Origin of the sequence: Sphingopyxis sp. BSNA05, from assembly GCF_013265645.1 — a bacterium.
Classification (GTDB): Bacteria; Pseudomonadota; Alphaproteobacteria; order Sphingomonadales; family Sphingomonadaceae; genus Parasphingorhabdus.
Map to the genome: position 1 here is coordinate 1 of NZ_PYIA01000141.1, position 47421 is coordinate 47421.

General features: G+C 59.5%; 42 protein-coding genes, 2 tRNA genes and 10 pseudogenes. 31 read left to right on the top strand and 23 right to left on the bottom strand.

Annotated elements, in window-relative coordinates; translation table 11 throughout:
- Positions 1 to 562: 562 nt before the first annotated feature.
- Positions 563 to 637 (bottom strand) — tRNA-Glu (locus C8024_RS16550).
- 191 nt (positions 638 to 828) lie between these two features.
- Positions 829 to 2593: pseudogene (gene recJ, locus C8024_RS16555) on the bottom strand (single-stranded-DNA-specific exonuclease RecJ).
- A 65-nt stretch (positions 2594 to 2658) separates the two neighbouring features.
- On the opposite strand from recJ, the gene C8024_RS16560 reads away from it, so the two are divergent.
- Positions 2659 to 3150, top strand: a complete 492-nt coding sequence (locus C8024_RS16560; RefSeq protein ID WP_173207204.1) for a flavodoxin family protein — start codon at positions 2659 to 2661, stop codon at positions 3148 to 3150.
- Here C8024_RS16560 and C8024_RS16565 read toward each other — a convergent pair.
- The 3 genes and pseudogenes from C8024_RS16565 to glpX form a co-directional block, all read right to left on the bottom strand.
- Complete coding sequence (locus C8024_RS16565) at positions 3147 to 3737, bottom strand: uracil-DNA glycosylase family protein (RefSeq protein WP_173207207.1); 591 nt, start codon at positions 3735 to 3737, stop codon at positions 3147 to 3149. The two genes, C8024_RS16560 and C8024_RS16565, sit on opposite strands and share 4 nt — an antisense overlap.
- Positions 3734 to 4968, bottom strand: a pseudogene (locus C8024_RS23710) (alpha/beta hydrolase). Before C8024_RS23710 ends, C8024_RS16565 begins: the two are co-directional and overlap by 4 nt.
- Positions 4955 to 5944, bottom strand: a complete 990-nt coding sequence (glpX, locus tag C8024_RS16575) for a class II fructose-bisphosphatase (RefSeq protein ID WP_173207209.1) — start codon at positions 5942 to 5944, stop codon at positions 4955 to 4957. The pseudogene C8024_RS23710 and the gene glpX overlap by 14 nt, the downstream one beginning before the upstream one ends.
- A 62-nt stretch (positions 5945 to 6006) precedes the next feature.
- Here glpX and C8024_RS16580 point away from each other — a divergent pair, with 62 nt between their 5' ends.
- Positions 6007 to 6480 (top strand): hypothetical protein, encoded by a 474-nt coding sequence (locus tag C8024_RS16580; protein WP_173207212.1) that lies wholly within the window; start codon positions 6007 to 6009, stop codon positions 6478 to 6480.
- Here the strand turns inward: C8024_RS16580 and C8024_RS16585 are convergent.
- The 4 genes and pseudogenes from C8024_RS16585 to C8024_RS16600 all read right to left on the bottom strand — a co-directional run bounded on the left by C8024_RS16585 (position 6481) and on the right by C8024_RS16600 (position 8700).
- A pseudogene (locus C8024_RS16585) lies at positions 6481 to 7778 on the bottom strand (homoserine dehydrogenase).
- Between the two features lie 87 nt (positions 7779 to 7865).
- Positions 7866 to 8186: a hypothetical protein gene (locus tag C8024_RS16590; protein WP_217272270.1), complete on the bottom strand. Its 321-nt coding sequence runs from the start codon at positions 8184 to 8186 to the stop codon at positions 7866 to 7868.
- Positions 8102 to 8374: a hypothetical protein gene (locus C8024_RS16595; protein ID WP_173207218.1), complete on the bottom strand. Its 273-nt coding sequence runs from the start codon at positions 8372 to 8374 to the stop codon at positions 8102 to 8104. Before C8024_RS16595 ends, C8024_RS16590 begins: the two co-directional genes overlap by 85 nt.
- 101 nt (positions 8375 to 8475) lie before the next feature.
- On the bottom strand, positions 8476 to 8700 hold the full coding sequence (locus tag C8024_RS16600; protein ID WP_173207221.1) for a hypothetical protein: 225 nt from the start codon (positions 8698 to 8700) through the stop codon (positions 8476 to 8478).
- Positions 8701 to 8967: 267 nt separating this feature from the next.
- Here C8024_RS16600 and C8024_RS16605 point away from each other — a divergent pair, with 267 nt between their 5' ends.
- From C8024_RS16605 to C8024_RS16625, 5 genes are all read left to right on the top strand, one after another.
- Positions 8968 to 9624 carry an energy transducer TonB gene (locus C8024_RS16605; RefSeq protein ID WP_100093750.1) on the top strand — a complete coding sequence of 219 codons (657 nt, stop codon included), beginning with the start codon at positions 8968 to 8970 and terminating at the stop codon, positions 9622 to 9624.
- 79 nt (positions 9625 to 9703) lie between these two features.
- Positions 9704 to 10465 (top strand): MotA/TolQ/ExbB proton channel family protein, encoded by a 762-nt coding sequence (locus C8024_RS16610; protein WP_100093751.1) that lies wholly within the window; start codon positions 9704 to 9706, stop codon positions 10463 to 10465.
- A 104-nt stretch (positions 10466 to 10569) separates the two neighbouring features.
- On the top strand, positions 10570 to 11091 hold the full coding sequence (locus tag C8024_RS16615) for a biopolymer transporter ExbD (RefSeq protein ID WP_100093752.1): 522 nt from the start codon (positions 10570 to 10572) through the stop codon (positions 11089 to 11091).
- 45 nt (positions 11092 to 11136) lie between these two features.
- Positions 11137 to 11589 (top strand): biopolymer transporter ExbD, encoded by a 453-nt coding sequence (locus C8024_RS16620; RefSeq protein ID WP_100093753.1) that lies wholly within the window; start codon positions 11137 to 11139, stop codon positions 11587 to 11589.
- A gap of 176 nt (positions 11590 to 11765) precedes the next feature.
- The gene (locus C8024_RS16625) at positions 11766 to 12365 is read left to right on the top strand and encodes a hypothetical protein (protein WP_173207224.1); all 600 of its coding nucleotides are present in this window, start codon (positions 11766 to 11768) and stop codon (positions 12363 to 12365) included.
- Between the two features lie 45 nt (positions 12366 to 12410).
- Here C8024_RS16625 and C8024_RS16630 read toward each other — a convergent pair.
- Positions 12411 to 14224 (bottom strand): annotated as a pseudogene (locus C8024_RS16630) (ABC transporter transmembrane domain-containing protein).
- A gap of 88 nt (positions 14225 to 14312) precedes the next feature.
- Between C8024_RS16630 and C8024_RS20485 the strand changes: the two are divergent.
- The 4 genes and pseudogenes from C8024_RS20485 to C8024_RS16645 all read left to right on the top strand — a co-directional run bounded on the left by C8024_RS20485 (position 14313) and on the right by C8024_RS16645 (position 16084).
- Positions 14313 to 14456, top strand: coding sequence for a hypothetical protein (locus C8024_RS20485; RefSeq protein WP_217272271.1), 144 nt, complete (start codon positions 14313 to 14315; stop codon positions 14454 to 14456).
- Between the two features lie 26 nt (positions 14457 to 14482).
- Positions 14483 to 15030, top strand: a pseudogene (locus tag C8024_RS16635) (TspO/MBR family protein).
- Between the two features lie 47 nt (positions 15031 to 15077).
- Positions 15078 to 15437, top strand: a complete 360-nt coding sequence (locus tag C8024_RS16640; RefSeq protein WP_173207228.1) for an accessory factor UbiK family protein — start codon at positions 15078 to 15080, stop codon at positions 15435 to 15437.
- A 140-nt stretch (positions 15438 to 15577) separates the two neighbouring features.
- The gene (locus tag C8024_RS16645) at positions 15578 to 16084 is read left to right on the top strand and encodes a YbjN domain-containing protein (protein ID WP_173207231.1); all 507 of its coding nucleotides are present in this window, start codon (positions 15578 to 15580) and stop codon (positions 16082 to 16084) included.
- Positions 16085 to 16099: 15 nt separating this feature from the next.
- Here C8024_RS16645 and C8024_RS16650 read toward each other — a convergent pair whose 3' ends face one another.
- Positions 16100 to 16612, bottom strand: coding sequence for a MarR family winged helix-turn-helix transcriptional regulator (locus C8024_RS16650; RefSeq protein WP_100093758.1), 513 nt, complete (start codon positions 16610 to 16612; stop codon positions 16100 to 16102).
- Between the two features lie 102 nt (positions 16613 to 16714).
- Between C8024_RS16650 and C8024_RS16655 the strand changes: the two genes are divergently transcribed.
- The 7 genes from C8024_RS16655 to C8024_RS16685 all read left to right on the top strand — a co-directional run bounded on the left by C8024_RS16655 (position 16715) and on the right by C8024_RS16685 (position 25312).
- Entirely contained in the window at positions 16715 to 17818 is a 1104-nt protein-coding gene (locus C8024_RS16655; RefSeq protein WP_173207234.1) for a branched-chain amino acid aminotransferase, read from the top strand.
- An 84-nt stretch (positions 17819 to 17902) separates the two neighbouring features.
- Positions 17903 to 17977, top strand: a tRNA-Gln gene (locus tag C8024_RS16660).
- A 162-nt stretch (positions 17978 to 18139) separates the two neighbouring features.
- Positions 18140 to 19747: a bifunctional diguanylate cyclase/phosphodiesterase gene (locus C8024_RS16665; protein WP_173207235.1), complete on the top strand. Its 1608-nt coding sequence runs from the start codon at positions 18140 to 18142 to the stop codon at positions 19745 to 19747.
- Positions 19748 to 19751: 4 nt separating this feature from the next.
- On the top strand, positions 19752 to 20471 hold the full coding sequence (locus C8024_RS16670) for a hypothetical protein (RefSeq protein WP_173207238.1): 720 nt from the start codon (positions 19752 to 19754) through the stop codon (positions 20469 to 20471).
- A gap of 452 nt (positions 20472 to 20923) precedes the next feature.
- Complete coding sequence (locus tag C8024_RS16675; RefSeq protein WP_173207241.1) at positions 20924 to 21619, top strand: response regulator transcription factor; 696 nt, start codon at positions 20924 to 20926, stop codon at positions 21617 to 21619.
- A gap of 50 nt (positions 21620 to 21669) precedes the next feature.
- Positions 21670 to 22989 (top strand): FecR domain-containing protein, encoded by a 1320-nt coding sequence (locus C8024_RS16680; protein WP_217272272.1) that lies wholly within the window; start codon positions 21670 to 21672, stop codon positions 22987 to 22989.
- Positions 22990 to 23023: 34 nt separating this feature from the next.
- Positions 23024 to 25312, top strand: a complete 2289-nt coding sequence (locus tag C8024_RS16685; RefSeq protein ID WP_217272273.1) for a CHASE2 domain-containing protein — start codon at positions 23024 to 23026, stop codon at positions 25310 to 25312.
- A gap of 105 nt (positions 25313 to 25417) precedes the next feature.
- Here C8024_RS16685 and C8024_RS16690 read toward each other — a convergent pair whose 3' ends face one another.
- The 5 genes and pseudogenes from C8024_RS16690 to C8024_RS23715 form a co-directional block, all read right to left on the bottom strand.
- Complete coding sequence (locus tag C8024_RS16690; protein WP_173207249.1) at positions 25418 to 25927, bottom strand: hypothetical protein; 510 nt, start codon at positions 25925 to 25927, stop codon at positions 25418 to 25420.
- A gap of 21 nt (positions 25928 to 25948) precedes the next feature.
- Positions 25949 to 26182 (bottom strand): hypothetical protein, encoded by a 234-nt coding sequence (locus C8024_RS16695; RefSeq protein WP_173207201.1) that lies wholly within the window; start codon positions 26180 to 26182, stop codon positions 25949 to 25951.
- A gap of 2 nt (positions 26183 to 26184) precedes the next feature.
- Positions 26185 to 27557 (bottom strand): annotated as a pseudogene (locus tag C8024_RS16700) (class II 3-deoxy-7-phosphoheptulonate synthase).
- A complete protein-coding gene (locus C8024_RS16705; RefSeq protein WP_254306025.1) occupies positions 27532 to 28344 on the bottom strand; it encodes a cell wall hydrolase in 813 nt (270 codons plus the stop codon). Before C8024_RS16705 ends, C8024_RS16700 begins: the two are co-directional and overlap by 26 nt.
- A gap of 23 nt (positions 28345 to 28367) precedes the next feature.
- Positions 28368 to 28553: pseudogene (locus C8024_RS23715) on the bottom strand (cell wall hydrolase); the annotation flags it as partial.
- Between C8024_RS23715 and C8024_RS22110 the strand changes: the two are divergent.
- The gene (locus C8024_RS22110; RefSeq protein ID WP_254306026.1) at positions 28503 to 28820 is read left to right on the top strand and encodes a hypothetical protein; all 318 of its coding nucleotides are present in this window, start codon (positions 28503 to 28505) and stop codon (positions 28818 to 28820) included. The pseudogene C8024_RS23715 and the gene C8024_RS22110 overlap by 51 nt on opposite strands.
- A gap of 302 nt (positions 28821 to 29122) precedes the next feature.
- Here C8024_RS22110 and C8024_RS16710 read toward each other — a convergent pair whose 3' ends face one another.
- Positions 29123 to 30412 carry an MATE family efflux transporter gene (locus C8024_RS16710; RefSeq protein ID WP_217272274.1) on the bottom strand — a complete coding sequence of 430 codons (1290 nt, stop codon included), beginning with the start codon at positions 30410 to 30412 and terminating at the stop codon, positions 29123 to 29125.
- A 182-nt stretch (positions 30413 to 30594) separates the two neighbouring features.
- Between C8024_RS16710 and C8024_RS16715 the strand changes: the two genes are divergently transcribed.
- Genes C8024_RS16715 through C8024_RS22120 form a run of 4 tightly spaced genes read left to right on the top strand, consistent with a single transcriptional unit; the run spans position 30595 to position 33735 of the window.
- On the top strand, positions 30595 to 31800 hold the full coding sequence (locus C8024_RS16715) for a DUF2891 domain-containing protein (protein ID WP_254306027.1): 1206 nt from the start codon (positions 30595 to 30597) through the stop codon (positions 31798 to 31800).
- Positions 31797 to 32972 carry a histidine kinase gene (locus tag C8024_RS23720; RefSeq protein ID WP_173207253.1) on the top strand — a complete coding sequence of 392 codons (1176 nt, stop codon included), beginning with the start codon at positions 31797 to 31799 and terminating at the stop codon, positions 32970 to 32972. Before C8024_RS16715 ends, C8024_RS23720 begins: the two co-directional genes overlap by 4 nt.
- 2 nt (positions 32973 to 32974) lie before the next feature.
- Positions 32975 to 33289, top strand: coding sequence for a LytTR family DNA-binding domain-containing protein (locus C8024_RS16725; RefSeq protein WP_173207254.1), 315 nt, complete (start codon positions 32975 to 32977; stop codon positions 33287 to 33289).
- 5 nt (positions 33290 to 33294) lie between these two features.
- Positions 33295 to 33735 (top strand): LytTR family DNA-binding domain-containing protein, encoded by a 441-nt coding sequence (locus tag C8024_RS22120; protein ID WP_173207256.1) that lies wholly within the window; start codon positions 33295 to 33297, stop codon positions 33733 to 33735.
- Here the strand turns inward: C8024_RS22120 and C8024_RS16735 are convergent.
- The 4 genes and pseudogenes from C8024_RS16735 to C8024_RS16750 form a co-directional block, all read right to left on the bottom strand.
- Positions 33693 to 34732, bottom strand: a pseudogene (locus tag C8024_RS16735) (CaiB/BaiF CoA transferase family protein). The gene C8024_RS22120 and the pseudogene C8024_RS16735 overlap by 43 nt on opposite strands.
- Positions 34733 to 34820: 88 nt before the next feature.
- A complete protein-coding gene (locus tag C8024_RS16740) occupies positions 34821 to 35231 on the bottom strand; it encodes a PilZ domain-containing protein (protein WP_240616679.1) in 411 nt (136 codons plus the stop codon).
- Between the two features lie 192 nt (positions 35232 to 35423).
- A pseudogene (dksA, locus tag C8024_RS16745) lies at positions 35424 to 35833 on the bottom strand (RNA polymerase-binding protein DksA).
- An 809-nt stretch (positions 35834 to 36642) separates the two neighbouring features.
- Complete coding sequence (locus C8024_RS16750) at positions 36643 to 37146, bottom strand: hypothetical protein (protein ID WP_217272275.1); 504 nt, start codon at positions 37144 to 37146, stop codon at positions 36643 to 36645.
- A 222-nt stretch (positions 37147 to 37368) separates the two neighbouring features.
- Between C8024_RS16750 and serS the strand changes: the two genes are divergently transcribed.
- The 5 genes and pseudogenes from serS to C8024_RS16775 all read left to right on the top strand — a co-directional run bounded on the left by serS (position 37369) and on the right by C8024_RS16775 (position 42438).
- Positions 37369 to 38649, top strand: coding sequence for a serine--tRNA ligase (serS, locus tag C8024_RS16755; protein ID WP_173207260.1), 1281 nt, complete (start codon positions 37369 to 37371; stop codon positions 38647 to 38649).
- A pseudogene (surE, locus tag C8024_RS16760) lies at positions 38649 to 39370 on the top strand (5'/3'-nucleotidase SurE); the annotation flags it as partial. The gene serS and the pseudogene surE, both read left to right, overlap by 1 nt.
- A gap of 153 nt (positions 39371 to 39523) precedes the next feature.
- Positions 39524 to 40573: a peptidoglycan DD-metalloendopeptidase family protein gene (locus C8024_RS16765; protein ID WP_367947403.1), complete on the top strand. Its 1050-nt coding sequence runs from the start codon at positions 39524 to 39526 to the stop codon at positions 40571 to 40573.
- Positions 40574 to 40580: 7 nt separating this feature from the next.
- On the top strand, positions 40581 to 41642 hold the full coding sequence (locus C8024_RS16770; protein WP_173207262.1) for a TrkA family potassium uptake protein: 1062 nt from the start codon (positions 40581 to 40583) through the stop codon (positions 41640 to 41642).
- 76 nt (positions 41643 to 41718) lie between these two features.
- Entirely contained in the window at positions 41719 to 42438 is a 720-nt protein-coding gene (locus tag C8024_RS16775; RefSeq protein ID WP_173207265.1) for a triacylglycerol lipase, read from the top strand.
- Between the two features lie 13 nt (positions 42439 to 42451).
- On the opposite strand, the gene C8024_RS16780 is transcribed toward C8024_RS16775, so the two are convergent.
- Complete coding sequence (locus tag C8024_RS16780) at positions 42452 to 42688, bottom strand: hypothetical protein (RefSeq protein ID WP_254306028.1); 237 nt, start codon at positions 42686 to 42688, stop codon at positions 42452 to 42454.
- Positions 42689 to 42930: 242 nt separating this feature from the next.
- Positions 42931 to 43344 (bottom strand): DUF1761 domain-containing protein, encoded by a 414-nt coding sequence (locus C8024_RS16785; protein WP_100095531.1) that lies wholly within the window; start codon positions 43342 to 43344, stop codon positions 42931 to 42933.
- A gap of 238 nt (positions 43345 to 43582) precedes the next feature.
- Between C8024_RS16785 and rimO the strand changes: the two genes are divergently transcribed.
- The 3 genes from rimO to C8024_RS20490 all read left to right on the top strand — a co-directional run.
- Complete coding sequence (rimO, locus tag C8024_RS16790) at positions 43583 to 44965, top strand: 30S ribosomal protein S12 methylthiotransferase RimO (protein WP_173207268.1); 1383 nt, start codon at positions 43583 to 43585, stop codon at positions 44963 to 44965.
- A gap of 246 nt (positions 44966 to 45211) precedes the next feature.
- Positions 45212 to 47038 carry a S9 family peptidase gene (locus tag C8024_RS16795; RefSeq protein WP_173207271.1) on the top strand — a complete coding sequence of 609 codons (1827 nt, stop codon included), beginning with the start codon at positions 45212 to 45214 and terminating at the stop codon, positions 47036 to 47038.
- A gap of 192 nt (positions 47039 to 47230) precedes the next feature.
- Positions 47231 to 47421: hypothetical protein (locus C8024_RS20490; RefSeq protein ID WP_217272276.1), on the top strand; the 191-nt coding region annotated here is incomplete at its 3' end.

The following is a 47421-nucleotide window of genomic DNA, read 5'->3' on the forward strand; positions in this document are numbered from 1 at the left end:
GGCCGGTTGCCCGCCTCCGCAAAAGAAATATCCCTTGATTCCCTCGCGAGAGGCGGTGGCGGGTAATTGGGACAGGATCGGGCAGTTGCAATTCCGGTTTTCACCCATTTCATGCCCGATCATATCGAGGAATCTTTGCCCATATCGGCAGATTGACGGGACCCGAAAGCCGATATTATTTCACCTATCAGGATAGAAAGAGCTTGAGGCGAAGCGGCTCTAAGCAGTCCAGCTGTCCCTATTCCCATTTTCGCGAACGCGCCAGGTGATCGGCTTCCCATTGTCCGGCCGTTCGGCGGGCTATAGGCATCCTCGGAATCAGAAGATGCCGGAAATCAGGCAGCCTCCGCGCTGTCGCGATGATAATCAGAAGCTGCCGTTCCGGCGGTCACACCCGTCGAGAAAGGTTTCTCCACCCGCACAAATAATCGCCTGTCAGCAGGCATGACCGGAAATATCGCGCGGGCAACTTGCAAGAGGCTAACCAATTGGGACAAATTTTGACGAATCGGGAGTGCCGATCCACTCAATTTCCACAACCTTGGTTATCCGTGGAAATTGATGGTGACCCCTACGGGAATCGAACCCGTGTTTCAGCCGTGAAAGGGCCGCGTCCTAACCGCTAGACGAAGGGGCCATACCAATTGCTGGTCAGCGAGCCACGGCCATTAGGGGGGCGCTCGGCATAGGTCAACCCTCTTTTCGCCGGAAATTTCGGGCTATTTTCCGGTGCCGTGGCGGACCGCCCGTAACTCTTTGTCTTTAGGGCCGCCAGCAGTGCGGTCGATCCGGCCGGTGGCACCGCCCGTTCCCGCGCTCCTGACCCGCTCAATCGGCCCAGGCGGCATCTTCCAGATGGATTTCCGCCGACGGGCGGCTGCCCCAGTCATCGATCTTGGCGCGGCCGGCGATCCACAATTTCCGTCCTCTCGGCGCGTTGAGCAGCGTCTGGCCAAGATCGCTTTCCGCTGCCCGAAAGGCGATGGTCTTGATCGACGCGCCGTCATCGCCGCCGACGATCATCCGCACATGGTCGGTTCCGACAATATCACATTTGATGATTCGCACCGGGCCGGTGGCGATGCGCGGCGCGGGCCAGCCCATGCCATAGGGGCCGGCGCCGTCCATCGCCTCGACCATCGTCGGATTGACGCCTTTGGGCGACAGCACCGCATCGAGCAGCAGCGCCTTGCCGTCCTGCGCCTTGCCGACACTGCCGGCGAGCCGGTCGTGAGAAATTCGGAAAAGGCGTCGACCTTGTCCGCCGCGACCGTGACGCCCGCCGCCATGGCGTGACCGCCACCGGCGATCAGCAAGCTGCTGTCCTTGGCCGCGATGATCGCAGCGCCCAGATCAACACCCGAAACCGAACGGCCCGATCCCTTGCCGATGCCCTCTTCGTCCAGCGCGATGATGATCGCCGGCCGGTTCAGCTTCTCCTTGATCCGCCCGGCAACGATACCGATGACGCCGGGATGCCAGCCCTTGGCCGAGAGCACCGCCACCGCCTGGTTCTGCTGGGCGGAGCACATCGCTTCGGCTTCTTCGAGCACATGCGCCTCGATCGCGCGGCGTTCCTGGTTGAGATGGTCGAGCTCGGCGGCGATGCTCCGCGCTTCCTCCGGGTCCTGCGTGATCAGCAGCCGGACGCCGAGATCGGATTTACCGACCCGTCCGCCGGCGTTGATCCGGGGACCCAAAGCAAAGCCGAGATCCGAGCAGATCGGCGCGCGCTTCAGCCGGCTGGCGTCGATCAGCGCCGACAGACCGATATTCTGCCTTCCGGCCAGCACCTTGATGCCCTGGGCGACAAAGGCGCGGTTGAGGCCGCGCAGCTGAGCGACATCGGCGACCGTGCCGAGGGCGACAATATCGAGCAGCTCCAGCAGTTTCGGCTCGGCCCGTCCCTTGAAAAAGCCCTGGTTGCGCAGCGTTCGGACCAGCGCCGCGCCGAGCAGAAAGGCCATGCCAACGGCGGCAAGGTGACCATGTTCCGCACCGGCGTCGCTTTCGTCCAGCCGGTTGGGATTGACCAGTGCGAGCGCCTTGGGCAGCTCCACCGCGCATTTATGATGGTCGACGACAATCACCTCGACACCGGCCCGGTGCGCCATGTCGAGCGCTTCAAAAGCCATTGCCCCGCAATCGACGGTAACCACCAGATTGCTGCCCTGCTCACCCAGCTTGACCAGAGCCTCGCCCGAGGGCCCATAGCCCTCCATCAGCCGGTCCGGGATATAATAGCCCGCTTCCAGCCCAAGCTCGCGCAGCAGCCGGATCAGCAGCGCCGCGCTGGTCGCGCCATCGACGTCATAATCGCCGAATATCGTGACCTTTTCCTGATTTTTGATGGCGAGAGCCAGGCGGTCCGCCGCCTTATCCATATCCTGAAAACCGAGGGATCGGGCATGAAGCCGCGGATCGTCGGGTCGCGGTTGACCGCGAGTGTTTCCCGGCTGGCGCCGCGCGCGAGCAGCAACTGGGTGACCAGATCATCGGGCTGGAAACCCGGATCGCGCGCGTCGGCGCTGGTGCTGCGCCAGCGCCAGCTCTGGCCGGACAGGGATTTTTCTACATTCAATACTGCACTCATGGCCGGTGCTATGCGTCAAAGCAGCGGCGCTGACAATCGGTCTGTTGCTTGCTAGGGAGAGAGGCATGAAAAAGCTTCTGATCGTCTATTACAGCTATACCGGCGGCACCGCGCAGATGGTCGAGGCCGCGGCCACGGCCGGGCAGGGTGAGGATGGCATCGAAATAGACGTCCTGCGCGCGGAAGACTGCCAGCCGGAGCATATGCTGTCCGCCGACGGCTATATTTTCGCGACGCCGGAAAATCTGGCGGCGATTGCCGGGGTGATGAAGGCTTTTTTCGATCGCTGCTATTATCCCTTGCTCGGGAAGATCGAAGGCCGCCCCTATGCGGCGATGATCTGCGCCGGATCGGATGGCGAGAATGCACAGAAACAGCTGGAGCGCATCGCCACAGGCTGGCGGCTCAAGAAAGTCATCGATAGCCTCATAGTCTGCACCCATGCGCAGACCGAAGAGCAGATATTGGCACCGAAAACGATTTCCGAAACCGACCGCCAGCGATGTGCCGAGACGGGTGCCACGTTATCGGCAGGCCTCGCCATGGGTATATTCTAGATCAGTTCGCGCACGCGATCCTGCAACACCGGAATCACATCTGTCTCGAACCAGGGATTGGCCTTGAACCAGCGGATATTGCGCGGGCTGGGATGGGGCAGGGGCAATAGCTCCGGCCAGAATTCCTGCCAGCGTTTGACCGTTTCGGTGAGCGTGCGTGATTTGCGCTCTCCCAGATGCCATTTCATCGCATATTGGCCAAGTACCAGTGTCAGCTTGATGTTCGGTAACGCCTCCAATAGCGGCTTGCGCCAGGCCGGCGCGCATTCCGGTCGTGGCGGCATGTCGCCGCCCTTGCCGCTGCCGGGAAAGCAGAATCCCATCGGCACGATCGCGAACAGGCGCGGGTCGTAAAATTGCTCTCCGGTCACGCCCAGCCAGTCGCGCAGCCGCTTGCCGCTGACATCGTCGAACGGACGGCCTTTCTCGTGGGTCTTGCTGCCCGGCGCCTGTCCGACCAGCAGAATCTGCGCGCTGCTGTCCGCCTGCACCAATGGTTTGGGACCGAGCGGCAGGCCGGCGCAAATCGTGCAGGCGCGGATTTCATCCAGCAGGCCGGCCAGCGCGTCGGGTGGTCGGCTCGTCATTCCTTGCGGCGGCAAATCGCCAGATGGTCGGGCTTCTCGTCCTTGGCGATCGGCGGCAGGACGAAGACATGGCCGAGATGGGTCGGATCCCGCCCGTCCGGTTTCCTCACACCTTTGACGACGGCGGCGAAATCGCGGCAGGCTGGCGCGCTTTGCAGATAGTTGCTGTGGCCGGTGCGGCCCCGGCTGACGGCGGTCGTGTCGATGATGGTAAGCGCTGCCTTGTCGACCGCTTCGGCATATTTCGGATGCGCCGCATAGCAGCGCTCGGGCAGGCCGCGGGTCTCGAGTTCTGCGGCCTCGAACGGACTGAAGCAGCGCGGATAGCCGAGCCGGGGATAGCCGTGAATATCATCGGACAGCGACAGGGCGCGATCCTTGATCGATGCGTAAACGGTGATACGCCGGTCGTTGCGAACCCGCCGGTCGGACAAGATTTCTTCGGCAATATCGCGCTCGAAATCCTGGGTGTCGACGTCCGGGGAGACGAGGATGATATTCGAAATGACGCTGGAATCGCTGGTCGAAACATTGCGGTCGACATATTCCACCGAGGGCAGTACCAGCCGTGCGCCGAGCGAGTGGGAAATCAGCACGATTTCCTTTGTCGTCTCCAGCTGCGCCAGCTGCATCAGGAATTTGCGGAAATTGCGCTCGTCCCAGTACATGTTGGTTTCGTCCACCGGATATTTGAACAGGCGCCCTGCGACGGCCAGCTATACTGGATAGCCGGACCGGTGAAACCGGTCAGCCGGACGATCTGGTCGGTGTCGCGCGAACTGGTGAAAAAAGTTTCCCGATAGCCGTGGACGTAGAGCAGCACGCGGCCGTCCGCTGCCTGCATCCTGGCGGCCAGACTGGCCCACCATTGTTGCGAATCGGAAAAGCCGAACGGGATGCTGCGGGTTGTCTTGCCGGGCTCCCGCTCGACCTCCTGCGGTCCGGCAAAGCGGCCATAGCGGACCTTGTCGCCGCGATGGTGCAGCAGGCGGATATTTTCGGTCAGGCAGTCGGGCAGCCGGCTGGTGACAAAGAAAAACGGCTTGTCACCAGCATCGGCCGCATCATCCGGCTTGGGATTGCACCGCTCCGGGGCGACATAGGCGGAATGGGCTATGTCCCCATATTCCACCGGCGTCACGCATCCGGCAATCAGCCAGGGCAACGCAAGAATCGCCCATCTGGCCCTGGCCGCGATACGCTTCGGTGACGGCAGGCTAGCGATGGTCATTCTCAGTTTCGCGATGCTCGCTCTTCACCCAGCGCACGGTGCCGGAGGAGGCGCGCATCACGACGCTTTCCGTGGTCATCTTGCCGCCGCGCAATTTCTTGACGCCTTCCAGCAGCGAACCGTGGGTCACGCCGGTCGCGGCAAAGATCACATCGCCCTTGGCCAGTTCCTTCAGGTCATAGACCTTGTCGAGATCCTCGATGCCCCATTTATAGGCGCGCTGGCGCTCGTCGTCGTTGCGGAATAGCAGACGGCCCTTGAACTGGCCGCCGACGCAGCGCAGCGCGGCTGCCGCGAGCACGCCTTCGGGCGCGCCGCCGCTGCCCATATACATGTCAACGGTCGTGTCTTCGTCCGTGGTGGCGATCACGCCGGCAACATCACCGTCCGGGATCAGCATGATGCCGCATCCGATTTCGCGGAGTTCGGCGATGATCTTGTCGTGCCGCGGACGATCCAGAACGCAGACGATGATTTCGGCCGGCTCGACGCCCTTTTCCTTGGCAACGGCAGACACATTCTCTGTCACCGACTTGTTGAGATCGATAATATCGGGCGAATAGCCGGGGCCGACCGCAAGCTTGTCCATATAGACGTCAGGCGCGTTCAGCAGATTGCCCTTTTCCGCAATGGCCAAAACGGCCAGCGCATTGGCGCCTGCCTTGGCGGTGATCGTCGTGCCTTCCAGAGGATCAAGCGCGATATCGATCGCAGGCGCTTCACCTTCGCAGCCGCGTCCGACCTTCTCGCCGATAAACAGCATCGGTGCCTCGTCGCGTTCGCCTTCGCCGATCACGACCGTGCCGCAGATATCCAGCTCGTTCAGCGCCGCGCGCATCGCTTCGACGGCAGCGGCATCGGCCGCTTTCTCGTCGCCGCGGCCAATCAGATTGGCGGCCGATATGGCGGCTGCTTCGGTAACGCGTACCATTTCCATGACCAGTACGCGGTCCAATATGTCGCTTGCTTGTGGCATATTATCGATCAGTCCTTCTATAAGGTGCAAATTTGGACTCTCGATAGGGGAGCGATATTGCAATGTCGAGACAGGTTATACTGATCCTTTTGCTGATATCGTCTGCTGCGCTGGCGCAGGACGAGATACCAGCGGAGCGGACCGCTGAAATTCTGGACAATGCCCGAAAACTGACAGCGGTCGATGCCGATGGCTGTCTTGTCTACCGTTCCAGCGACGAAATCGTGGTTTGCGGCACGCCCGAAATTGACCGGTTGCAACGGTTGCCCTTCCCGGAACTGGCCACGGTTGCAGGACAAAGGATTCGCGAGCCGCTTCCGAAAGGCAATCCGGCGATCGTCCAGCAGGGGCGCTGTTATGTCACTATGGACGAACGCAATTGCTTCCAGGGCGTGTCGCTGCTGACCGTCGGGTCGGGCGGTGGCGTTGGCGGCGCTGCCGCGCGTCTGTGGCAGGTCGTCTCTCCGGACATTCCGGACGAGGATTATGTCCAGCAGGCGCTGATCAAGCCGTTGGTACCGGAAGCGCCCGACTGATCAGTCCTGATCGCTCAGCAAATGCATCACGACCGGTTCCGCCTGCAAGCTGGTCGAGCTCGAAAGCGCCGCGAGGCTTTCCGAGACATTCCGTTCGCGGCTGTCGTGGGTGACCATGGAGATCAGCACCGATCCCTCGTCGGTCTTGGCCGTCTGGATCAGGCTTTCGATCGACACATTGGCATCGCGCATGGCGGCGGTGATCTCGGCCAATACGCCCGGCTTGTCGGCCACGATGAAGCGGACATAGCTTTTGCCGATGCGGTTGCCGCTCTCGGCGCGCTCGCAGGGCTCCATCTTGCTGGCGGGTGCGGCAAAGACGGTCCCGGCATCGCCGCGCGCAATATCGATCAGATCAGCGACGACGGCGGAAGCGGTCGGCCCTTCGCCGGCACCGGCACCCTGGAACATCAGGCGACCGGAGAAATTGCCCTCGGCAACCACCGCGTTGGTGGAGCCTTCGATATGGGCCAGCGGATGGCTTTCGGGGACCAGATAGGGATTGACCCGCTGGAACAGTTTTCCGTCATCGATCCGGGCCATGCCGAGCAGGCGGATGCGATAGCCCAAAGCCTTGGCCTGACCGATGTCCGCCGCCATGATATGGCGGATGCCGTCGATCTCGACGCCGTCGAAGTCGAGCGCCTTGCCAAAGGACAAGGCCGCCAGGATGGCCAGTTTGTGGGCGGCATCGACGCCGTCGATGTCAAAGCTGGGATCGGCTTCGGCATAGCCGATTTCCTGCGCTTCCTTCAGAACATCGTCAAAGGCGTGGCCGTGTTTTCCATCGCGGTGAGGATATAATTGCAGGTGCCATTAAGAATGCCATAGACGCGCTCGATCCGGTTGGCCGAGGCGCCATCGCGCAATCCCTTGATCACCGGGATCCCGCCGGCCACTGCGGCCTCATAGCGCAGCGAGAGATTCGAATTTTCCGCCGTCTGCGCCAGTTCCATGCCGTGGTGGGCAATCATCGCCTTGTTGGCGGTGACGAACGACTTGCCCGCGGCCAGGCTCTTGCGGGCAAGATCCAGCGCCGTGCCGTCCGATCCGCCGATCAGTTCGACCACACAATCGACATCATTTTGCGACGCAAGATCTTCGGTTTTGTCGCACCATATATAAGGAGCCAGATCAACGCCGCGGTCGCGGTTGCGGTCGCGGGCAGAAACGGCGGTTACCACGATCGGACGACCGGCCCGTTGCGTGATCATGGCGCCATTTTCTTCAATGAGCCGGATAACGCCGGTGCCGACGGTACCCAGTCCGGCGAGCGCGATGCGTAGCGGAGCAGTCATGGTAATAAGCCTCTTTGCGATTCAGGTGAATTTGCTGGCGCCTTATTAGCGCCGCCTTGGGCGAATACCAGTATAAGTTGGGTCGGCTCAGGGCTGTCGTGATCTGGGGCAGTTGCCGAGATCGTCGAGCACCATCTGGTAATCGCTGCGGGCCTGCCGCGCATTGGCGGGTGAATCGCTGGCCAAAGCGCTGCCCGGCAACTGCCGGGGCAGGAAGCAGGCCAGCCGGTACCAGAGCAGGCTGTTCCTGACCGGCGCGCGCGCGGCTTCGTCGACAATCTCGCCCAGCGAGACGGCCCAGAATTTCTGCTGGCCCGCCCGTTTCAGAACGGTAATCGAGATCGGGGAGCCGTTTTCGGTTTCCATGAAGATCTGCGTTTCGCCCTCGCCGATGATGGTGCCGGGCACGTGAAAGGCGCTGGCGATCCGGGAGACCGCGGGGGCGCGTCATAGGCAACCAGTTCGCGGACCAGCGAGCGGACGCGCTGCTCGCGGCTGGCCGTCCAGGCGATCTGGCCGTCCTTTGCGGTCAGTTGTACATTGTCGCCCCCGCCCGGTGCGCGGCGGCCGAATATGATGAAAGGCTTCTTCTTCACCTTTGGCGCCCGCCCGCGTTCATCCAGCGGCAAATCTATGACATAACGAATCGTTTCGCCGACGCCGCCATCGCCGCGAATCAGGGCGTTGGTCGATGCAATTATATAAAAACGCTGCGTGTTAGGCGGTGCATTTGGGGCCTTTCGGGGTCGACTTTAATCGCTTTTTTAACCGTTACATGGGCGATGATGGATGCGTCCGAACTGAGGTCGGCGAGGTCGGCATATTGCAGTGTGTCACCATCGTCGAAAACCTGAGAAAAAGCTGGAACGCCCGTGATTTGAGAGAAAAATAGCGTGGCGGCGAATATCGTTAACAAGCGCATGATTTTCCCTGACTCAGCAATTTAAGGATGGCAGTTTTTAGCCTCAATTTAGGTCTTTAACAGCTTAATCGACCCTGAACCAACAAAGCGATTGCCTGCGTGGAACTAGCACGTTAAAACAAATTTAAGATGGCTTTCAAGCGAACGAAAAGTTGTCATGGGGATAATAAGGGTCGCGATGGTTTCCAAAACCTCTCGGCCTTTGTCTGGAACTTCAGCAATGGAGTATACTACCTTGTGATGGGGAAAAAGGAGTTACATTTCTGAATGGCTTATGCTGACCAAGAGATGAGTTCGAACAAGATCATATCGATCGTTCTTGTCGTAATCATTCACCTGTTACTTGGCTATGCGCTGGTCACTGGGCTAGCCTATACTGCCGTCAAGAAGGTTGCGACGCAGCTGGATATGATTGACATTGATGAAGAAGAACCACCGGAAGAGCCGGACGAGCCGCCTCCACCGCCGCCAGAGCAGCCGATTGAGCCGCCTCCCGTAGTGACACCACCGCCCATCGTGGCTCCTGTGGTTGCACCGCGGCCGGTCATCCGGACCGTTCCGACGGCACCGCCGCCACCGGCACCGGTTGTTGCGCCTCCGGCACCGCCACCAGCTCCACCGCCACCACAGCGGGCGGATCCCGAGCCGCGTGGTAATCCGGGGAACTGGGCCAATGCGAATGACTATCCTTCGCGGGCACTGCGTGAAGAACGTGAAGGGACTACGCGTTTCCGGCTGACCGTCGGTGCGAATGGTCGGGTAGCCAATTGTCAGATCACAGGTTCCAGCGGCCACGCTGATCTTGACGAAGCTGCCTGTAAAAACCTGACACGGCGTGCGCGTTTCAGACCTTCTCTGGACGCGAACGGCGATCCTACGACTGGTTATTACTCCAACGCCGTCCGTTGGCAGATACCGAAATAATGTAATTGGGGAGGGCATCGAGAGCTGCCCTTCCTGCAACAGTTTTTTGCAATTAGTTTATCCTGAGGGGAATGTTAAAATGTTGATTGAAATTCTGGCCGCTGCACCGGTAGCACCACAAAACGCTTTCGGTTTTTGGGAAGCAATGGAACAGGGCGGTGTTATCGCTTGGTCTGTTCTGGCAATTCTGACGATCATGTCTGTTTCTTCTTTCTACATCCTGTTTTCGAAATTGTTCGAACAGAATAAGGTCATGAAGCAGGGCGCCGCGATGCGTTCGACTTTCTGGCGCGCCGGCAGCCTCAAGGAAGGCGCTGCCAAGCTCGACAAGAATTCCGCCTACCGTCAGATCGTCGACGACGCGATCAAGGCCGATGCCGACCACGCCAAGCTGACCGACCCGGTTGAAGCGCATGACTGGCTGCACGGATCGATCGAACGGTCGCAGGATCTGATCAAGTCCAAGCTCGCCACCGGCCTGCCATGGTTGGCAACCGTTGGTGCAACATCGCCGTTCATCGGTCTGTTCGGTACGGTTATCGGCATCTATCGCGCCCTGATCAAAATCGGCATCGCCGGCCAGGCTTCGATCGACGCCGTTGCTGGCCCGGTTGGTGAAGCTCTGATCATGACCGCACTGGGTCTTGGTGTGGCTGTTCCTGCCGTTCTGGCGTACAACTGGCTGCAGGGACGCAACAAGCGTATCTCCGAACAGCTGGCTGCATTCTCCAACGACGTTCTCGGCTATATGGCTTCGGACGGCGGCGTTAAGCCAGTTGCCAAAGCTGCTCCAGCTGCCAAGACTGCTGCGAAACCAGCTGCACCTGCTGCAAAGAAATAAGCCGGAGGCGGGTTGCTCGCCATATTGGCGCAGCAGCCCGGCCGACGCACGACAAGGAGGCTTTCGCTTCCTTCAGATGTTTAGTTTTGAGAGGATAAAATCCTATGGCGATGAATGTTGGGGGCGGTAGCGGCGAGGAAACTCCTCTATCCGATATTAATACTACCCCGCTCGTGGACGTTATGCTGGTGCTGCTGATCATTTTTCTGATCGCTGTTCCCGTGGTTATCCAGACCGTAGAACTCGAACTTCCGGTACTTCCTTTCGAAGTCACCACGACGAAGAAAGAGAATGTGCTGCTGTCGATCACCACGACGGATGCCGCTGGACGCGATCCGGGCGAAGAAGGATATTCAGGCGCCACGCCGGGTGGAAACTGCCGCGTATATTGGGGCACCAGTCCGGTTGATTCCAACGAGCTGGTCCGCAAGGCGGTGAAGCAGCTGGAAGACCAGATTGAATCCTTTGGCGGCGTCGAGAATATGACACCGGAAGATATGCCGGAAGTTCACATCCGCGGCGACATCAACACGCCCTACAAGTGCATCGGCGGCGCTATCTATTCCATGCAGCGCGCCGGCTTCGCGAAAGTAGGCTTTATTTCCACACCGATCGCTGTCGAATAAGTTCGGCCGGCAGCCAGTAATATTTAAGGTTAAGGAGACTCCCGAATGGCAATGAGTGGCGGAAAAGATGATGGCGAGCCAATGATGGAGATGAACACGACGCCGCTCATCGACGTCTTGTTGGTTCTTCTCATCATGTTCATCATTACAATCCCGGTGCAAACGCACGCGGTCAAAATCGATCTGCCGGTTGCAGATGATAGCCCGCAGGACCAACCGATCATTGATCCGGTCAAAAATCGCCTGGGGATTACGGCGACAAACCAGATCATCTGGAATGACAGTCCGGTTTCACTGAACCAGGTGCGGCAATATCTCGCCCAGACCAAATCGATGGTTCCGGAGCCGGAATTGCAGTTCCAGCCCGATCCGCTGAGCGCCTATCTGTTCACTGACAGCACGCTGGCAGTGATCAAGGAAAGCGGCGTCTCCAAATTCGGTTTTGTCGGCAACGAGCAATATGGCAGCTTCAACAAAGCGAGCCGTCCGCCGAACTAGGTTCGACGCAATGCATTTACAGGGGTCGCGGTAGCAATATCGCGGCCCTTTTTATGGTGCGGACCCGACACCAGCCAGGCTTTCGTTCTGCCAGAAAAGGGGGCGAGAAAATTGCAACTCGCCAGGCATTTGCGCGCAGGATATACCCCATGCAGCCGTAGCGGGGAGGACCAGCGATGACAAAGACCATATCAGCGAAAATAGACTTGGTCCTGCTCTGGATAATCGGCGTGATTCTGGCTTATTCTGCCATCATCTTCGCATCCGCCTATTTGTCCGGAGCGGATATGGGCGCATGGGTCTGGGATCGGCATCAGAATCTCTTTTCCTGGTATTCGCGACCCTTGTTCATCATCCCGGCTGCCTATTATGCCTATCGCCGGAAAGTCTGGCATGTGCTCGGTTTCATGCTGCTGCTCGCGACCAGCCTGTTCTGGTTTGCCGCTCCCGAGGCGACTGATCCGGCGATCCGGGAATATCTGCAATGGGAGGCAGACCTCTTTTTCTCGAACGAAAGCAAGTTGCCGCTCCTCGGGTTGATCGTCGCGGTCCTGATATTTCTGTTCTTGCTGTTTTACGCCTTCTGGCAGCGCAATCCCTGGCTTGGTCTGCTGGTGATCAACGCCGGAACCGTTCTGAAAATCATCGTCAGCCTGGCATTCGGGGAAGGGACGGGCGCAGCCGCCGTCCTCCCGTCGCTTTCCAGCCTGCTGGTGATTAATCTGTTCGCCTATCTTCTCTGGCGCCGTCTCCGAAAATCGCGGCGAGCGGATTAAGCACGGCGGGGCCCTTCAGCACTGCCGCCATAGCGGCGAAACGGATCAGGACGTGATAGCGGACCGGCTCGATTCCGCGCTGCTGAATTGCAGGTCGGCAAGCCGGGCATAGAGGCCATTTTCGCGATCAGGCTGTCGTGGTCGCCCTGCTCGACGATCTTGCCCTCGTCCATCACGATGATGCGATCCGCCGACCGGACAGTTGCGAGACGATGGGCGATGACGATCGTGGTGCGGTCCTGCATCAAATGGTCGAGCGCATCCTGCACCAGCTTTTCGCTTTCGGCATCAAGGGCGGATGTGGCCTCATCGAGCAACAATATCGGCGTGTTGCGGAGCAGGGCGCGGGCAATGGAGATGCGCTGGCGCTGGCCGCCGGACAGCCGCGTGCCCGCTTCGCCCATGAAACTGTCCAGACCCTCGGGCAGGGCGCGCAGAAATTTCTCGGCATTGGCGACCCGTGCCGCCTCCCAGATTTCCTCGTCGGTCGCTTCCCATTTGCCGTAGCGCAAATTGTCGCGGGCCGAGGCGGCAAACAGAACCGTTTCCTGCGGCACCAGCGCCATCCGCTGCCTGATCTCCGCCGGATCGGCCGAGGGCAGGGCAACGCCGTCGATGCGAACGGACCCACTCTGCGGATCGTAAAAACGCTGGGCCAGCTGGAATAGGGTGGACTTGCCGGCACCGGACGGTCCGACCACGGCGACGGTCTCGCCGGGCGTCACGGTCAGGGAGAAATTGCTGAGCGCCAGCGTGTCCGGCCGCGTCGGATAGGCAAAGGTGACATTGTCGAACGCAATCTGGCCGCGCGATGGCACGGGCAGGGCAATTGGATGTTCCGGCGCGGCAATGCCCGGTTTCTCGGACAGCAGTTCGGCGAGCCGGCCCGCCGCACCGGCGCCGCGCAGCAGATCGCCATAGACCTCGGTCAGTGCGCCAAAGGCACCCGCAACAAGGCCGCCGGTAATCACGAAGGCAGCAATGGTGCCGCCGGAAATACTTCCTTCCGCCACACCGATGGCGCCGCGCCACATCAACATGGTGATGCCGGTGAAGATCAGGCCAATCACGATCGCGGTCATTGCCGCGCGCAGGCGGATCCGGCTCTTGGCCGTATCGAATGTGGACTCCACCGCGCCGCTGAACCGTTGGTGCTCGCGCTTTTCCTGCCCGAAGGCCTGGACGATTTTCATGGCGCCGAGAACTTCCGAAATCATCGCGCCGACATCCGCTACCCGGTCCTGGCTGGAGCGCGAGACATTGGTTAGCTTGCGGCCAATGAACACGATCGGCAATATGATTACCGGGATGGCGATCAGCAGACCGGCGGTGAGAGCAGGGGCGAGCGTGAAGAGATAGACGATCCCGCCGATGCCGATGACGATATTGCGAAGCGCGACCGACACGGTGGTCCCCACCACCTGTTCGATAATCGCTGTATCGGAGGTCATTCGCGAGGCAATTTCCGATGGCCGGTTCTCTTCAAAAAAGCCCGGTGCCAGGCGCAGCAGATTGGCCTGTACCGCAAGCCGCAGATCGGCGACGACCCGTTCGCCGAGCCAGCTGACAAAATAGAAACGAAAGGCCGTGGCTACGGCCAGAACAGCAACTATGCCCAACAGGCCCTGAAAATAGGGGGCGATGTCTCCGTTGCCGGCCATGAAGCCCTTGTCGATGATGGTCTTGAAGCCGGCGGGGATGGCCAGCGTGGCCATAGCCGACACGAAAAGGGCCAGCAGCGCAAAGGCAATCTGCTTGGGATAAGCAATGGCGCGATCGAACACCATCCGCAGATTTCCGATTTTCTTGAGCGGTGCGGGAGGGGTGTCTTTTTCGACGGAATTGGTTTTATCGTTCATGAGAAAGCGCCTAGCAGTCCGTCCTATTTCTAACAATCAAAGCTTTGCTCCGCTGTTACCCGGAACCGCCCGTACAGGGAAGATGGCGATGATAGTCGACAATACCAAGAGCGGGGCCGGCAATAAGCCCGATTGGCAGTCCCGCTATTGGGGCGGCTTAACGCTGGTCAAATGTCAGGAAATTGTTAGAACAAAAGGGCTTCGGGCGGAAAGCGGCCCGGACGATTCGTGAAATTTTCGATCAAGGATGATGCGCGCATGAATCAGATTGCTTCAAAAGGCCAATTACGGATGTCTTTGCTGCGCTGGATATTGTTTGTCGTGCCGATCACCGTGCTCCTGGGTTTTACCTTCAGCCAGTTTGCCAATTCGGGTGAGGAAAATCGCTGGTTCCAGGCCCTGACCAAACCGGATGCACAACCGCCCGGACCGGTATTCGGTGCCGCCTGGGCCCTGCTCTACGCGATGATGGGAACCGCCTTTGCGATGGTGCTTCATGCCCGCGGCGCGCCCTGCGCGGACCGGCCATCATCCTGTATCTTCTGCAATATGCGCTCAACCTGTTCTGGCCGGTGCTGTTTTTCGGCATGCATCAGGTCGGTGCCGCCTTCTGGCTGCTGGTCATCATCTTCCTGCTGGCCTTGGGCACAACGCTTGTCTTTGGCCGCGTCCGCAAGGCTGCGGCCTGGCTGATGGTGCCCTATCTGGCATGGCTTTGTTTCGCCGCCGTGCTCAACAAGCAGATCGAATGGTTGAATCCCGGTGCGGAAACCCTTGTGGTTCCGGCCGCGAGAACCCAGATATAGAGAATATTTTTATCGGGCCGGAACCGGCCCTGACGGAGTGTAATGACATGCAGAGCCAGAACCGCTTTTTCGATGATATTTCCAAGGTCCTGAACGGGCTTGCCGGAACCGTGGCGGGCGTCGGCCGCGAAGCCGAATCCAGCGCCAGAGAACGGGCCAAGGAATGGTTTGGCGGGATGGACTTTGTCTCGCGCGACGAATTCGAAGCGGTCAAGGAAATGGCGGCCAAGGCCCGCGCCGAGGCCGATGCGTTGAAGAAACGTCTCGATGCGCTGGAAAAGGGCGCCGGGGCACCGGCCCGGAAACCGGCGGCGAAACGCGCGGCCACCCGCAAGCCGGCGGCCAGCAAGCCTGCCGCCGCCAAAGCGCCTGCCCGCAAGCCAGCGGCTCCCAAAACAGGCGACTGAAGCCCGGTTGATCCGCATCGCATCGCGGTTCATTATCCACAGCGTTCCCACAAACAATGTGACGACGCGCGTCTGCTTGCCTTGCCCTGATCCGGCGAGTGGGCCACTAGGCTTGTATCTGCAAAGGATCTGGAACCGCGATGCTTGACGACCAATGGGAAGAGCTTGATCAGGATGAAGCACCGCCCGTCGACATGCTGTCGGCCTTTTTCGAGGCGCGCGGCTGGGCGGTGGACCATGTCGGCGACGACGAACTGTCGGTCGAGATAAAGGGCAACTGGACCAGCTACCAGATGCGCGCGATCTGGCGGAACGAGGATCATGTCCTGCAAATTCTGCTGCTACCGGAAATCCGGGTGCCGGAAGAGAAGACCACCGTCATTTACGAGACGCTCGGCCTGATCAACGAGCAGCTCTGGCTCGGCCACTTCGACCTTTGGTCGAACAATAATATATTGCTTTTCCGCCACGCGACCCTGCTCGGGGGCAGCGGTCTGCTCGGGCTCGACCAGGCACAGACAATTGTCGATCTGGCGATCGAGGAATGGGAACGTTTCTATCCGGTCTTCCAGTTTGTCCTGTGGAGTGACAAGAGCCCGCAGGATGCGATCAAGCACGCAATGGTCGATACGGTCGGCGAAGCCTGAACCGCCAGGCCGGTTTCAGCCATTGTCTCCGCGCAGGTCGAACACCATCTTGCGGTCCGTTTCGGGAATCAGACCCTCCAGAACATGCCAGAAACCGGTCACCGATTCCTGTCCGGCAGACACATAGGCGGACGAGAGCTTCTCGCGCAATTGCCGGAACAATTCGGCCTCCAGTGCGGCGCCCTTGTCGGTCAGGCGCAGCAATTTCTGGCGCCGGTCGATGATGCCCGGAGAGGTCAATATGAAGCCCCGGTCCTGCAATTCCTTCAGCACCCGGCCCAGCGACTGTTTTGTGATTGCGAGCAGTTTCAGCAGCTCGCCGACGGTCAGATCGGGTTGCCGGGCAATGAAGTAGAGTGCCCGGTGATGCGCCCGGCCCAGTCCCTGTTTCCCAAGCTCCTGGTCGATCGCGTTGGTCAGTCGGGTATAGCCGAAATAAAGCAGCTCGACACCGCGCCGAACCTCGTCCTCGCGCAGGAAAAGCGGCGAGGCTCCGGGAGATATGGCGGGGCGAGATACGTCAGTCATGTTGACGTATCTTGACAGGCTGATTAGGGGATTGCAAGGCAATTGAAACATGCTTCCAATTCTTCCAATGGTCGGCATGAACAACAGCGAAAGCGGCAGTATATGGCAGATACATCCAGCCTCGAATTTCATCTCGAGCCCAGCGCGAGCCCCCTGCACGCCAGCGAGCGGGCGAAGCTTCTGGAGAACCCGGGTTTCGGTACCCTGTTCACCGATCATATGGCGATGATCCGCTATACCGAAGCCGAAGGCTGGCATGATGCGCGGATTACCAAGCGCGAGCCGATTCTGATGGATCCCGCCTCTTCGGTGCTGCATTATGCCCAGGAAATTTTCGAAGGCATGAAGGCCTATCGCCTTGCCGATGGCGCGACGGCGCTGTTCCGCCCCGAAGAAAATGCCAGGCGCTTCCAGGCGTCGGCCCGGCGGATGGCGATGCCCGAACTGCCGGAAAAACTGTTTCTCGATTCGGTCGAGGCACTGGTCGATATCGACCGCGAATGGTTCCCCTCGGTCGAGGGCGGCTCGATGTATCTGCGCCCGTTCATGTTCGCCAGCGAAGTGTTTCTCGGCGTGCGCCCTGCGAAGGAATATCTCTATCTGGTGATCGCGTCGCCGGCCGGCGGCTATTTCAAGAGCGGCGCGTCGGCAATCAGCATCTGGGTGTCCGAACAATATAGCCGCGCCGCGCCCGGCGGCACAGGCGCGGCCAAATGCGGCGGCAATTATGCCGCCAGCCTGGTCGCCCAGGCCGAAGCCATCGAGAAACAGTGCGACCAGGTCGTGTTCCTCGATGCCGCCGAGCATAAATGGGTCGAGGAACTCGGCGGCATGAATCTTTTCTTCGTGATGGACGACGGCCGGCTGGTTACCCCGCCGCTTGGCGGAACCATCCTGCCCGGCATTACCCGGGATTCGATCATCACCCTGGCCCGCGAAGAAGGGCTGAGCGTGGTCGAAGAGCCTTATGCGATGGACCAGTGGGAAGCCGATGCGGCCAGCGGCAAGCTTGTTGAAACCTTCGCTTGCGGTACCGCGGCGGTCGTGACAGCGGTCGGCACCGTCAAGTCCACCGAGGGGGAATTCACCATCGGCAGCGGCGGTCCGGGTCAGTTGACCGAAAAATTGCGCCGGCGGCTTGTCGACATCCAGCGCGGCGTTGCCCCCGATCCGCATGGCTGGGTCAAAAGATTGTTCGAGGCTTAGGCATAACTGCCTCTTGCCCCGTGGGGGCAAACTGGATAATAGGCCCGTTCACCAGCGCGGCCCGATAACAAGGGCCGGCAATATTGGGGTGTCGCCAAGTGGTAAGGCAGCGGCTTTTGATGCCGCCATGCGCAGGTTCGAATCCTGCCACCCCAACCAACTTTTCTTCACCGAGCGTTCGCAGGCACGTGTTTCCGTAGCCTTGCTGGCCGACTTCCCGCGCAATCTGCCGAAATGGAATCTCTTCAGGGCTTAATTTCCCGCTCCTGTTCCGTAAATTAAATGTCCGGGCATGATGCGCCGCGGTATCGGGAGCTGTCTTTGGATTTTCGCAGAATATTTTCCGACAAGGAATATGCACCGCGGCGTGATCTGGCGATCATCCTGTTGCTCTATCTGGTGATTCTGGCTGCTTCTCTGGCTTTTGATTCATTTGACCATGTCATCGATTTCGTCGAGCAGCATGAGGACTGGGAAATTGACGAAGCCCTGACCGGTTTGCTGTTGCTGCCGATTGCGCTGGGAATATTCGCCGCGCGCCGTCTTTCGGAAGCCAAAAAGGAACTCAAGCTCAGGCTTCTGGCAGAAAAGCAGGCGCACGAGATGGCGTTGCACGATCCGCTGACCGGACTGCCCAACCGCCGCAAAGCCAATATGGTGATAGAAGCCGCGCTCAAACAGGCTGACAGCGCCCCTGTCACCTTGCTCGCGATTGATCTCAACCGGTTCAAGCCGGTCAACGATCTCTATGGCCACCAGGCCGGTGACCAATTGTTGCTGGCCGTCGGCGAGCGATTGAAGGCCGCTGTGGCAGACGACGGCTTGATCAGCCGGATAGGCGGCGATGAATTTTGCGCGATGCTCAGCGGCATTCCCGCTGGCGACCAGTTGATCCGCAAGGTCGAAACCCTGTCGGAGGTTTTCGAAACGCCTTTTCTGCTGGGCGATCTGTCGGTTGTGGTGAGCGCGAGCATAGGTGTGGTTACAACCGATGTCCCCGATACTCCGCTCGACAGTCTTTTCTCGCAGGCGGATGCAGCCATGTACCGCTGCAAGGGCACCGGCCGCAATGAAATTGCCTTTTTCGAAGCCGGTATGGAGCAAGCGGCGATCCAGCGGGCGAAGATCGAAACCGATTTGCGCACAGCCATTGTCGAAGGTGAAATCCGGCCTTTCTTCCAGCCATTGGTCAATCTCTATGACGGCGAAATTCTCGGCTTCGAGGCATTGGCCCGCTGGCATATGGCGGATGGCACGATGCGCATGCCGGACGATTTCATCACCATCGCAGAGGAAACCGGACTGATATCGGATCTGTTCTTCGTGATATTGAAAGCGGCCGCGATTGAAGCGAAAAACTGGCCGGTCGGATTGCATTTTGCGGTCAATCTTTCTCCCGTCCAGTTTGGCGACGAGTGGCTTGTCGAACGCATATTGCAGACTCTGGTCGACGTCGGCGTGGCGCCGGGTCGCCTTGAAATAGAAATTACCGAAAGCGCATTGGTCAGTGATCTAGACGTCGCGCGCAATGTTATCGTGTCGCTCAAAAACCAGGGTATCAACATATCACTGGATGATTTCGGCACCGGCTATTCCTCGCTGCGTCACCTGTCGGAACTGCCTTTCGACAAGTTGAAAATCGATCGGTCCTTTGTCCATGGCATCGAAACAAATTCCGCTTCGCAATCGATTGTCCGCGCCGTGACCGCGCTGGCGCATAATCTTGGGCTGCAGGTGACCGCCGAAGGCATTGAAACCTACGACAATGCGAAGAGCGTGATGGATTCCGGCTGTGATATCGGCCAAGGCTTTCTGTACGGTCGGCCCAGCCGGGGTGGGCAACTGGCGCTGCCCGACGGTAGCCGTTTGGAAACCGGCGGCGAGCCGCAGGATGATTCGGTCAAGCCGCACGGCGAAAAAGCGGCTTGAAAATATGACCCGGAGATCGAACCTTTCCGCCGCGATGGCGTCGGTGCTTCTGCTCTGCGCCAGCCCGGCCCTGGCTGGTGAAGGCCGGGTCGATCAGGCCGAAGGGCTGGAGATTGAAGCAGACGCGTTGGAGATCGAGTTCCAGACAATATTTGTTCCCGCTGGCAATGGCGCGAAGGGCGAATGGAAATTCGCTCCGACAATAGAATATGGGTTGAGCGATGCGCTCTCGGTCGGGCTGGAATTCGAGTTCGAGAAAGAATCCGGCGAACCGGCTCTTTTGACCGAAATTGGCGTACAGGCGAAACTGGCGCTGATCAGTCCCGAAGATGCTCCGGTCGGCCTTGGTTTTCAGTCTTCGCTGATTTTCGATCGATCGGCCGATGTTGGATTTGAAACCTATATCATCGCCGAACATGACGGCGAGAAGATCGACGTCATCGGCAATCTGGTTATTTCCGCGGAACCGGGCGACTGGTCCGAACTGTCCGCCAGCTATGTCGGCCGGCTGGATCATGCGATAGATGACAGATATGCACTGGGCCTGGAAAGCGGCGGCGAACTATCCGGCGAGACAAAGGGCAGGCATTGGCTGGGGCCCGTGTTCAGCATGTCCCCGAAAGAAGGCGGCCTGGTCCCGGCTGTAGAATTTTCGATATTCGCTCCCCTGACCGGCAAGACGCCCGATGTACAGATGAGACTGGAGCTCGATTGGGAATTCTAGCCGCCAGATATACTGTCCGCGGGTGCTGCACGGTCGATCCTGTCTGTCTTGTAAACGGGGACATGCATTTGTTGGCTTTGCCCGTCGATTGTATCGGGAGCAGGCCGGAGGCGCTGGCCGTGATTGGTTGTAATCGGGGCAATCCGGTGTCTGACATTCGAAGCCGATAATGAAAATCGTGGAACTTGTAAATTTGAAGCCGGAACATGTCCGTTCGGTTTCCGGAGCGGACTGAATGCGATTTATGGTGAATGTCGCCAAAAATCCCCGCTTTGTCGCGTTGCGGGGGTGCGGATCAGGCGCTGATCAAGAAGCGAATATGTAAACGGTTGTAAATAGGCATCCAAACTTCTGGTAAATCTTCTGTAAATGATAGTAAAACCCAAATCATAAAGCGATGATTAAAAGCAATGTTACCGTATCAAGGCTAGTTGGCCGCTGGGAGAATTAAAATGCGAATTGCGATAGCGGACGATGATTCGGAAATTATCGAGTTTCTGGGAAAAATCGTGGAAGCACAGGGATATGTCTATGTCGGCTATCCCGATGGCACGGCGCTGTCCAACGCTCTGTTGCGCGATACGTTCGACCTCGTAATCCTCGACTGGAACATGCCGGGCAAAAATGGCCTGGAAATATTGCAGTGGATGGAAGGCGCGGTTGAGGATCGCCCGCCGGTAATCATGATGACCAGCCGTTCGGCAAAGCAGGATATCAGCGATGCGCTGAATGCCGGTGCCGATGACTATATCACCAAGCCGGAGGACAAGAATGTCATCGCCGCCCGGATCAACGCCCTGTTGCGGCGGAACAGCGGCGCGTCGGCCATGGAGACCACGGCTGAATATGGCGATTATCTGCTCAATCGTATCGAGCAGACGGTCAGGCATGACGACGAGGAGATCGCGCTCACGGCGAAAGAGTTCGAACTTACTGATCTGATGTTCCGCAACCGTGACCGGACATTGTCGCGCCGCTATATCATGGAGACCGTCTGGCGTACCAACGCGCATCTTGCGACCCGGACGCTCGACATGCATGTATCGCGGATTCGGTCCAAGCTTTCGCTGAAACCGGAAAACGGGTTTCGGATTTTCACGGTTTTCGGCTATGGCTACAGATTGGAGACGTTCAGTAACGGAGGGTAATAGTGTTTGAAGAATTCCGGAATTGGATTCCTTCATCGGGCCTTCGCCTTTTGGTTGCGCTGTGCATCTGCGCCCTGGCCTTCGCACCCGGCGAAACCGCTGCCCAGAAGAAATCCGATGCGGAGCAAATCACCTATGTTTTCAAACGCGGTGATACCCTGTCCAGCCTGGCGAACAAATATTTGCGCAAATGGTCCGACTATGTCGCCGTCCAGCGACTCAACCGGATCGCCGATCCGCATAATATGCCGGTCGGAACATCGCTGCGTATTCCGGTCTCCCTGCTGAAATATCGCCCCAGCGAAGCACGGTTGAGCGCGTTTCGCGGGAATGTCTCGATCGCTTCGGGGGGACAAAACCGCGCGCCGGTCGCCGGCATGAACATTGGCGAGGGCAGCGATATCAGGACCGCTGCGCGCAGTTTCATGACACTGCAACTGGAAGACGGGTCGCAGGTGTCCCTGCCGTCCAACAGCCAGGTCCGGATCACCCGTCTGCGTCATATCCTGCTGACCGACAGCATCGACTATGAACTCGCGGTCGACAAGGGGCGGATCAGATCGAAAGTGGCACCGCTGGACAAAAAGGCGGACCGCTATCGTGTCCGCACCCCGGTGGCGGTCTCTGCCGTCCGCGGCACCGACTATCGGACCCGGGTCGATGACGTTTCCGGCACGGCCTTTTCCGAAACGGTTGAAGGCGAAGTGGTTGTGGCTGCGGGCGAAAGCCTGAACGGCGCGACGCTGGTGGCGATACCGGCCGGTACCGGCGCGGCCGCGACCGCGAGCGGAGCGCTGGCGAAGGCCGAACTGCTGCCACCGCCGGAACTGCTGGACCCGGCAAAAGTGCAGTCGGAGGCGGAACTGCTGTTCGCCGTCGAACCCGGCCCATCGGCCGTCGGCTATCGGATCATCGTCGCCTCCGATGCCGGATTTGTGGATATTGTCGCCGAAGCACAGGTGTCGGGCACGCAGCTGGCGCTGCCGACGCTTCCGAACGGACGCTATTTTGCCAAGCTGACGGCCCTTGCTGCGGACGGCTTCGAGGGCATGCCCGCGACCTACAGCTTCAAGCGCCAGCTCAGCACGCTGGGCGGCAGCGCCGATGCCGGCGATTTCGGCTATCGCTTCAAATGGTTTGGCGAGGGCGAGGGAGAAAGATTCTACCGGCTCCAGATCTTGAAAGACAGTAAGACATCCGTCCCGATCATTGATGAAGCGGGGCTGTCGACCGATACCGTCACCCTGTCGGATCTGGCGGACGGCGAATATTACTGGCGCGTCGGTGTGATCCAGTTTTCCAGTGATCCCGAAGATCCGGAAGCGATCGAGAAATGGACCGAATTCGAAAAACTGACCGTGGCCAACTAGCGGTCCGGGCCCGGCTTTTGACCGTTTCCCCGACATGGCGCTTGCGCCGATGAGATTGCGCCAGCGCCTGGTTGTGGAATGGCTGGCCGTGGCCCTGCTGGCGTCCTGCATGGTATTGGCTCTGGGCTATTGGGACAGCCTGTCGCGCTTCGACAATCTGGTCTATGACCAGCTGTCCGGCATTGATCGCCCGGACCCTTCGCCCGACGTCCTGATCGTCGAGATCGATGAAGACAGTCTCGCCGCCTTTGGCCAGTGGCCGTGGCCGCGGCAAAGGCATGCGCAGCTGTTCGAGCAGCTGGCGACTGGCAACCCGAAGGCCATTGGTTTCGATATTCTGCTCAGCGAACCCGGCGAATCCGGAGCGGATCAGGAACTGGCGCAGGCGATGGCGGGACTCACCAACCTGTTCCTGCCGCTGCATTTCGTGTTCCCCGGCAGCAATGGTGCGGCCTATGATGTAAGACAGCCGATTGCGCCTTTCACCGAGGCTGCGACCGGACTGGGGCATGTGAATCTCGTGTTCGACACTGACGGGGTCGTTCGCCGGGCCAATCTGTGCTTCGGCGACAAGCCGTCGGGGACCGACTGGCCCCATTTGATGGAGAAAATCTATCAGGCGGTCGAGGGCAATGCCTCTCCGGCCTTTGCGCGGCTGGTCAGTTGCGACCAAAGACTGCTGATGCCCTTTGCAGAGCGGGGTGCCTATCAGTCGATATCCTACGCCGCGCTGGCAAACGGGCAGGTCCCGTCCGCCTTCGTGCAGGACAAGATCATATTGATCGGTGCAACGGCGAACGGCATGGGCGACCAATATCCCGTCCCGCTGGGTGATGGCGGTACTCTGGCCGGGGTTGAAATCATGGCCAATCTGTACAGCACGCTTGTGCGCGATGATTTCATCCGGCCGATTTCCTTTATCCAGCAACTGCTGCTTTCGCTGTTGCCGGTCTGGATATTGCTGCTCGGTTTCTGGCGATGGCGTCCGCGGACCACGATCATTGTCTCCTTTTCCCTGATATTGACGATATTGCTGGCCAGTGCCCTGCTCATGCATTTCTCCCTCTGGTTCGCGCCGGGGACCGCCCTGCTGGGCGTTTTGATCGTATATCCCGTCTGGGGCTGGCGTCGTTTGCAGGCGACAAGCGATTTCATGGATGGCGAACTGAAGCATTTCGGCCGCTCGAAGGTCGACATACCGATCATGCGAACGGAACTCGGGCCTGTCGATGTGATCACCGGTCAGGCGGAACAGCTGACCCATGCGATTTCCCATGTCCGTGATTTGCGGCGCTTCATTAGCGATGCGCTCAGGAATCTGCCCGATCCGATGTTCATCACCGATCTTCGGGGCAAGGTAACCTTCGTCAATCGGCTGGCACAGACCGGGATGGAAGACGGGGCTCAGGATCTGGCTCTGGACGACATGCTCGACCGCTTTGTCTCGGCTGACGACTTGCAGGAGGTGAAGGATTATCTCGACCAGAAGAGCAGACCGACAAAGCAGGATTATGTCGAATTTACCTCAAGCGATGGCCGGATTTTCGCCATGCGGCGCGCGCCGGTCGCGTCGGACGAGGGGTTGTTGAGAGGATATATCCATTATCTGGCCGATATCACCGAAGTGGCCAATGCCGCTCAGCAGCGGGAAGAGGTGCTGCAACTGCTCTCCCATGACATGCGGGCACCACAGGCAGCGATTCTGGCGCTTCTGGACGGCAGGGAGGGCGATGAGACGACCGGCCGGATCGAGGGGCATGCGCGTCGTACCCTGGCGCTGGCGGACAATTTCGTCGGGTTGGCACGAATCGACGCGAGCGAGTTTTCCGGCGAGGATATATTGCTCGCGGAACTGGTCGAGGAGGCCAACGACAGTCTCTGGCCCCTCGGACATGCGCGGGGCATCCGCTGCGAAGTCGATGACCAGTCGGATGGCGCCTTTGTCCATGTCGAGCCTTCAAGCCTCTACCGCTCCTTCGTCAACCTGATCGACAATGCGATCAAATATAGCCCGGATGACGGCCTTGTAACGATAGCGATCCGGGTCACCGAACTGGACGGGGAGCCATTTGTCTCGGTTGCCATATCAGACCAGGGCGAGGGCATATCCGAAGGGATACTCGGCCAGCTCTTCGAACGGTTCGCGAGCGATGACAGAATGGCGACTTCCTCCATAAAGGGCGCCGGCCTGGGCTTGAATTTTGTTGCCAAGGTGATCGCCAGACACGGCGGTCATATCAGGGGAGAGAACCGCCGTGATGGTGGTGCCTGCTTCACCGTGCTGTTGCCGCTGGCCCCCGATCTCGAGGATCAGGACGAGTGAATCACTCGACGCCCTGACGCGTGCGGACCGTGCTGCGCGGGTTACCGGTCACTTCCCTGTCGAGACCCGAGAGGGCGGACTCGATCAGGAACGGCAGAGACTGGGCTATCGTGCCCTTGCAATGATATTCTGCAGCGCTGCCGGAATAGAGTTTTTCCCGCGAACTTGGTCAAAAAGGCTGACCGTCAGCCGATGTTCGCGGTCCTTGCAGGACTGAAAAGTCTTCTGCTTTTTCGCTGCAGAAATTGACTGCTCGGCATTCTCGGCACCGGCATCGACCGCGATATCGGCAGGCCGGTTGGAAAGCGCGACATGGAGCAGGATTGATGCGTCCGGAGAGGATTCATAGCCTCTTTCACTGAGCGATTTGGCGACCATATCCTGGGCCAGCGCCAGATCGCGATTGGCGACAGCATCGTCGGGAGAGGTGGTGAATTTTTCTGGGCAGGTGCAGCTATCACCTGATGCGTCTGGACACGGGTTTCTATCGGACCGGCACAGCCGGAAACCGCCACTGCGCTCGCCAATATCCATGAGAGTGATCGGATCATCACATTCTCCGCTGATTTCATTCAATGTGAATGGATAGTCCGCCAAGCCGGAAAAGTCACGCACATTGGCTCGCGCTTTTCGGGTCTATCGGGTGAGCGCGTAGTAGATCACATAGAACCAGGAGAAAAATCCGTGGATGATCGCCCAGAGGATCGACTTGTGCGTGGTGAAGCTGATGGCGATCGCCAGCGCGCTGCCGAAGCCGACACCCTTACTGACGATCTCCTTGCGGACGTAGGTGGCTCCTCTACGCATCGGCGATTCTCCTGGCGCATAATCTTCTGGACGCATCCGTTCGGGCTTGATCTTGTCCACCATGATCAGGCGGCTTCCCGTGCCCGGTCGGACAGTTCCTGATTGAGCATTTCAGCAAGCAGGAAGGCGAGCTCCAGCGATTGCGCGGCGTTTAGACGCGGATCGCAATGCGTATGATAGCGATCGCCGAGCGATGCATCAGTGATGGCCACGCCGCCGCCGGTGCATTCGGTCACATTCTGGCCGGTCATTTCGCAATGGATGCCGCCGGCAAATGTACCCTCGGCCCGGTGCACGGCAAAAAGCCGCGCACTTCGCTGAGGATGCGATCGAACGGCCGCGTTTTGTAGCCGCTTTCCGCCTTGATGACATTGCCGTGCATCGGATCGCAGGACCAGATGACCGGATGGCCCGACTTTTTGACGGCCCGCACCAGAGGAGGCAGACCGCTTTCGATCTTGTCGTGACCAAAGCGCGTGATCAGCGTGATCCGGCCGGGTTCGCGCGCCGGATTGAGTGTGTCGAGCATTTTCAGCAGCGCGTCCGGTGTCAGCGACGGACCGCATTTCAGCCCGATCGGGTTGCCGATACCACGCAGGAACTCGACATGGGCAGAACCCTCGAAACGCGTCCGGTCGCCGATCCACAGGAAATGCGCGCTGGTATCATACCAGTCGCCGGTCAGACTGTCCTGACGGGTCAGGCACTGCTCATAGGACAGCAACAGCGCTTCGTGACTGGTGTAGAAAGAGGTCGCCTTCAGCTGCGGCACGGTGTCCGGATTGATGCCGCAGGCTTCCATGAAGGACAGGGCTTCGCCGATCCGGTCCGCCATTTCCTCGAATTTCTTCGCCCACGGGCTGCGCGCCATGAAATCATGGGTCCAGCCGTGGACCTGCTTGAGATTGGCATAGCCGCCGGTCGAGAAAGCCCGGAGCAGGTTGAGCGTCGCCGCGGCCTGGTTATAGGCCCGGATCATCCGCTCGGGATCCGGATCGCGGCGGTTGGCGTCAAATTCGATGCCGTTAATGATATCGCCGCGATAGCTGGGCAGCTCGACGCCATCCTGCACTTCGACATTGGAAGAACGCGGCTTGGCAAACTGGCCCGCCATCCGGCCGACCTTCACGATGGGCAGCTTTGACGCATAGGTCAGCACTACCGCCATCTGGAGGATGACGCGGAATGTGTCGCGGATATTGTTCGGATGAAATTCCGCAAAGCTCTCGGCGCAGTCCCCGCCCTGAAGCAGAAATGCCTTGCCGGCAGCCACTTCGGCCAGATCCTGTTTCAGACTGCGGGCTTCACCGGCAAAGACCAGCGGCGGATAGCTGCCGAGCAGCTCTTCCGTTTCCGCGAGTTTTGTGGCGTCCGGATATTCGGGCATGTGCAACCCTTCAAAATCCCGCCAGCTATTTGCCGTCCAATTTGTCGCCATTAGAGCGCTCCGCTTCATTTCCAATAAAATCGAGAGCCTTTAGGCGGGAGTCAAGGGCGATGGCAAGGGAAACCCATTGTTGGTTGCCGGCGAAACTATCGGAGAACTGCCGGTTCGGACTAGCTGCCGGGTTTTTCTTCCAGCTGCCGCTGTCGCGGAACTCTGGTTTGATTTGGCTGGCATCGGGCAAGCGCTGTCCGGCATAGGCCTGATCGCCGCCTTTCGCTCTTGCCTGGGCGCTATAATCGGGTGCCTTGTAGGAGCGGGGTGCGTGTATATCGAGCGCCGGCGCAGACCGGTCATTGCGACGGGCACTGTCGGCAGCGAGCGCAGCCGCTCGCTCGGACTGGACGGCTTCCGCCTCTGCCTTGCGCCGCGCTGCCTCATAGGCTCTTTCCAGTGCAATCGGGTCGAGCGAGGGCACAGCGCCATTGTCACGGGCGGCATCCTGTCGGCGGGTGTTCGGTGCCGGTAGTGGTTCTCCGCCCCGGTATTTCTGGCTGAACGCACTGGCCTGTCCGGCATTGCCTTTCCAGCTGTAGAAGCGGTGGGCGCCGACCGTACCGAGAAAGCGCAGGCTTGGTGCCCAATAGGGGTAGACATAGCTGGCGTGATAATGGGTGGCAGTGCCGACCGTCGTGTAGCTCTTGCCGGCCAATGCTTCCGCGGCCACCTTTTTCGCGCGGTTCCAGTGGAAGCTTGCTGCCTTGCGCCGCAGCGAGCCATCGCAAGTATAGGTAAACTGGCAGCCGGTCGTTCGCTCGCTGCCTGATAGATCACGCCGCATACTGTGCCCGGATAGCTGGGGTGGCGGACCCGGTTCAATATCACCTGTGCAACGGCGCGCTGGCCCGCATCGGGTTCCATCCCCGCTTCATAATATATGGCCTGTGCGAGACAGTATAGCGCCCGGCTGTCATCCGTCGCCGAGCCACGGAAAGATGCTTGCCGGATGTGATGGGCTGCAGATGCCTGATCCACTCCATTGCCGGCCATATCCGTCAGACCGTCGATGGTCCCGCTTCCCGGCGCGGCGAGCGGGTCGATGCCCAGCGTGTCATAATTTTGCGGGATCGCATAATCGGGGTCGATAAAATAGAAGGCGGAGCCGGCAAAATTTTCTTCCGCCCGCTCGACCGGCTGCAATCGCGAATCGCTGGGTCTGTACTGCTGCGCGTCGACGCTCGATTGGGGCATGGTGGCCGGAATCAGGATCAGGCTCACAAGAAACAGCGCCGTCAAAATCCGTTCGCGGATCGATAGCCTCGCGAAGGATCTGGCCGGTTTGGCGGCTTGCGGCGGTGTGCTATCCACGGCCTCCGGACGGGGTTGCGCGTCTTCCGCAACCGGATCTTTCCCAACCAGCGGTTCCGGGTGCCGGACAGCATTCCCGTAGTCGGGAATATTGCTGCTCAGAGGCGGGACATAGGGTGGAGGTACGCGCACGTGCTTTTAATGCCTATTTGGCCCAAGCGGGCAGGTGTGGCGGGATATAGCCGTTTATTGCGGCTCCTGCGCGCGGCTTTAACATGCTGTTCCAACATGGGACGCGCCGGGCGTGAATATTAACCGGTTAACGCCGTGTCCCGGGCCTGCCGACGCACCAGAGATTGTGCGATCATATAGCCCGCTATGCCGAATATTATCCCGCCAATCGCCGGAGCAAGGATGATCCCGTCCAGCCCGTAATATTCGCGACCCAGCCAGAGAAAGGGGAGGAGGCCCAGCGTGTTGCGCAGCCAGTTCATCAGCGTGGACCAGCCGGGATGGCCGAGATTGTTGCAGGCGGCGTTGCTGATGAACAACATGCCGTTGAAGAAAAACAGGGGGGTCAGCAGCAGGGCGAACAGCGTGAAGACGTGTCGCCCTTGCCCGACCAGGTTGAATATATCGCTGATCGGTCCGCTGAGCAGGTATAGGATCGGCCAGATCAGCAATGTATAGGCGAAAGCGAACAGCGTCGCCTGGCGGATCGTCGTGCGGACCCGGTCAAATTTCAGCGCGCCAAAATTCTGGCCGATAATCGGTCCGACGGCACCGGACAGCGAGAACATCAGGCAGAATGCAACCGGCACGACCCGGCCGACGACCGCAAAGCCGGCGATTACGTCATCGGGATAATCGGCAATGAAACGATAGGAAATGAAGCCACCGATCGGCGTCGCGATATTGGTCAGGACCGCCGGCAGCAGGATCGCCATGATCGGCCGGATATCGGCGCGAAAATGGGGCATGGAGAAGCGGTCGAAGCCGCCATAATGTCTGATTATCGTGCCGACTGCGTAGAGGGCCGAGACGATTGCTGCGCAGACGCTGGCGACCGCTGCGCCATGGATGCCCCAGTCCAGGCCGAATATGAAAATCGGGTCGAGAATCGCGTTGGTGATGCCCATGCTGAGCGTGACGTGCATCGCGCGTCGGGCAGCGCCATGGGCGCGCAGGAAACCCGAGCAGACCATGGCCGCGACGCTGAACGGCATGAACGGCGCGACGATCCGGATATAGCCGGTTGCCGCCTGGTTGGCCGCACCGTCAGCCCCGGCAAGTTCCAGGATCGCGGGGGCAAAGATGAACAGCAGGACCGCCAGAGGTACCATCATCACCATGCTGAGAACCAGGATATTGGTCAGATAGCGCCGCGCCCGGTCCGGATCGCCCTGACCGATATGGCGGGCGGCTAGGGCGCTGGTGGCAATCATCAGGCCGATGTGGAAGGCGGTGCCGAAAAACAGGATGGTGGCGGCAAAGCCCATTGCTGCGGTCAGCGCGCTGTCGGCAAGCTGCGCGATGTAGAACAGATCGGCGAAATCCACCAGAAATATGGTCAATATGCCAATGCTGGCGGTCAGCGACATGGTCGTGATATGCTTCAGCGGGCTGCCGGTCAGGAATATCGCAGGTTGGGTCGTGATAATATCTGTTCCACTGCAATTCGCCCTGCCGGAACTGGCAATGGCGGAAAAGATATTTTGCCCTATAGTCTTTTGCCAAGGGGTCAATTCCTCTCTATTGGAAAATAATCTTTGGAGAGCGTCGGATGGTCTATCGAAAAGCACTGGTCGGACTGATGATCGCGACATTGGCCGGTTGTTCCGCAGCGGAGGAAGAAAGTGCGTCCTCGTCGGAAGACCGCGGCGTGTTCGAACGCCGCAATACTGCCCCCGACCCGGCCGACAATGCCCTGAGCCCGCGCAGCGCCGAGCAGGCTTATGCCCGGATCGCGCTCAATTGCATCAACAAGCAATATCCCAACAAGATCAGCCATGTCCTCAACAGCGCCGCCGACGTTGCCGAACCGGCAAAGCTGACGCCGGTGTTCTACGGCTGTTTCGACTGGCACAGCGCAGTACACGGGCACTGGTTGCTGGCCCGCCTTTGGGGACAGGATCTGGTCCCCGAAATGGACGAGGAGATTGCCGCGGCGCTGGCAGCGAATTTCACCGCCGAAAAAATTGCCGGCGAACTGGCCTATTTCCAGGCCGCCGACCGCAAGACGTTCGAGCGGCCCTATGGCATCGCGTGGTTCCTGCAACTGACCGCCGAATTGCGTGATATCGCGAATGGCGAGGGCGGCAAGGCCGAGCAGGCAAGGCTATGGATGGCCCGGCTGCAACCGCTGGAAGCCGTGATCGTCGGCAATATCAAGGACTGGTTGCCGAAGCTGGCCTATCCAATCCGGTTGGGGACCCACAACCAGTCCGCCTTCGCCTTCGGTCTGTTCCTAGACTGGGCCGCGCGCAGCGGTGATCGCGAACTGGCCGGTCTGGTGCGCGAGAAGGCCCTGGGTTTCCACCGGCAGGATCGCAATTGCCCGATGGCCTACGAGCCTTCGGGAGAGGATTTTCTGTCTTCCTGCCTGATGGTGGCCGATCTTATGCGACGGGTGATGACTAGCGAGGATTATGCCGACTGGCTGGCGACCTTCCTGCCGGATATCCCCGAAAACGGCAGCGATGACTGGCTGGCTGTCGGCATCGTCAACGATCCGACAGACGGCAAGCTGGTGCATCTCGATGGTCTCAACCTGTCGCGGGCGTGGGCTCTGGAAGGCATGGCTTCCGCGCTTCCAGCCAGTGATCCCCGCCGTGCGTCGCTTCTCGCCTCTGCCAGCCTGCACGGCAATTCCGGAGAACAAGCCGTGCGGACGCCGCATTATTCCGGCAGTCACTGGCTTGCCAGTTTCGCCACCTATTGGCGCACCCGGCGGGGAATTGATGAAAACAGCAGCAATCCGGATTCGTGAAGCCGAATCCCTCCTTTCGACCGGCGAAAGATGCCGGGGCGCAGACACCGTCCCTGTTTAACCGGCTGTTTCCCGTCAATCGCGATCTCGCGATCAAGTCGATATTCGGCGTCTGGGGTGCCTATTTCATCTTTGCGACCAGCCGCGTGCTATATGTAACCCAGGCCAACGCAGATGCACTCTTCGTCCAGCGTATCCTGATGACCAGCATCTGCATCACCTTCACCTGGCTGCTCTACCGGCTGCTGATTTCGGTGCGCCGCAACGGGATGGGCGCTGCCATATTCATGCTCACCGTACCGACCATGATCCTCGCCAATTATATCGCGGTCCTCGACCAGATTGTATTCGACCATGAAGCCGCATTGTTCGACTTTGCCTATCTGCTCAAGCCGGTCGATTTCGAGTCGTTCGACTGGGCCTATGTACTGGACGAGGCATTTACCCGATATTTCATTCTGGCCAGCTGGGGCGCGCTCTATCTGGCCCTGTCGCACAGCAAGGACGTGCAGCGAATGATGGTCCACAGCCGGCAACTGGAACGGGTAAACCGGGCGAGCGAATTGCGGGCGCTGCGCTACCAGCTCAATCCCCATTTCGTCTTCAATGCGCTCAACTCTGTCAGCAGCCTGATCATAGACCGGCAGAACGAGCAGGCGGAAAAGCTTGTCGATGATCTGGCCGACTATATGCGGGCCGTGCTGACCGGCGGCGCCCAGGACATGATCACGGTGGAGCAGGAAATTGCCCAGCAGGTTCGCTATCTGGAAATAGAACGCATGCGTTTCCCCCAGCGTCTCCATTATTTTGTCGATATCGAGCCCGCCGCGAATGACTGGAGCATTCCGGCGTTGATCATCCAGCCACTGATCGAAAATGCCGTGAAATTCGGCGTTTCAGGAGCAGACCAGCCACTCAATATCATCATCTCCGTGCGGATCGAGGGGGATCGGCTCCGGATCAGCGTGGCCAATGACGGGCGGGTGGAAATACCGCCCGCAGAGCCATCTGAGCGAACGGCCGGGACCGGAACCGGCCTGACCAATATCCAGAGCCGCTTGCGCGCCTTGTACGGCCAGAATGCGTCGTTGCTTCTGGCCAACAGCAAGGATGGAATGGCCATTGCCACTATCGTCTTGCCCGATCCCTCCCTGATATTCGAGGATATATGAGAATGGCCAATGCGCTGCCATCAGTCCTGATTGTCGATGACGAGCCGCTTGCCCGCACCCGGCTCAAGGCGTTGTGCGAACGGACCCGGCTCTTTGGCGAGATAAGGCTGGCCAATGGCGGGCGCCAGGCGGTCGAGAAAATCCGGCGACTGCAACCGGATATTCTGCTGCTCGATGTCGATATGCCGGATTTCTCCGGCCTCAAGGTGGCGGAATTCTGTCTGGATCTGGCCCAGATGCCGGAGATCATCTTCACCACAGCGCACAGCACCTATGCGGTTCAGCCTTTCGGCTGGAAGCCACCGACTATCTGCTGAAGCCGGTGAAGGAATCCCTGCTGCGCGAGGCAGTGGAACGCGCCATCGCCAATCGGGCACGCGACGAGAATAACCGGGAGCCGGATGTCGTTCAGCGCCTGTGGGTACAGGACGGCAACGGGGCGCTGCAGCTGATCGTTTCGGATATCCAGTGGGTCGAGGCGGAACGGGACTATATGCGACTATATCTGTCCGGCCGAAGCTTTCTGGTGCACCAGTCGATGCGCTCGCTGGAACGACTGTTGCCGGACGAACTGTTTGTCCGTGTCCACCGGTCTACCATCGTGCGCCGCGACTGTATTGCCGAGATCCGCCGCAAGGGCCGAAAGCGCTATGTTATCTTGCAGGACGGCAACCAATTGCCGATTGGCCCCCGATATGCCGAGCGGATTGCCGGTACGGCTCAGGCCGGACGTCTGGGCGAGTCCGACACCGTTACCGAGTAGCGCGGCACCGGCGCTGGCTGTTTCAGCCCGCCGACATCGACAAAGGCCTGCCTCTCGACATTGTGCGGATGTTCCTTTGCCTCGGTCAGCGACAGGACCGGCGCAAAGCAAATATCGGTTCCCTCCATCAGCTCGCACCACTGGTCGCGGGTCTTGGAGCTGAACAGAGCCGTCAGCTTTTCCTTCAATTTCGGCCATTGTTTCGGGTTCATCTGGGCGTCGAATTCGGCATCGTCCGTGAGGCCCGCCACTTGCCGGAGTTCGGCGTAAAATTGCGGTTCAATCGATCCTATCGAGATATATTTTCCATCCGACGTTTCATAGGTGTCATAGAAATGCGCCCCGGTATCGAGCAGGTTGACTCCGCGCTCGTCCTGCCACTGGCCGATATTGTGAAAGTCGAAAATCATCGCCATCAATGCCGCAGAACCATCGCTCATTGCGCAGTCGACAACCTGGCCCGTGCCGCCTGTTTTGCATGGAGAAGCGCAGAGACCATGCCAAAGGCCAGCATCATGCCGCCGCCGCCAAAATCGCCTACCATGTTGATTGGCGGAGTCGGTTTTTCGCCGGCCCGGCCAAATGCATGAAGAGCACCGGAAATCGAGATATAGTTGATATCGTGCCCCGCCGCGGAGGCGAGCGGTCCATATTGGCCCCAGCCGGTCATCCGGCCATAAACAAGCTGGGGATTGTCGGCGAGCAATATGTCCGGTCCGAGGCCGAGGCGCTCCATGACGCCGGGACGAAAGCCTTCGATCAGGCCATCGGCATTTCTGACCAGATCGCGGGCCATCTTGATGCCCTCTTCCGACTTGAGGTCGATTTCGACCAGATTACGGGAACGGGAAAGCGCAAGGCGTGGATCCGGAGCCGCGCCCGGACGGTGAAGTACGGTCACGGTCGCGCCCTGGTCGGCCAGCATCATGCCGCAAAAGGGTCCGGGACCGATTCCGGCAAACTCGACGATATTGATGCCTGTAAGTGGTCCTGCCATGTCCTGCTCCCGTTTAATCGATTGATTAAAACGTCCTATGCAGGGATGTTTCCCTAATCAAGCTTAATATTGAATAGCGTTTTGCAGGCTAGCGGGGGCGCTGGCCGTTGCGCAAAGGGACGGCTTTCTTATTATGCTGGCGCAGATAGCGCGGCAATTCAGATTTCTTCTGTCCGACCGGTTGCCGGGCGAGTTTGGGGTCGATCGGGTGATCAAAGGCCACGCCGAACCTGCCCTGGGCGACCCAGGCAACATGACCGGTCACCTGGCCGATGTTGCGCAACTCCAGCTGTACCTTGTCGCCCCGCTTGGCGAGTACCGGCGCTTCGGCCATCAGGCCGCCGGCCGACAGGTTGCGAATCCGTACTTCGCCGCAGTCATCACCATCCACGAAGCTCAATGCAGCCTTCAGAAACAGGCTGTCGCGCTCGAGCTCCCGTTTCGAATGGCCGAGGGCCTGGCTGTTCATTTTCAGACTATCGTCAAATGGCTCGTTCATGGGCTTCCCGTGATCGGTAAATGTAAATGCATGTCTCGCATAGGAAGTAGTAAGGCGAAATTGGTGCAAATTTCGTTAATAGTGGTGATGGTTTCTCGCAAAAATTCCGGTCCGGCGGGATTGGCCGGTTGCCCCGATGCAGATGCAGGGCGATCCGGAAAGCTGGTTTTTGCGCCGTAGCGGCAGTTTATCTCACTGATCGCGCGAGATTTTCTCGTTCCGTTCGTGCGCTTCCTGCGCTTCGACGGTCATGGTCGCGATCGGTCTGGCTTTCAGCCGGTCGAGCGAAATCGGTTCGCCGGTTACCTGACAGTAACCATATTCGCCTTCGTCGATCCGCCGTAGCGCCGAATCGATTTTGGACGTGAGCTTGCGTTGGCGGTCGCGGGTCCGCAGTTCCAGGCCCCAGTCGGTTTCGCTCGAGGCCCGGTCATTGAGATCGGCTTCCTGAATCGGACCGTCCTGCAAATGCGCAAGAGTTTCCTTTGATTCTTCGATGATTTCCTGTTTCCATTTTTCAGGGCCTGCCTGAAATAGGCGAGCTGACGCTCGTTCATGAACTCTTCGTCTTCGCTAGGTTCGTACCCGTTCGGGAGGACCATATCTGCGCCATTTTCGCTATTTTTGCGGATGCTTTTTTACCGAGGATGCCAACATACTCTCCAAACATCATGCCTTGCCCGAACTTCGGAAGGCTGGACCATATATAGGGCGGGCCTATACCCAGCGTAGTTATTGGAAACAAGGCGCAAAATCGCTGTTCACTCAATAATCCGGAATTTGTAAAATTTTGCACCGGATTACGATTATTTGGCGCATATTTTTGCACAGCGGAATAGGATCAGGGCGATGGTGATTCTCGCGGAAAATCCGCTTTCTTGCCGTGATATTGCAAGAAACCCGTCTCGATGAGTTCCAATTCGGGACATTAACCGTGAACGGACACAATCTGTTAACCTATTTTTGTGTTTCGGACCCCAAATCAGCGTTAATGCAATTGTTATTTACCATTTCTTCTGTCTTTCTGATGCAAGTCAAGACTGCGAACAAAAGCACGGGCTTCGAGAAGCGGGCTGTTTGAACGAGTCTACAGCGGAAGAGAGATGGATTATGTCGGTACGTATGGCTTTGGCAAAATTATGCGCCTGCACCTGCGGGGGAGCGATGATCGGTGGCGGCGCGGTGCATGTTTCGGAAGCGCCAGCGGCCCCTTACGTCAAGAAGATGTCGAAAAAGAAACCCGTACGGGCCCGCGCGATCAAGCGGGGCGAACCGGCTCGCAAGATCAAGCGGACCAGGCGCACGGTCAGCACGACGACAACGGCCTGCCAGCCATCGGTTGTCACGATTGCTCAGACCCCGGCGCCACAGGCCATCCCACTGCCTCCTTATATTCCGCCCGCTCCGCCTATCAGCAGCACAGGCGGTTCGGTCCCGGTTGTGATCGGTGGCAGTAGCGGTGGTAGCGGCGGATTTTTGGCGGGTTCTTCGGTGGCGGCAGCACCGGTGGCGGCACAGTCGTGATTTCCTCGACCAGCAGCGGCGGTTCGACCAGCACTTCGTCGGGCAGCAGTTCGTCTTCGTCCAGTTCCTCTTCTTCGTCCAGCTCGTCCAGCAGCTCCTCGAGCAGTTCATCCGGATCGAGTGGCGGGAAGCCCGGCAAGCCTGGACACGGTTCCAGCGGAGGGTCTGGCAGCTCCGGCTCTTCAGGCAGTTCTGGCTCTTCGGGAAGTTCCAGTTCATCCGGCAGTTCAAGTTCGTCCTCGTCGAGTTCGGGCAGCAGCTCTACCAGCAGCTCTTCTGGTGCAACGGGCGGGTCTTCCAGCTTCGGCGGCACATCGAGCGGTTCTTCGAGCAGCTCTTCCAGTTCCAGCTCGTCGAGCAGCAGCTCCAGTTCGTCTTCGGGCGGAAGCACCGGCGGATCAACCGGTGGTACGGATGTCCCGGCACCGCCAGTCGTGCTGCTCTTTGGCGCAGCTGCCGCGGCCCTGTTCGCCCGCCGGCGCAAAGCGAAAAAAGCAGTGGCTGCCTGAGCAGTCCAGCACCAGATATTACAGAAAAAGCGGCTGGAGCAATCTGGCCGCTTTTTTCTTTGCAGTCTTGCAAGTGAAACAGACGCTGGGCATAGGCATTTCCCATGCATGATATAAAATATATTCGCGAAAATCCGGAAGATTTTGACGCTGCGCTGGCGAAGCGCGGAGTCGAGGCTGTGGCGCAGAATATCCTGGGGCTGGACGAACAGAGCCGCGCGCTGAAAACCGAAATCCAGGAGGGGCAGGCGCGCCGCAACGAGGCGTCCAAGGCGATCGGCAAGGCGAAGGGGCAGGGCGACGAGAATACGGCCCAGGCCCTGATGGCGGAAGTTGCCGATCTGAAAGGCAAATTGCCCGGAATCGAGGAGCAGGAGCGGGAAGTTTCCGCGCAATTGCAGGACCTGCTGGCCGCGTTGCCGAACCTGCCGGCGGAGGGAGTCCCGCCCGGCGAAGACGAAGATGATAATGTTGAAGTCGCACGCTGGGGCGAACCACGCAACTTTGATTTCGATCCGAAGGAACATAGCGACATCGGTCTGGCACTCGGGCTCGATTTTGAAACGGCTGCAACAATGTCCGGTTCGCGCTTCGCCTTCCTGCGCGGCCAGATGGCGCGCCTGCAACGGGCGATCGGGCAGTTCATGCTCGACAAGCAGACCACGGAAAACGGCTTCCAAGAATGCGCCCCGCCTGTACTGGTCCGCGATCAGGCCATGTACGGTACGGGGCAACTTCCCAAATTTTCCGAAGATTCCTTCCAGACCACCAATGGCCACTGGCTGATCCCGACCGCCGAGGTCAGCCTGACCAATAGCGTGAGCGGCCAGATACTCGATGAAACGCAATTGCCGATACGGCTGACTGCGCTCACTCTCTGTTTCCGGAGCGAAGCCGGGTCTGCCGGCAAGGATACCAAGGGCCTGATCCGCCAGCACCAGTTCGAGAAAGTCGAAATGGTGGCCATCACCCATCCTGACGACAGTGATGCCGAGCACGGGCGGATGACCGAAGCGGCGGAATCGGTGCTGAAGGCGCTGGAACTGCCCTATCGGAAAATGCTCCTCTGCGCCGGGGACATGGGTGCGACGGCACGCAAGACCTATGATCTGGAAGTCTGGTTGCCCGGGCAGGACACCTATCGCGAAATCTCGAGTGTCTCGACCTGTGGCGAATATCAGGCGCGGCGGATGAACGCCCGCTTCCGGCCGGAGGGGGAAGAGAAGGGTACAAGATTTGTCCACACGCTCAACGGCTCGGGACTTGCTGTCGGGCGAACGTTGGTCGCGATCCTCGAAAATTATCAGCAGGCGGATGGTTCCGTGACAATCCCATCGGCCCTGCTCCCCTATATGGGCGGGATCGACAAGCTGGAGCCGGTTTGATGCGAATATTGCTGACCAATGATGACGGTTTCGATGCGCCCGGGATGAAAATCCTGCTCGATATCGCTTCGCATTTTTCCAATGATATCTGGATTGTTGCGCCGTCTGACGAAAATTCGGGCGCCGGCCATTCGCTAACGATCACCCGCCCGTTGCGCATTCGCAAGCGCGGTGACCAGCAATATTCGGTTGATGGAACGCCAACCGACAGCGTGATGATGGCGGTCGCCAAGATCATGAAAGACGGGCCGCCCGATCTTATCCTGTCCGGGGTCAATCGCGGCGCCAATCTCGGTGAGGATGTCACCTATTCGGGCACGGTGTCGGCCGCGATGGAAGGTGCGCTGGCGGGGATTCCGTCAATTGCCCTCAGCCAGGCCTATGCCCGGGGAGATATGGGCGCTGATGTGCCTTTTGATGCTGCCGTGAAATGGGGTGAGCGCGTGCTACGCCCCTGATCAAGCAACGTATGGATCATCGAACTCTGGTTAACATTAATTTCCCGGCCCTTCCGGCGAGCGACGTCAAAGGCGTACAGGTGGTGTCACAAGGCATTCGCGATTATGGCCGGTTGCAAATCGTTAGCAACCGAGACCCGCGCGGCTTTGAATATCACTGGTTCGGGCTGGGGCCGATGGTGGAGACGCCGGCGCACAGCACCGATCTTGAAGCGATCGCCGATGGATATATCTCGGTTACACCGCTGCACCTGGATCTCACCCATTATGATTCTATGGATGGTCTGAAAAACTATATCCCTGATCGGACTCCGTGTTCCCGAGAATTTACTAGGCTTTGGCCAGCGGGGCTGGCAAGCTGCGCTTTTGCTGCTAATAGCCTTTCCGTAGGGAGGGGTTGGTTAATGGGAGCCTATATGCGTCATATTGCGATCCTGATATTGCTCCTGGCAGTGACCGCCTGCATTCCTCCTGGCCGTGCCGATTATACCCTGCCTCCGCCTCCCCCCGAATTGCCTACTGACCCTGTGGTTTACGGCACGGCGCCCGAGCAAGCTCCGCTGTCCACCTGGCAGGCGAGCCCCGTCACCGCCAATGCGCGACGGGTTGAGTCGGGCACTTACATTGTTCAGCCCGGGGATACTTTGCGCGGGATTGCCAACAAGACTGGTGCCGGATCGCAGATCATTGCATCGGCCAACGGGCTGGATGAACCCTATGTCATTCATCCCGGTCAAAGACTGAAAATCACCGCAGGGCGTTATCATGCGGTCAAGTCCGGCGAAACCGGCATCGCTATTGCCCGTGCCTACGGAGCACCATGGCGGGAAGTTGTGACGCTCAATGAACTGGAAGAACCCTATATTCTGCGCGTGGGGCAGAAACTGCTGCTGCCTTCCAGCGCCCCGAGCGATCCGACCCGTCTGAGTATCGAACAGCGCGCAGCTGCCTTTGACCTGGAGATTGACGATATCGTCACCGGTAGCCAGCCAGCGCTCGCCGATGGCGCAGCGGCCGGAGAGGCCTCCGATTGGCGGAAAGCGATAACGCCAAACACGACGATTGCTACGCCGGCGGGCTTTTCCGGGCGGTTCCAGTGGCCGGTAAACGGCCGGATCATTTCCAGCTTCGGGAGCAAGGGCGGCGGCAAGGTAAATGATGGTCTCAACATCGGTGTGCCGAGGGGGACTCCAATCCGCGCATCGGCGGACGGGGTGATTGCCTATAGCGGAGACGAAATCGGTGTATTTGGTGGACTGATCCTGATCAACCACGGCTCCGGCTGGGTCACCGCCTACGGTCATGCCGACAAACTCAACGTGACGCGCGGCCAGAATGTCAAGGCGGGCGACATAATCGGCCTCGCGGGTGAAAGCGGCTATGTTCAGGAACCGCAGCTGCATTTCGAAATCCGCAAGGACCGAAAGCCAGTAGATCCGAACATCCATTTGCCGAAACGCGGCTGAACCGATCATGGCAGGCGGCAAAAATCGGAAAATTTCCGACTATTTCACTCTCCAGCGCCGATCGAGTCTACCGGTCTGGGCCGATATTGCGTGGCGTGTCACCTTCGTTCTTGCCCTGATCGGCATGGCGGTGGCGGTGCATTATTTTGACCGCAACGGGCTGCAGGACAGTTATGACGGCGATGTAAGTTTTCTCGACGTTATCTATTTCACAATGATCTCGATCACCACCACCGGCTATGGGGATATCGCTCCGGTAACCGAGCGGGCACGGATGTTCGACGCACTGGTTGTGACTCCTATCCGCATCTTCGTTGTGCTAATCTTTGTCGGCACGGCCTATAATTTTGTTTTCAAACGAACCTGGGACAATTGGCGCATGAAACTGATTCAAAGCAATTTGCACGACCATATCGTGATCGCCGGCTTTGGGACGAGCGGCAGTGAAGCCGTGCAGGAACTGCTTGCGCGCGGCACCAATCCGGAAGAAATCGTCGTCATAGATTCTTCCGATGACGCCTTGTCGCAAGCCGAGAAGCTTGGCTGTGCGGTAATAAATGGTGATGCCACGCGCGACAATGCACTGATGAACGTGAAAATCTCGCGGGCGCGCTCGATGATCGTTTCGGCGGGGCGTGACGATACAAGTATATTGATCGTACTCACGGCCCGGCATCTTGCCTATCACCTGCCGATCAGCGTTTCGATCAAGGCGGCGGACAATGAACTGCTGGCGCGGCAAGCGGGAGCCACTACCGTGATCAATCCGGTCAGTTTCGCCGGGCTGCTGCTCGCCGGGAGTTGCGAAGGGGCAAAGATCTCCGACTATCTCAGCGATCTCGCTTCCGCCACCGGGCGGGTCAAGCTGGTCCAGCGGTCTGTCTCCGAAGATGAAGTCGGCATGGCGATGAGCGAGGTTGTCGGAACCGGTCTCGGCGTGCGTATCTATCGTGGCGACGCTGTCTTCGGTTTCTGGGAGCCCGAGGCAAGCCAGTTGGAAGCCGGCGATATAATCGTCGAAATCATTCCCGGAAACGGTGCCGAGTCGCGGGACAAGGAGCTCGCCTGAATCCGCCTGTCCGATGGTTCATGTTGCACCTGCGAGATAAGCCACTATCTTGGCAGCTCAATCACGGAGCTTGCCGATGACCGACACGATACCCATGCCAACCGGGCTTCGCCCGCCGCACCGACTGGCGCAGCTGGGCGAGCTGACCTTGCCGCTCGACCTGATGCGCTTTGGCCTGCAGTGGCCGCGGCTTGTGACAGCGCCGCGCGGCGATGGCCGACCGGTCTATCTGATCCCCGGCTATGGCGGCAGCGAACTGTCGATGCGCCCGCTGGAAAGCTTTCTCCGGCGGATCAATTACGACGTCGCCGACTGGTCGCTCGGCCGCAACAAGGGCTCGGTGGACCGCGATGTTGCGCGCTTTACCGCAGTCGCGGAAGAGCGGTTCGCCGCCAATGGTGAGCAGGCTTTCACCCTGATCGGCTGGTCGCTCGGCGGCATTATCGCCCGGGAGACCGCTCGCCTGTCGCCGCATCTGGTGCGCGAGGTGATCACCATGGGCACCCCGATCATCGGCGGCCCCAAATATACCACGCCGGGCCAGCGCTACGCCAAGTCCTCCAATTTCCGGCTCGACCAGTTCGAGCGCGAGGTGCATCAGCGCAACAGCATCGGCTTAAACCAGCCGTTGACCGTGCTCTATTCGAACCGTGATGGCATTGTCGGACCCGATATCGCTAGGGATATCTACAATCCGCAGGCCCGTAATATCCGCGTTGATGGCGGACATATGGGACTGGGCTTCAATCCCAGGGTCTGGCGGATCATCGCCGACACGCTCGCCGGGCGGACCTGATCCTCGCTCCGGTTCAATCCGCCGCCTTCTCGTTCGGCTTGCGCCAAAGATAGCGGTAGACGCCGAATATATTGATCCCGAACAGCACGACATTCTGGATGGCCAGCGGGTTGTTGCCGTCGAGCAGCGAGGCGGCGATCCAGACGATGGATGAGCCGCAGAACAGCACAAAGCCATATCCGCTAACCTTGCGCCCGCGTTGAGCGAGACCATGGCGGCGGCGATCATGCCGCTGATGCTCGCGGTCCACCGCAATATGTCGACCAGTTCCATTATGTTGCTCCAGCTGTTGCATCGGATGGTGATGCAAGGCCTACGCATGGAATGGGTCGCTGGTTCAATTACCGGCTGTTTTTTGGTTTGCTCAGGAACTTTCCTCCTGTTCATCCATTATTGTAGCAAGCCGGGCGTTGCCTCTCCCTCCCACTTGTTGGCGACCCCGGCGTCTTCATGCCCGTTCGACTCTTGGGACCTCCTGCCAACGTTTTGTAATCATTGACCAAACCAGGCGTGCACAACGCCCATGGCGATGTAGAACAGCAGCCAGTAGCCGGCATCGATGAAGAACAATGACTTGCTCTTTTGCGAGAAGAGATAGTTGGTCCCGATTGCCGGCACGATAAAGCCCAGCGCCACGCCAAAGGCGGTCAGCACCTTCACGCCAAAATCGAGATCGGCGGCATAGGTCGCGAATGTATGCGCCAGGGTCCACGAAGCGACCAGGCTGAAGGCGAACGCCCCGCCATAGATCTTCCCCATGCTGCCCTCTTTGATCTGCTCCTCGGTCAGCCCGACCGCGCCCATCCATTTCTTGCCCATCACCGGCCCGTACCAGATGCCGCCGACCAGAAAGCCCGCCAGCGCGGCGACGATGACCGCGATCCAGTTTACGTCGAATATGTTCATGTGATCCTCCCCAGATTTGGTCCCCGGCGCAGGCCGGGTTGCGGTTGTTATAGCGAAATTTGCCTGTTTCGACAATTGGGGCGCGACCCGACGTCGCAGGGCTTCTCCCTTCAGCCATGGCGGAAGGCTGGAATTCCCGAGATGGGCCCCGGCCTTCGCCGGGGCACGACGCCGGACCACGGCGCTGCCGCACATTGATCGTGACTCGCCGCCCAATTGCGCCTAAAGGCCGCGCCATATGGCTACCCAAATCCCTTCTCCGCCCAAAGTGGGCATGGTATCGCTCGGCTGTCCCAAGGCCCTGGTCGACAGCGAACGCATTCTGACGCAGCTGCGCTCGGACGGCTATGATATGTCGGCAGACTATGCCGGTGCCGATGTAGTGCTGGTCAACACCTGCGGCTTCCTCGACAGCGCCAAGGAAGAGAGCCTCGAGGCGATTGGCGAGGCGATGGCCGAGAATGGCCGGGTGATCGTCACCGGCTGCATGGGCAATGAAGCCGACGTTATCATGAAGCGCTTCCCCGATGTGCTGGCCGTTACCGGCGCGCATCAGTACGAGGATGTCGTCACCGCGGTCCATGCGGCGGCTCCGGCAGCCCGCGGTGCGTTCATCGATCTGGTGCCCGAGGCCGGTCTCAAGCTGACCCCCCGCCATTACAGCTATCTCAAGATTTCCGAAGGCTGCAACCATCGCTGTTCCTTCTGCATCATCCCGAGTCTGCGCGGCGACCTTGTCTCCCGCCGCCCCGACGCGATCCTGCGCGAAGCGGAGAAGCTGGTCGAGGCCGGCACCAAGGAGCTGCTGGTGATCAGCCAGGACACCTCGGCTTATGGCGTCGACATCCGCCACCAGTCCCGCCAGTGGAACGGCCCGACCGGTCAGGGCCGCGAAGTCCGCGCCCATATGACCGATCTCGCCGCCGCGCTTGGCGAGCTGCGGACACCCGAAGGGCAGGGCGTGTGGACCCGGCTCCACTATGTCTATCCCTATCCGCATGTCGACAAGGTCATCCCGCTGATGGCCGAGCGCAAGATCACGCCCTATCTCGACATCCCGTTCCAGCACGCCGCGCCGAACGTCCTCAAGCGCATGAAGCGCCCGGCCAACGAGGCCAAGGTGCTGCAGCGGGTCAAGAGCTGGCGCGACATCTGCCCCGATCTCACCATCCGCTCGACCTTTGTCGTCGGCTTTCCCGGAGAGAGTGAAGACGACTTCCAGTATCTGCTCGACTGGCTCGAGGAAGCCCAGCTCGACCGCGTCGGTGCGTTCCGTTTTGAACCCGTTGAAGGCGCTGCGGCCAACCTGCTCGACGGCGCTGTGCCCGAAGAGGTCAAGGAAGAGCGCTACCAGCGGATCATGGACGTCACCGCCCGGATCAGCGCCGCCAAGCTGCAGGCCAAGGTCGGCCGCACTTTGCCCGTGATCATCGACGACATCGGCGAACCCGATGAGGATGGCGATGTTGGTGCGACGGCACGGAGTGAAGCGGATGCGCCGGAGATCGACGGCAATGTCTTCCTCCGCAACGTCCCCGCCAGCCTGTCGGTCGGCGATATCGTCGACGCGGTGATCGAGGATGCCGACGAGCATGATCTGTTCGGTACTACGTCCGAATAAATAGCCGGTTTTCTGTTTCTACTGTTGTAACGCGACCCGCTATTGTTAAGCTCTTGTCCAAAGGGAATTTCCTGGGGGGGCTTGGAATGATCGGTTTTGGGTAGCGGCGCCGCTGGCGTCGGCAAACGGGCAGGCGCGGGACGTGCCTGTCGCGGCGGATAGCGCGGCCGTCGAGACAGGCGCCAGCACGCCGGTCCGGGACACCGCTTCCGCACCCCGCAACTGCCGACCGAGGCTTTCGCCCGTTTGCCCTTCATCGAACTGGCCACGCTGTCGCCCGATGGCCAGCATTTTGCCGGTCTCTTCGCCGTCAGTGGCGAGCAGCGCATCTTGATTTCCTCGATCGATTTCGACGCGAGCAAGACCAAGATATTCGCGGTCCCGGACGAAACCGAGATCAGCCGTATCCGCTGGATCAACGATGACAATATTCTCGTCAACATCTACGGCCTGCAGCGGGTCCAGACCGACAGCTGGTATATTTCGCGCATGTTCGCCGTCAATCGCCGCTCCGGCGAAGTGACCAAGCTGCTGTGGAACGACCGCGGCCAGAATGCGGGCAACGTGATCTGGACGCCGTCCGACGGTTCGACCGAGATCCTCGCCGCAGCGCAGGGCTCCATCTATTCGAACGAGAACGCCTTCTGGCCGACGGTCTACCGCGTCAACGTCGAAACCGGCAAGGCCCGCCGGGTCGTCAAGGGCAAGACCTATGTCCTCGACTGGGGCGCCGACCGCACCGGCAATGTCCGCATCGGCATTGGCTACAGCGACCACAACCAGACCTCGCGCCTGCTCTACGCCCAGGAGGGCAGCAGGAGTTTCAAGACCGTCGACCGGGCTGACCTCGGCGAAGAGGAAGCGCTCGATGTGCCCTTCATGTTCGTGCCCGGCACCGACAACGGCTTGCTGATCAAGGACGATGCGCAGGGCAAGTCGGTGATCATGGAGCGCAATTTCCTGACCAACGAGGATATCCGCACCGTCTACGCGTCGGAAAAGAGCGACATCGCCGACGTCAAGCTGTCCTACGACGGCGCCAAGATCCTCGGCGTGGTGCTGGCCGACAAAAATGACACGGTCGAGTGGCTCGACCCCGCCATGCTGGCAGCGCAGAAGCTGCTCGACGAGGCCGCGGTCAACGCCGAAGCCCGGATCATCAGCGTCAGCCGCGACCAGAACAGCATGCTGGTCCGCATCGGCACCCCGGACAATCCGGGCCTGCTCTATTTCCTCGACGCCCGCACCGGCAGCCTTTCGAAATTCGCCGACATCAACGAATCGATCGGCAACCGCCGGCTCGCGCGCGCCAAATATATCCAGTACAAGGCGCGCGACGGCCTGGACATCGAGGGCGTGCTGAAGCTGCCCAAGGGGCGCGAAGCCAAAGCCCTGCCGCTGATCGTCATGCCGCACGGCGGGCCGTGGGGGCACGACAGCCTGGTCTATGACTATTGGGCCCAGTTTATCGCCGACCGCGGCTATGCCGTGATCCAGCCCAATTTCCGCGGCTCCACCGGCTATGGCAATGCCTTCATGAAAAAGGGCCAGGGCCAGATGGGATTCGCCATGCAGGACGATATTTCCGACGCCGTACAATGGGCGGTCGACGAGAAAATCGCCGACCCCGCCAGGGTCTGCATCGTCGGCGCGTCCTACGGCGGCTATGCGGCGATGTGGGGGATCATCAAGGACCCCGACCAATATCGCTGCGCCATCTCCATCTCCGGCGTGTCCGCGCTCCGCCGCGAGGTCAACGATTTCGGCGGCTCGGTCCGCGCCAAGCTCTACCGCAGCCAGTGGGAGAAAATGACGCCCGATTTCAAGGCCGTCTCGCCGCTCTACGCCATCGACCGGATCAAGGCCCCGCTGCTGCTGATCCACGGCAAGAAGGACGTCACCGTCGACCATGTCCAGTCGGAGAAAATGTACAAGGCCATGACCAGGGCGGACAAGCAGGTCGACTTCGTCTCGCTGCCGCTGGCCGACCATTATTTCACCCGCGGCGCCGACCGGCTGCTGTTGCTGCAGTCGATCGAGTCCTTTCTGTACGAGCATAACCCGGCCTATTGACGGGCTGTAGCGCGGTTGCCGACCGCTGGTCCCGAGCTTGTCGAAAGACCTCTGTCGAACGGGGGCTGTCCTTCGACAGGCTCAGGACGAACGGCGAGAGGGAGAAACGTCATCCTGAATTCATTTCAGGACCTCATCCCGCTTGCCACTATCTGCCGGCTTGGACGGCCGGGGTCCTGAAACGAGTTCAGGATGACGAAGGTGCTGTCCAGCATTGTCCCCATTCGCCTGAGAGGCCCGTCTCTATCAACATTCGTCATTGCGAGCGTAGCGACGCAATCCAGAGCGGCGAGTGACGCTCTGGATTGCCGCGTCGCTTTGCTCCTCGCAATGACGAAGGCATTCTCCACCGCGAAGGATATTCTTAAGCCCCTCCTTTTCAA

Bases quoted from the DNA above. Each gene is read 5' to 3' on its own strand.
- glpX (WP_173207209.1), bottom strand. From the start codon at position 5,944: ATGCCACAAGCAAGCGACATATTGGACCGCGTACTGGTCATGGAAATG.
- C8024_RS16775 (WP_173207265.1), top strand. From the start codon at position 41,719: ATGACCGACACGATACCCATGCCAACCGGGCTTCGCCCGCCGCACCGA.
- C8024_RS16640 (WP_173207228.1), top strand. From the start codon at position 15,078: ATGCAGAGCCAGAACCGCTTTTTCGATGATATTTCCAAGGTCCTGAAC.
- C8024_RS20485 (WP_217272271.1), top strand. From the start codon at position 14,313: ATGATAGTCGACAATACCAAGAGCGGGGCCGGCAATAAGCCCGATTGG.
- C8024_RS16715 (WP_254306027.1), top strand. From the start codon at position 30,595: ATGGTCTATCGAAAAGCACTGGTCGGACTGATGATCGCGACATTGGCC.
- C8024_RS16645 (WP_173207231.1), top strand. From the start codon at position 15,578: ATGCTTGACGACCAATGGGAAGAGCTTGATCAGGATGAAGCACCGCCC.
- C8024_RS16650 (WP_100093758.1), bottom strand. From the start codon at position 16,612: ATGACTGACGTATCTCGCCCCGCCATATCTCCCGGAGCCTCGCCGCTT.
- C8024_RS16655 (WP_173207234.1), top strand. From the start codon at position 16,715: ATGGCAGATACATCCAGCCTCGAATTTCATCTCGAGCCCAGCGCGAGC.
- C8024_RS16685 (WP_217272273.1), top strand. From the start codon at position 23,024: ATGGCGCTTGCGCCGATGAGATTGCGCCAGCGCCTGGTTGTGGAATGG.
- C8024_RS16605 (WP_100093750.1), top strand. From the start codon at position 8,968: ATGGCTTATGCTGACCAAGAGATGAGTTCGAACAAGATCATATCGATC.
- C8024_RS16670 (WP_173207238.1), top strand. From the start codon at position 19,752: ATGACCCGGAGATCGAACCTTTCCGCCGCGATGGCGTCGGTGCTTCTG.
- C8024_RS16705 (WP_254306025.1), bottom strand. From the start codon at position 28,344: ATGCGGCGTGATCTATCAGGCAGCGAGCGAACGACCGGCTGCCAGTTT.
- C8024_RS16565 (WP_173207207.1), bottom strand. From the start codon at position 3,737: ATGACGAGCCGACCACCCGACGCGCTGGCCGGCCTGCTGGATGAAATC.
- C8024_RS16725 (WP_173207254.1), top strand. From the start codon at position 32,975: ATGGCCAATGCGCTGCCATCAGTCCTGATTGTCGATGACGAGCCGCTT.
- C8024_RS16625 (WP_173207224.1), top strand. From the start codon at position 11,766: ATGACAAAGACCATATCAGCGAAAATAGACTTGGTCCTGCTCTGGATA.
- C8024_RS16695 (WP_173207201.1), bottom strand. From the start codon at position 26,182: ATGGTGGACAAGATCAAGCCCGAACGGATGCGTCCAGAAGATTATGCG.
- C8024_RS16710 (WP_217272274.1), bottom strand. From the start codon at position 30,412: ATGTCGCTGACCGCCAGCATTGGCATATTGACCATATTTCTGGTGGAT.
- serS (WP_173207260.1), top strand. From the start codon at position 37,369: ATGCATGATATAAAATATATTCGCGAAAATCCGGAAGATTTTGACGCT.
- C8024_RS16765 (WP_367947403.1), top strand. From the start codon at position 39,524: ATGCGTCATATTGCGATCCTGATATTGCTCCTGGCAGTGACCGCCTGC.
- rimO (WP_173207268.1), top strand. From the start codon at position 43,583: ATGGCTACCCAAATCCCTTCTCCGCCCAAAGTGGGCATGGTATCGCTC.
- C8024_RS16770 (WP_173207262.1), top strand. From the start codon at position 40,581: ATGGCAGGCGGCAAAAATCGGAAAATTTCCGACTATTTCACTCTCCAG.
- C8024_RS16580 (WP_173207212.1), top strand. From the start codon at position 6,007: ATGTCGAGACAGGTTATACTGATCCTTTTGCTGATATCGTCTGCTGCG.
- C8024_RS16675 (WP_173207241.1), top strand. From the start codon at position 20,924: ATGCGAATTGCGATAGCGGACGATGATTCGGAAATTATCGAGTTTCTG.
- C8024_RS16620 (WP_100093753.1), top strand. From the start codon at position 11,137: ATGGCAATGAGTGGCGGAAAAGATGATGGCGAGCCAATGATGGAGATG.
- C8024_RS16600 (WP_173207221.1), bottom strand. From the start codon at position 8,700: ATGCGCTTGTTAACGATATTCGCCGCCACGCTATTTTTCTCTCAAATC.
- C8024_RS16785 (WP_100095531.1), bottom strand. From the start codon at position 43,344: ATGAACATATTCGACGTAAACTGGATCGCGGTCATCGTCGCCGCGCTG.
- C8024_RS16560 (WP_173207204.1), top strand. From the start codon at position 2,659: ATGAAAAAGCTTCTGATCGTCTATTACAGCTATACCGGCGGCACCGCG.
- C8024_RS16610 (WP_100093751.1), top strand. From the start codon at position 9,704: ATGTTGATTGAAATTCTGGCCGCTGCACCGGTAGCACCACAAAACGCT.
- C8024_RS16740 (WP_240616679.1), bottom strand. From the start codon at position 35,231: ATGAACGAGCCATTTGACGATAGTCTGAAAATGAACAGCCAGGCCCTC.
- C8024_RS16615 (WP_100093752.1), top strand. From the start codon at position 10,570: ATGGCGATGAATGTTGGGGGCGGTAGCGGCGAGGAAACTCCTCTATCC.